Source organism: Imperialibacter sp., from assembly GCF_040222815.1.
Lineage (GTDB): Bacteria > Bacteroidota > Bacteroidia > Cytophagales > Cyclobacteriaceae > Imperialibacter.
Map to the genome: position 1 here is coordinate 403,541 of NZ_JAVKCH010000048.1, position 57,671 is coordinate 461,211.

The 57,671-nt window shown below is 46.0% G+C and carries 50 protein-coding genes and 1 riboswitch (2 of these 51 running past the window's edge); of the genes, 29 read left to right on the forward strand and 21 right to left on the reverse strand.

From position 1 onward, the window contains the following. The 13 genes from nqrE to RIF36_RS24775 all read left to right on the forward strand — a co-directional run. Positions 1–326, forward strand: the 3' portion of a protein-coding gene (nqrE, locus tag RIF36_RS24715; RefSeq protein ID WP_152000433.1) for an NADH:ubiquinone reductase (Na(+)-transporting) subunit E. Its footprint begins 286 nt before the window's first position; the window shows 326 of its 612 coding nt (coding positions 287–612); its start codon lies beyond the left edge, outside the window; it ends in the stop codon at positions 324–326. Between the two features lie 76 nt (positions 327–402). Next, positions 403–987, forward strand: a complete 585-nt coding sequence (locus RIF36_RS24720; RefSeq protein WP_350125458.1) for a DUF502 domain-containing protein — start codon at positions 403–405, stop codon at positions 985–987. A 226-nt stretch (positions 988–1,213) separates the two neighbouring features. Next, positions 1,214–1,879, forward strand: a complete 666-nt coding sequence (locus tag RIF36_RS24725; protein WP_152000435.1) for a GNAT family N-acetyltransferase — start codon at positions 1,214–1,216, stop codon at positions 1,877–1,879. A gap of 35 nt (positions 1,880–1,914) precedes the next feature. Next, a complete protein-coding gene (argG, locus tag RIF36_RS24730; protein WP_350125461.1) occupies positions 1,915–3,108 on the forward strand; it encodes an argininosuccinate synthase in 1,194 nt (397 codons plus the stop codon). Continuing rightward, positions 3,095–4,081: an N-acetyl-gamma-glutamyl-phosphate reductase gene (argC, locus tag RIF36_RS24735; protein WP_350125464.1), complete on the forward strand. Its 987-nt coding sequence runs from the start codon at positions 3,095–3,097 to the stop codon at positions 4,079–4,081. Before argG ends, argC begins: the two co-directional genes overlap by 14 nt. Before the next feature lie 71 nt (positions 4,082–4,152). Next, on the forward strand, positions 4,153–5,103 hold the full coding sequence (locus RIF36_RS24740; RefSeq protein WP_350125467.1) for an N-acetylornithine carbamoyltransferase: 951 nt from the start codon (positions 4,153–4,155) through the stop codon (positions 5,101–5,103). A gap of 449 nt (positions 5,104–5,552) precedes the next feature. Next, positions 5,553–8,705 carry a SusC/RagA family TonB-linked outer membrane protein gene (locus RIF36_RS24745; RefSeq protein WP_350125469.1) on the forward strand — a complete coding sequence of 1,051 codons (3,153 nt, stop codon included), beginning with the start codon at positions 5,553–5,555 and terminating at the stop codon, positions 8,703–8,705. A gap of 11 nt (positions 8,706–8,716) precedes the next feature. Then, positions 8,717–10,180, forward strand: a complete 1,464-nt coding sequence (locus tag RIF36_RS24750) for a SusD/RagB family nutrient-binding outer membrane lipoprotein (RefSeq protein WP_350125472.1) — start codon at positions 8,717–8,719, stop codon at positions 10,178–10,180. 44 nt (positions 10,181–10,224) lie between these two features. Next, positions 10,225–10,587 (forward strand): hypothetical protein, encoded by a 363-nt coding sequence (locus RIF36_RS24755; protein WP_350072352.1) that lies wholly within the window; start codon positions 10,225–10,227, stop codon positions 10,585–10,587. 146 nt (positions 10,588–10,733) lie between these two features. Then, entirely contained in the window at positions 10,734–11,516 is a 783-nt protein-coding gene (argB, locus tag RIF36_RS24760; protein ID WP_350125475.1) for an acetylglutamate kinase, read from the forward strand. 5 nt (positions 11,517–11,521) lie between these two features. Next, positions 11,522–12,601, forward strand: coding sequence for a M20 family metallo-hydrolase (locus RIF36_RS24765; protein WP_350125478.1), 1,080 nt, complete (start codon positions 11,522–11,524; stop codon positions 12,599–12,601). Positions 12,602–12,623: 22 nt separating this feature from the next. Further along, complete coding sequence (gene argH, locus RIF36_RS24770) at positions 12,624–13,961, forward strand: argininosuccinate lyase (RefSeq protein ID WP_350125481.1); 1,338 nt, start codon at positions 12,624–12,626, stop codon at positions 13,959–13,961. An 86-nt stretch (positions 13,962–14,047) separates the two neighbouring features. Next, positions 14,048–14,749 (forward strand): head GIN domain-containing protein, encoded by a 702-nt coding sequence (locus RIF36_RS24775; RefSeq protein ID WP_350125484.1) that lies wholly within the window; start codon positions 14,048–14,050, stop codon positions 14,747–14,749. An 8-nt stretch (positions 14,750–14,757) separates the two neighbouring features. Here RIF36_RS24775 and RIF36_RS24780 read toward each other — a convergent pair whose 3' ends face one another. The 9 genes from RIF36_RS24780 to RIF36_RS24820 form a co-directional block, all read right to left on the reverse strand. Next, positions 14,758–15,327 (reverse strand): YdeI/OmpD-associated family protein, encoded by a 570-nt coding sequence (locus RIF36_RS24780; protein ID WP_350125487.1) that lies wholly within the window; start codon positions 15,325–15,327, stop codon positions 14,758–14,760. Positions 15,328–15,421: 94 nt separating this feature from the next. Next, entirely contained in the window at positions 15,422–15,829 is a 408-nt protein-coding gene (locus RIF36_RS24785; RefSeq protein WP_350125490.1) for a DUF6855 family protein, read from the reverse strand. Positions 15,830–15,835: 6 nt separating this feature from the next. Continuing rightward, positions 15,836–16,336, reverse strand: a complete 501-nt coding sequence (locus tag RIF36_RS24790) for an SRPBCC family protein (RefSeq protein WP_350125493.1) — start codon at positions 16,334–16,336, stop codon at positions 15,836–15,838. A gap of 83 nt (positions 16,337–16,419) precedes the next feature. Continuing rightward, the gene (locus RIF36_RS24795) at positions 16,420–17,220 is read right to left on the reverse strand and encodes an RNA polymerase sigma factor (protein ID WP_350072360.1); all 801 of its coding nucleotides are present in this window, start codon (positions 17,218–17,220) and stop codon (positions 16,420–16,422) included. A gap of 194 nt (positions 17,221–17,414) precedes the next feature. Continuing rightward, entirely contained in the window at positions 17,415–17,867 is a 453-nt protein-coding gene (locus RIF36_RS24800) for a cold-shock protein (protein ID WP_152000448.1), read from the reverse strand. Between the two features lie 217 nt (positions 17,868–18,084). Further along, entirely contained in the window at positions 18,085–20,673 is a 2,589-nt protein-coding gene (locus RIF36_RS24805) for an ABC transporter permease (protein WP_350125496.1), read from the reverse strand. Next, the gene (locus tag RIF36_RS24810) at positions 20,666–20,998 is read right to left on the reverse strand and encodes a PadR family transcriptional regulator (RefSeq protein ID WP_152000450.1); all 333 of its coding nucleotides are present in this window, start codon (positions 20,996–20,998) and stop codon (positions 20,666–20,668) included. The genes RIF36_RS24805 and RIF36_RS24810 overlap by 8 nt, the downstream gene beginning before the upstream one ends. Before the next feature lie 125 nt (positions 20,999–21,123). Then, positions 21,124–23,022: a DUF3858 domain-containing protein gene (locus RIF36_RS24815; protein WP_350125502.1), complete on the reverse strand. Its 1,899-nt coding sequence runs from the start codon at positions 23,020–23,022 to the stop codon at positions 21,124–21,126. Further along, the gene (locus tag RIF36_RS24820; RefSeq protein ID WP_350125505.1) at positions 23,019–25,016 is read right to left on the reverse strand and encodes a DUF3858 domain-containing protein; all 1,998 of its coding nucleotides are present in this window, start codon (positions 25,014–25,016) and stop codon (positions 23,019–23,021) included. The genes RIF36_RS24815 and RIF36_RS24820 overlap by 4 nt, the downstream gene beginning before the upstream one ends. Positions 25,017–25,249: 233 nt before the next feature. Here RIF36_RS24820 and RIF36_RS24825 point away from each other — a divergent pair, with 233 nt between their 5' ends. From RIF36_RS24825 to RIF36_RS24845, 5 genes are all read left to right on the forward strand, one after another. Beyond that, the gene (locus RIF36_RS24825) at positions 25,250–26,581 is read left to right on the forward strand and encodes an amidohydrolase family protein (protein WP_350125508.1); all 1,332 of its coding nucleotides are present in this window, start codon (positions 25,250–25,252) and stop codon (positions 26,579–26,581) included. 156 nt (positions 26,582–26,737) lie between these two features. Then, entirely contained in the window at positions 26,738–27,793 is a 1,056-nt protein-coding gene (locus RIF36_RS24830) for a sugar phosphate isomerase/epimerase family protein (RefSeq protein ID WP_350125511.1), read from the forward strand. A 153-nt stretch (positions 27,794–27,946) separates the two neighbouring features. Continuing rightward, the gene (locus tag RIF36_RS24835; protein ID WP_350125514.1) at positions 27,947–28,846 is read left to right on the forward strand and encodes a sugar phosphate isomerase/epimerase family protein; all 900 of its coding nucleotides are present in this window, start codon (positions 27,947–27,949) and stop codon (positions 28,844–28,846) included. 17 nt (positions 28,847–28,863) lie between these two features. Beyond that, the gene (locus RIF36_RS24840) at positions 28,864–31,251 is read left to right on the forward strand and encodes a TonB-dependent receptor (protein ID WP_350125517.1); all 2,388 of its coding nucleotides are present in this window, start codon (positions 28,864–28,866) and stop codon (positions 31,249–31,251) included. Between the two features lie 2 nt (positions 31,252–31,253). Beyond that, the gene (locus tag RIF36_RS24845; protein ID WP_350125520.1) at positions 31,254–31,634 is read left to right on the forward strand and encodes a transmembrane 220 family protein; all 381 of its coding nucleotides are present in this window, start codon (positions 31,254–31,256) and stop codon (positions 31,632–31,634) included. A gap of 10 nt (positions 31,635–31,644) precedes the next feature. Here the strand turns inward: RIF36_RS24845 and RIF36_RS24850 are convergent, their stop codons facing one another. From RIF36_RS24850 to RIF36_RS24865, 4 genes are all read right to left on the reverse strand, one after another. Then, positions 31,645–32,553, reverse strand: coding sequence for a Ppx/GppA phosphatase family protein (locus RIF36_RS24850; RefSeq protein WP_350125523.1), 909 nt, complete (start codon positions 32,551–32,553; stop codon positions 31,645–31,647). A gap of 42 nt (positions 32,554–32,595) precedes the next feature. Beyond that, the gene (locus tag RIF36_RS24855; protein WP_350125528.1) at positions 32,596–33,198 is read right to left on the reverse strand and encodes a response regulator; all 603 of its coding nucleotides are present in this window, start codon (positions 33,196–33,198) and stop codon (positions 32,596–32,598) included. Then, complete coding sequence (locus tag RIF36_RS24860) at positions 33,149–33,838, reverse strand: hypothetical protein (protein ID WP_350125531.1); 690 nt, start codon at positions 33,836–33,838, stop codon at positions 33,149–33,151. Before RIF36_RS24860 ends, RIF36_RS24855 begins: the two co-directional genes overlap by 50 nt. 65 nt (positions 33,839–33,903) lie before the next feature. Next, complete coding sequence (locus RIF36_RS24865) at positions 33,904–36,120, reverse strand: tetratricopeptide repeat-containing sensor histidine kinase (protein ID WP_350125534.1); 2,217 nt, start codon at positions 36,118–36,120, stop codon at positions 33,904–33,906. Positions 36,121–36,190: 70 nt separating this feature from the next. Further along, a riboswitch (SAM riboswitch) is annotated at positions 36,191–36,321 on the forward strand. A gap of 104 nt (positions 36,322–36,425) precedes the next feature. Here RIF36_RS24865 and RIF36_RS24870 point away from each other — a divergent pair. The 5 genes from RIF36_RS24870 to RIF36_RS24890 all read left to right on the forward strand — a co-directional run bounded on the left by RIF36_RS24870 (position 36,426) and on the right by RIF36_RS24890 (position 42,501). Further along, entirely contained in the window at positions 36,426–37,436 is a 1,011-nt protein-coding gene (locus tag RIF36_RS24870; protein WP_350125536.1) for a homocysteine S-methyltransferase family protein, read from the forward strand. Between the two features lie 25 nt (positions 37,437–37,461). Beyond that, complete coding sequence (locus RIF36_RS24875) at positions 37,462–37,821, forward strand: four helix bundle protein (RefSeq protein WP_350072374.1); 360 nt, start codon at positions 37,462–37,464, stop codon at positions 37,819–37,821. Further along, positions 37,821–40,571, forward strand: coding sequence for a methionine synthase (gene metH, locus RIF36_RS24880; protein ID WP_502880863.1), 2,751 nt, complete (start codon positions 37,821–37,823; stop codon positions 40,569–40,571). Before RIF36_RS24875 ends, metH begins: the two co-directional genes overlap by 1 nt. A gap of 45 nt (positions 40,572–40,616) precedes the next feature. Next, positions 40,617–41,567, forward strand: a complete 951-nt coding sequence (gene metF / locus RIF36_RS24885; protein WP_350072376.1) for a methylenetetrahydrofolate reductase [NAD(P)H] — start codon at positions 40,617–40,619, stop codon at positions 41,565–41,567. Positions 41,568–41,649: 82 nt separating this feature from the next. Beyond that, complete coding sequence (locus RIF36_RS24890) at positions 41,650–42,501, forward strand: hydroxymethylglutaryl-CoA lyase (protein ID WP_350072377.1); 852 nt, start codon at positions 41,650–41,652, stop codon at positions 42,499–42,501. A 2-nt stretch (positions 42,502–42,503) separates the two neighbouring features. On the opposite strand, the gene RIF36_RS24895 is transcribed toward RIF36_RS24890, so the two are convergent. From RIF36_RS24895 to RIF36_RS24915, 5 genes are all read right to left on the reverse strand, one after another. Beyond that, complete coding sequence (locus RIF36_RS24895; protein WP_350125539.1) at positions 42,504–43,565, reverse strand: DnaJ domain-containing protein; 1,062 nt, start codon at positions 43,563–43,565, stop codon at positions 42,504–42,506. A gap of 11 nt (positions 43,566–43,576) precedes the next feature. Beyond that, positions 43,577–44,680: a DNA-processing protein DprA gene (gene dprA / locus RIF36_RS24900; RefSeq protein WP_350072379.1), complete on the reverse strand. Its 1,104-nt coding sequence runs from the start codon at positions 44,678–44,680 to the stop codon at positions 43,577–43,579. Further along, positions 44,677–45,024, reverse strand: a complete 348-nt coding sequence (locus tag RIF36_RS24905; protein ID WP_152000468.1) for a MerR family transcriptional regulator — start codon at positions 45,022–45,024, stop codon at positions 44,677–44,679. The genes dprA and RIF36_RS24905 overlap by 4 nt, the downstream gene beginning before the upstream one ends. Before the next feature lies 1 nt (position 45,025). Beyond that, on the reverse strand, positions 45,026–46,222 hold the full coding sequence (locus RIF36_RS24910; protein ID WP_350125542.1) for a CapA family protein: 1,197 nt from the start codon (positions 46,220–46,222) through the stop codon (positions 45,026–45,028). Positions 46,223–46,361: 139 nt separating this feature from the next. Further along, complete coding sequence (locus RIF36_RS24915) at positions 46,362–47,339, reverse strand: M23 family metallopeptidase (protein WP_152000470.1); 978 nt, start codon at positions 47,337–47,339, stop codon at positions 46,362–46,364. Between the two features lie 233 nt (positions 47,340–47,572). Between RIF36_RS24915 and alaS the strand changes: the two genes are divergently transcribed. Genes alaS through RIF36_RS24930 form a run of 3 tightly spaced genes read left to right on the forward strand, consistent with a single transcriptional unit; the run spans position 47,573 to position 52,822 of the window. After that, entirely contained in the window at positions 47,573–50,215 is a 2,643-nt protein-coding gene (gene alaS, locus RIF36_RS24920) for an alanine--tRNA ligase (RefSeq protein ID WP_350125545.1), read from the forward strand. A gap of 14 nt (positions 50,216–50,229) precedes the next feature. After that, positions 50,230–51,684: an Asp-tRNA(Asn)/Glu-tRNA(Gln) amidotransferase subunit GatB gene (gatB, locus tag RIF36_RS24925; protein WP_350072383.1), complete on the forward strand. Its 1,455-nt coding sequence runs from the start codon at positions 50,230–50,232 to the stop codon at positions 51,682–51,684. A gap of 28 nt (positions 51,685–51,712) precedes the next feature. Beyond that, a complete protein-coding gene (locus RIF36_RS24930; RefSeq protein WP_350125548.1) occupies positions 51,713–52,822 on the forward strand; it encodes a peroxiredoxin family protein in 1,110 nt (369 codons plus the stop codon). A gap of 21 nt (positions 52,823–52,843) precedes the next feature. On the opposite strand, the gene RIF36_RS24935 is transcribed toward RIF36_RS24930, so the two are convergent. Both RIF36_RS24935 and RIF36_RS24940 read right to left on the reverse strand, forming a co-directional pair. Continuing rightward, the gene (locus RIF36_RS24935) at positions 52,844–53,218 is read right to left on the reverse strand and encodes a hypothetical protein (RefSeq protein ID WP_152000474.1); all 375 of its coding nucleotides are present in this window, start codon (positions 53,216–53,218) and stop codon (positions 52,844–52,846) included. 84 nt (positions 53,219–53,302) lie between these two features. Continuing rightward, on the reverse strand, positions 53,303–53,968 hold the full coding sequence (locus tag RIF36_RS24940) for a DNA alkylation repair protein (protein ID WP_350125551.1): 666 nt from the start codon (positions 53,966–53,968) through the stop codon (positions 53,303–53,305). Positions 53,969–54,030: 62 nt separating this feature from the next. On the opposite strand from RIF36_RS24940, the gene RIF36_RS24945 reads away from it, so the two are divergent. Continuing rightward, positions 54,031–55,917 (forward strand): M1 family metallopeptidase, encoded by a 1,887-nt coding sequence (locus RIF36_RS24945; protein ID WP_350125554.1) that lies wholly within the window; start codon positions 54,031–54,033, stop codon positions 55,915–55,917. Positions 55,918–56,501: 584 nt separating this feature from the next. After that, the gene (locus tag RIF36_RS24950; protein WP_350090378.1) at positions 56,502–56,936 is read left to right on the forward strand and encodes an HU family DNA-binding protein; all 435 of its coding nucleotides are present in this window, start codon (positions 56,502–56,504) and stop codon (positions 56,934–56,936) included. A 92-nt stretch (positions 56,937–57,028) separates the two neighbouring features. Here RIF36_RS24950 and RIF36_RS24955 read toward each other — a convergent pair whose 3' ends face one another. Continuing rightward, positions 57,029–57,442, reverse strand: a complete 414-nt coding sequence (locus RIF36_RS24955; protein ID WP_350072389.1) for a hypothetical protein — start codon at positions 57,440–57,442, stop codon at positions 57,029–57,031. An 85-nt stretch (positions 57,443–57,527) separates the two neighbouring features. Between RIF36_RS24955 and RIF36_RS24960 the strand changes: the two genes are divergently transcribed. Continuing rightward, a protein-coding gene (locus tag RIF36_RS24960; protein WP_350125557.1) for a tyrosine-type recombinase/integrase crosses the window boundary here: on the forward strand, positions 57,528–57,671 show its 5' portion. It continues 774 nt past the right edge of the window; 144 of the gene's 918 nt are visible here — the first part of the coding sequence; it begins with the start codon at positions 57,528–57,530; the stop codon falls past the right edge of the window.

A 57,671-nucleotide genomic window follows, 5' to 3' on the forward strand; every position in this document is an offset into this window, starting at 1 on the left:
TGCAGTTGGTGGAAATGATCATTGAAAAAGCTTCTCCTGCGCTTTATGGGTCTCTGGGTATATTCCTTCCCCTGATCGCTGTAAACTGCGCCATTCTGGGAGCTTCTCTTTTCATGATTCAGAGAGACTATACGATTGTGGAAGCAACAGCCTACGGTTTGGGATCCGGAGTGGGGTGGATGCTTGCCATTGTGGCACTGGCCGCAGTAAGAGAAAAGCTCAAGTATTCTCATGTGCCAGATGGGCTTAAAGGTCTTGGCCTTACGATGTTGATTACCGGATTGATGGGGATTGCATTTAAGTCATTTATTGGAATCGCTATTTGATTGCAGCAAAAACAATAACAAAACTTCGATATCAAAGAGGGCTTTGCATTAACTTGCAAAGCCTTTTTTATTGCATATGAGTAGAGTAGTAAGTTATTTCTTAAAGGGATTGGTGTTTGTGGTGCCCCTGGCGCTCACTGTGTATGTGAGTGTGGGAGTAGTGCGATGGCTTGATGGGCTGATTCCAATCGACGTTCCAGGCTTGGGCATCCTGGCGATACTGGTAGGCACGCTCATGATCGGTTACCTGGCCACTTACTTTATCACTAAACCTTTTTTTGAGTATTTTGAGAAGATCCTGAAAAGGCTGCCACTGGTCAATATGATCTATTCGTCGTTTAACGACCTGATGACGGCTTTTGTAGGTGACAAGAGAAAATTTGACAAAGCGGTAGTGGTCAACATGGATCCGCATGGCATACTTCAAAGAATTGGTTTTATAACTAATGAGGATCTCAAAGCAATCAACTTGCCAGGGAAGGTGGCTGTGTATTTTCCTATTTCCTACAGCATTGCAGGCGACTTGTATATTGTGGACAGGGCGAATATCACACCGCTAGATATTCCTGCGATGGAGATCATGACTTTCCTGGTTTCAGGAGGAATGACTGACTCTTTCGGGAAATACAAGAAGAAATTTCGGGATACCACCAAAAAATGAAACAATTGCTTGTATTGATTCGTTGACCGACATACATTTGTGCCCATAATTACTAAACAGTTGTTTACAATACTTACATATTGTCCTTCAGTAAACAATTTTAGGCCAAGTACTCCGAGGCCATAGGCCTTGCTATACCCCAGTGGTACCTACGTGGTATCCTCTTCTCCCCCAGTCTGTTTTTTTCTTTTTTTCACAAAACTATTATCCGTAGGGTTTTTGTACAATGACACAATTTTCTGTCAGGGTAGCTACAGCTGCCGACGTTCCGTTTGTTGAAACAATCTGCCAGCAGATCGAGGAAAGTGCTCTTAAAAGGGGCACGGGTATAGCCAAGAGGTCTCCCGAATACATAGCTAAAAAGATGCTGGAAAATAAAGCAATTGTGGCCTTTACTAAAAGTGGGGACTGGGCTGGCTTTTGTTATATCGAAACCTGGAGCCACGGCAAGTTTGCTGCCAACTCCGGTCTTATCGTTCATCCGGATTTTCGCAAGGAGGGCCTCGCCAAGAGAATCAAAGAAAAGGCGTTCGATCATTCACGTAAGATGTTTCCGAATGCGAAGCTGTTTGGTTTAACCACCAGCCTGCCTGTGATGAAGATCAACTCCGATCTTGGATACGAACCCGTAGTCTATTCAGAACTTACCGAAGACGAGGACTTTTGGAAGGGCTGTGCTAGCTGCGTGAATTACAGCATTCTGATGAGTAAGAACAGGACGAACTGTATTTGCACGGCTATGCTTTTCGACCCAAAAGAGCAGTCTGAGAAAAGGTGGAATTTCATTAAGAAATCCAAGGTTTATGAGCGGCTTGTGAGGCTCAAGCGGGCAGCTTTTCTTAAATTCACGGGCAAGAAAGCTGCTGAACAGGTAAGCTTACAAAGAGCTTAGAAAATCATCGGGTAGCATCGTACAAAATATTAGTAATGAAGAAGAAAGTTTTATTGGCCTATAGTGGAGGGCTTGATACCTCCTATTGCTTGATCTATTTGCAGTCGTTGGGTTACGAGGTGCACACAGCCTTGGCTGACACGGGAGGATTTACCAAAGAGGAGTTGGATGTATTGGCAACAAAGGCCAACAAACTTGGAGCGGCCAGCCATCAGGTGCTCAATATTGTAGAAGAGTATTATCAGGAAGGCATCAGGTTTTTGCTATATGGTAACGTGCTGAAAAACCAGGCTTACCCGTTGTCTGTAAGTGCTGAGCGGGTTTTCCAGGCCAGGGCCATAGCAAGGCTTGCTAATCAACTGAATGTGGATGCGATTGCTCATGGTTCTACCGGCGCTGGCAACGACCAGGTTCGCTTCGACCTTGTTTTTCAGGCGCTTTGCCCGGGCAAGGAGATCATAGCACCGATAAGGGAGAAAAAACTTAGCCGGGAGGAAGAAATCCAATTCCTGAAAGAGCACAAGGTAGATATGAACTTTGATAAGGCCCTTTACTCAGTAAATCAGGGGCTTTGGGGTACGTCGGTAGGAGGAAAGGAAACGCTTGGCTCTAACGGCTTTTTACCCGAGGAAGCTTTCCCCAGTAAGGTTACTGAGTCGGCGTCAAAGTCCATTGTCATCGAATTTGAGAAGGGGCAGCCAGTTGGATTGGATGGAAAGAAAATGAAGCCCGTGGAAGTGATCAAGGCGCTCAATGCGCTGGGTGGTAGCTACGGTATAGGAAGAGATATTCACGTGGGCGATACAATACTGGGCATTAAGGGAAGGGTTGGTTTTGAAGCACCGGCACCTGCCATTCTCATCAAAGCCCATCAGGGACTTGAGAAGCATGTGTTGAGTAAATTTCAGCTTCAGATCAAGGAGCAGCAGTCTCTCTGGTACGGGCAGTTGATGCATGAAGGCCTTTGGCTGGATCCGGCTTGCCGCAATTTGGAGGCCTTCCTGGAAAGCTCACAGGCAAGGGTAACGGGTAAAGTCTTCGTGGTGCTGGCTCCTTATCGTTTTCAGGTGCATGGTATCGAGTCGAAGTTTGACTTAATGAATAACCTGTTTGGTAAATATGGAGAAATGAACAGTCTTTGGTCGGCCGACGATGCCAAAGGCTTTGCCAAGATATTTGGAGTGCAACAAATGATCATTCAAAAAGTAGGGGAGCATGCCGGAGAGTAAAGAATCGAAAATAACAGCAGGTATATGGGGTGCAGCTGGCTACACTGCCGGGGAGCTTGTTCGAATACTCCTTAATCACCCCAAAGTATCGCTCAGCCATTTGGTGAGTGAAAGCCAGGCTGGGTCGCCTATTGTCAGTATTCACACCGATTTGCTTGGAGAGACCGACCTGGTGTTCGCCGAGAGGTTTGATACCTGGCCGGATGTCGTTTTCCTGTGCAAGGGGCATGGCGCTTCGGTGGGTTTTCTGAAAGAAAAAGACATCCCTGAGTCAACCAAAATCATCGACCTCAGCCATGACTTCCGGTTATCGTCCAATCCATTGGGTTTTGTGTACGGACTTCCTGAGCTCAATGCCGATAAGGTGAAGAAAGCAAGACTGATTGCCAATCCGGGTTGTTTTGCTACGGCAATGGAATTGGCTCTGCTGCCAGCAGCTTCTGCTGGACTGCTGAAAGGTGAAATACATATTTCCGGTATCACAGGTTCTACAGGAGCAGGCCAGTCGCTTAGCCCGACAAGCCATTTCACATGGAGAGAAGGTAACATGTCTGCCTACAAAGTGATGGAGCACCAGCACCTGGCAGAAGTGGCTGAAACACTTTCTTTTGCCTCGCTGGCGGAGGTTCCACCTATCAATTTTATTCCTTACCGGGGCAACTACACCAGAGGGATTATCACCACGGCTTATTTCGACTATGCTGGTGATGAGGCAAAACTGGTAAAGCAGTACACTGATTTTTACAAGAAAACGCCCTTCACACATGTCTCCTCTGTGAATCCCGATTTGAAGATGGTAGTAAACACCAACAAGTGTGTGGTTTACCCAAAAAAGGTGGGCAACAAAGCAGTCGTTATTTCTGTGATCGATAACCTCTTGAAAGGTGCGTCAGGTCAAGCGGTTCAAAACATGAATCTTGCTATGGGTTGGGACGAGAGGACCGGCCTCCAGTTGAAGGGGGTGGCTTTCTAGCAAAATAAAAAGCCTTGCAACTTCCCAAAAGTTTACAAACTTTCGTGACTCATAGTTAACCTACCTAAGCAATGAACAATTTCTTATCCTTAGACGACGTAAGTGACCCGATGGCTTTTGCGAGAGAAGCTATTGAATTGAAGAAGAATCCATTGGCAGACATGCACCTGGGAAGAGGAAAAATGCTGGGAATGGTTTTTTTTAACTCCAGTTTAAGGACAAGAATGAGTGTGCAAAAGGCCGCTTTTAATCTTGGTATTCAAACTATGGTGCTCAACGTGGGGGGCGACTTGTGGACACTCGAAACCCAGGATGGAGCCGTAATGAACGGAAAGGCTGCTGAGCATATCAAAGAAGCTGTGCCGGTAATGGCCAATTATTGTGATATGTTGGCCGTCAGGTGTTTTCCGGGGCTAGAGAACAGAGATGATGATTCCGAAGAAAAAATATTAACTGCTTTCGCTACCAAGTCGGGGAAGCCGGTGGTTAACATGGAATCGGCTACGTTGCACCCACTGCAATCGCTGGCTGACTTGATTACTATACTCGAGCATCAACCAAAGCCGAGGCCGAAAGTTGTGCTTTCGTGGGCACCTCACATCAAGCCACTTCCTCATTGTGTTTCCAATTCGTTTTCTCAGTGGATGAATAAAGCGGATGTTGAGTTCGTGATTACCCACCCCAAAGGACTTGAGCTTGGGACGAAGTACACTAAAGGTGCGGTAATAGAGCATGACCAAAAGAAGGCGTTTGAAGGGGCAGATTTCATTTATGCCAAAAACTGGTCGTCATATAACGACTATGGGAAATTTATGGACGCTCCGGAATGGATCATTGATGCTGAGAAGATGGGGTGGACAAATCAGGCCAGGTTTATGCATTGTCTGCCTGTTCGACGGAATGTGGAGGTGGCCGATGATGTTTTGGATGGGCCGCATAGCATCGTGGTGAAGCAGGCAGCCAACCGGGAATTTGCTACGCAGCGAGTTTTAAAGGAATTATTGAAAGAGCTAAAGCATTGATTTGTATTCAATGAATCATTTTCATTTTAATGAAAATGACATTTTTCTCACCTTTTAGGTGATAATTTATCAATATCAGATGTTTTAGCTCTAGCCAATTTGCAAAAGTCTATGCTGGCTGGATTTATATTTGGTATTTTCACATTTTGCAGGAGGAAAATTTCATTTTCTACTGTTCCGACGATATTTTTGATATACAACAATGCTCTATTAAAGATCAACACCCACGATCGAAAAAGTAGTTAGGTAGTATATAGTACAGTATAATCCTCTTATCAGATTGGTGGTTTAGTGAGCTCAAGCAGTGCACGCTTTTCAGTGGCTCCTGGATCAGGCTCAACACCCGAGCTTTAATACGCAGACATTTTAGCAGCACCCCTCGACCTCACGCCGCATTTGCGGTTCGTGCTTGAATTCTATTGATCTATCTGTAACGAAAACTGTAATCTATGAAAAACAATTCTACGACGTTGATGTTGGCAAGAAGTTTTCTGCTAATGTTATTCATTAAGTGCATCTCTGTTTTTCCTGCGAGTGCTCAGGAACGCATTATCAGAGGAAAAGTGACTTCAGAGGAAGACAAGAGTGGTATTCCAGGAGTAAATATTGTGGTCAAAGGAGCTACAACTGGCACCATTTCCGACGGTGACGGAAATTACTCCCTTGGAGTGCCAGCGAACGCTGAAACCCTGGTTTTTTCTTTTATTGGACTTGAAACCCAGGAAGTGGCTATCGGCTCGCAGTCGGTTATCGACTTAGCGATGAGCTCAGATGTCAAGCAGCTTACGGAGGTAGTTGTAACTGCCTTTGGTATGGAACGCAACAAAGCAGCGCTGGGCTATTCTATACAAAGTGTGGGAGGGGATGTTGTTAGCAAAGTACCCAACCAAAACATTGTGAATAACCTTTCGGGCAGGGTGGCTGGCTTGCAAGTATCGGGCAATAGCGTGCCTGGCGGCAGTCCGGAGTTTATCATTCGTGGCTTTTCCTCGGTAAGCGGCAACAACCAACCGTTAGTTGTCATCGATGGCGTGCCTATTCAACAAACGTCGAATAGTACGTCGACGGAAAGAACTAATAACCAAAGATTTGGAGGCGGTCTTTCGGAAATTGACCCAAACAACATCGCAGAAATCAGCCTTTTGAAGGGGCCAAATGCAGCGGCGCTTTATGGGTCAAGAGCTGCCAATGGGGTTATCCTTGTTACGACCAAGAGCGGGAAGAACAATAAAGGTATTGGCGTTGATGCCAACTTCAGCACCACCTTTGAGAATCCATTGGTTAAACCTAAGTTCCAGAACACCTACGGTGGAGGCTTCGGATACCGGTCATGGTATGCTGATGGCTGGAGCGGCACTGTGGACGGCTTCAAAGGCACCCGTGGCACTGACGAAAGCTGGGGCGCTCCATTGGACGGCAGACTTGTTCGGCAGTGGTGGACCGGCACAGAGACAGCGCCACTTGTGCCGCAGCCAGACAACTGGGAACAGTGGTGGGAAACAGGAAGGACGACGGTTAGTACGGTGGCGATCTCAGGGGGTAACGACAACGGTAATTTTCGGCTGGCCATTGGTAGAACCGATCAGGATGGTATTGTCCACAATAATAATTTCTGGAGAAATAACTTCAGGTTGAATTCAACCTATAAGTTCACTGATAAGCTCTCTATCACCACTATTGGAGAGTACATTAAATCAGGATCTGACAACAGGAACTTTCTAAGTAACTCTACTTTCATCTGGCACCACCGGGATGTGGACTACGATAAGCTTCGCAATTATAAGGACTATGAAGATGTACATATCCAAAGAGCGGGCAATACCGAGCCACCTAACTGGCAGCACACCTATTTCACCAATCCTTACTTCATTGAAGAGGTGCTTGTGCGGCCCAACGAAAAAGACAGGTTTCTTGGCAATATCGCATTGAACTATGAGTTCAACGAGTGGCTGAGTTTAATGGTACGGTCAGGGACGGATATTTGGACTGATACCAGACTGAACATTATTGCCTATGAAAGAACGAGGAACTCGTTTGGAAGAGGTTCTTATAGTGAAGAGGTACTTAGGAGGCAAGAAACCAACTCTGACTTCATCTTTACCTTGAACAAAGATTTGACCCCTGACCTGAAATTGACGGCACAAGCGGGAGGCGTTTCAAGGGTTAATTATTATAAGCGTAACTACTCAGAAGTTCAGCAGCTTACCATTGACGAGGTGTACAACCTTGGAAATAACGCCTCTCCCAATATCGATGCCAGTGCGGTAGAAGAATCCCAGGTAAATAGTTTATTCGGATCGTTTCAGGTTGGATACAACAACTACCTGTTTCTTGATGTAACAGGGAGAAATGATTGGTCAAGCACCTTGCCAGCTTCTAACAATTCCTTCTTTTACCCTTCTGTGTCATTGAGTGGGGTCATCACTGAGATGTTGGGAATAAAGAGCCCGGTGCTTTCATTTGGAAAATTAAGAGCCAGCTGGGCCCAGGTGGGTAATGATGCCGATCCTTATTTACTACAGCAGGTATTTAGTCCTACAGGCCTGTGGGATGGAGCTATTCCGAAATTTGCAGAAAGCAAGGAGATTGCCAACTCTAGCCTCAAGCCGGAAATTACCACGGGAATTGAGCTGGGTGCCGATTTGCGCTTTCTTTCCGGCAGGATTGGTCTGGATTTGACCTATTATAATCAAACCACCCGGGATCAGATTCTTGGTGTAGATATTTCAAGAGCTTCCGGATATACCCGCAGAGTTTTGAATGCAGGAGAGATTCAAAACAAAGGAGTGGAGGTTCAACTCAATGGAACATTGGTACAAATTGCCAACAGCTTGAGATGGGATGTAGGGGTTAACTTTTCAAAAAACAGAAACGAAGTAGTTGCTTTGGCTGAGGGGCTTACCTCCCTGACCTTATGGTCTGACAGAGGTGCTTCACTGGAGGCACGTGTCGGAGAGCCTTATGGTAACCTTTATGGTAACAAGTTTGCCAGGGCCGATGACGGTCAGTTGCTTTACAAAAATGGCTACCCTTACAACCTTGCCGGGCAGCACGTGATCGGTAATATCACACCGGATTGGCTCGCTGGCGTGTCCAATACATTCAGCTACAAGGGCGTTGCCCTCAGCGTGCTTATCGACATGAAGAAAGGTGGGGCACTTTATGACATGGGAGTAAGCTTGCAAAGAGTGACTGGTGTGCTGGAAGAAACCGGCGTTGGTCGTGAGGAAGGAGTGATTGGCGCTGGTGTCAAAAACATGGGAACTGAGGAGAGCCCACAGTATGTGACTAACGACGTGGTGGTTCCGGCTCGTAACTTTTATGGTTACTACAGCGGTCGCCAGTACCATGAGGCCGCCGTTTTTGATGGTACTTATGTAAAGCTTAGAGAGGCATCTTTGTCCTATACCCTGCCTGCAAAATGGATGAGCAATAACTTCCTTCAGTCAGTTTCAGTGTCGGTGGTAGGCCGCAATCTTGCTGTTCTTTTCAAAAACACGGTTCATGCTGATCCCGAAATTAGCAGTGCAAGCCTGGGCTATAGCTACGGTCAGCTGCCCAGCACAAGAAGCATGGGTTTCAGCGTAAATGTTAAATTCTAAATAGCCATACAATGAAGAAATATATATCAATTACACTGAGTGTTGTGGTGCTGATACTGGCTTCATGCACAGGAGATTTTGAAGAGCTGAACACAAATCCCAACCGGCCTGTAAGCGTTGGTGCGCAGTTTTTGTTACCACAGGCATTGCAAACTACCATCGATAATTACTGGGGAAATAAGACCAGAAACCAAAGGCTCAACTTTGATCATGCGATGTCGTGGGTGGGGTATATTTCCCGTAATATTTATGAAAATGAAGGAGACAATTACAATGTGCAACCCTCTGTGAACATCTCTAACTGGGAGGTTTTCTATACGGATGGACTTATCAATTTTCAGAAGATTGTTGAAATAGCAGGCCCTGATGGCGATAAATACAATCCCAACTACATGGGAATTGGGATTGGTATGAAGGCGTGGATATTTTCTATGTTAACGGATGTATGGGGTGCTATTCCCTATTCCGAGGCAGCCAGAGGTACAGACGCAGAGGCGATTTTCTCTCCGGCTTATGACAGCCAGGAAATAGTGTACGCCGGCATTATTGCTGACCTTGAGGAAGCGAATAGCCTCCTTGACGCTTCAGGGCCAAGCGTTTCCGGAGATATTCTTTTCAATGGAAATGTAGTGATGTGGAAGAAGTTCTTCAATTCGCTCCGCTTTCGACTGTTGAACAGGCAAGCGCATATTGTGGCTGGTTCGGGGGCGATAATGCAAGCAATGCTTGATGATCCGGCCACCTATCCAATGATGGAAAGCAATGATGATATGGCTGCCTTGACTTATGGATCACGTCCAACCAACAACCCCTGGCATGATATCCTCATCCTTCAGGGCAGAACCGACTGGAATATGAGCAGCACACTTGTTGACAAAATGAGCGAAATGGAAGACTCAAGGCTGTCAGTATTTGCGACGCCGGGAGAGTTTGCTGAGGGAGAGATTTTGGGAACGCCCAATGGGCTGCCGGGTTCTGTTGGCTCAAATTACCTGGGCTATAGTGCCATCATTAATCCAGATAATTTTGCTCAGGAAACGTCATCGGTTATCCTTATGAGCTATACCGAACTGCTGTTTTTGAAAGCAGAAGCCGCTTTGGAGGGGGACATCACGGGAGACCCTCAGATGTATTTTGACCAGGCCGTTCAAGCTTCATTTGACCAATATGATGAAACTATGCCGACGGGATTTGTTGCGTCTTTAGGCCCTGTTTCAAAGGAAAATATTATCACTCAAAAGTGGGTGGCACTATTTGGTCAGGGGATAGAGGCGTGGACTGAGCTGAGACGCACCGGTTTTCCAGTGCTTCCTGCGGCCGATCCAAGGGCTTTGTTTCAAAACGACGGTGTGCTTCCTACGAGGTTAGTGTATCCTTCCACCGAGTACTCATTAAATGGGACAAATGTTGAAGCTGGCGCAGCACTCAATGGCGGCCCAGACGACATGAAGACAGCTCTCTGGTGGGTAGAATAATCTGACGTGAAAAAATGATGATAACTAAATCAAGCGTAGAAAAGATGAAAAAGAAATATATAGTTGCTCAAATCTTTGTGGTGGCACTTGTTTTTGCAGCCTGTGAAAAGCAGGATGAACTCATTTTGCCAAGGGTAGCGTCGCCAGTGCTGTTGGTGACCGAGGACGGAACGGACAATGTGATGGCTTATTTTTATGAGCTTGACAAGTCCGGTATTTTGAATCAGTCAGTTGGGATTGACACAATTCCGGTTGCCGGGTTGTCGATTGAAGTTTTCGCCGCCGGAGTAGCTTTGGGGAACTTTGAAACGGGAACTGACGGAGCCATTTCGATTGACTTTACAGATACTAAGCCAAATGAATACGCCGGAGAATATAAAGGAATCGCCTTTAGAATCTTTAAATAGCAAAAAAGGAACTTGTAAACTTTAGCATCCGGGAACCCATGAGTGAAACCTCATGGGTTTTTTTCTGTTTTATTCCTTTTACTACATATAGAAGTATATTTTTGAGACTGCATTCGAAATATGATTTTGTAGAGGCCTAAAGAGTAATGAAGAATTTAACGGTAGTGAAAGTTGGCGGCGGGGTGCTGGAAAATGAGGAGTCTTCCAGTCAGTTTCTTAAAGCATTTACAGCGCTGGAGGGAAATAAACTGTTGGTACACGGTGGAGGAAGGCTAGCCGACCAGTACCTTCTTAAGCTTGGTCTCAAGCCAAACATGGTGAATGGCAGGCGGGTAACTGATAAAGACACACTTGAAGTGGTGACTATGGTGTATGGTGGCCTGGTGAACAAACAGTTAGTCGCAAACCTGCAAAGCCGCAAGGTGAACGCCATTGGATTGACGGGTGCCGATGGCAACCTGATAGTGAGCGCAAAGCGTCCTTCTGATGATGGAGTTGACTGGGGCTATGTGGGCGATCCTGTCGAGGTAAATGCCGATACCCTGAATGACCTTGTGGAGCAAGGTACGGTGCCGGTGATTGCGCCACTTACTCACGATGGGAAAGGGACATTGCTTAACACCAACGCCGATACCATGGCAACGGTGGTGTCGGTGGCTTTGGCCAGGCACTATGAAGTAACCCTCATCTTTGCCTTTGATAAGGCCGGAGTGCTCACCGATGTGGATGACGACAATTCTGTGGTTGAAAAGATAGACGAAGCGGGCTTTGCCGAAATGAAAGCCTCCGGACAAATACATTCGGGAATGATACCCAAGCTTGAAAGCGCTTTCGAGGCCCTGAATGAAGGAATAAGGAAGATACGAATTGTGGGTTTCGCTAATATTTCAAATGAAAAAGATGGCACCACGCTCCAGCTAGAAAAATAGATTACATGACAGTAAAAGAGTTGACCGAAGGGTCAGTCCAGCTTTTGAAAGACCTCATTGCTATCCAGTCTTTTAGCAGGGAGGAAGACCGGACTGGTGATGCTATTCAGAATTTTTTTGAGGAGCATGGAGTACCCGTGCAAAGGGTGCAGAATAATATCATTGTAAAGAATAAGCATTTTGAGCCTGGCAAACCTGCGATCCTGCTCAACTCTCACCATGATACTGTCAAACCCAACAAGGGTTATACCAGGGATCCATTTCTAGCTCATGTGGAAGAAGGAAAACTTTTCGGACTGGGTAGTAACGATGCTGGTGGCCCCTTGGTCTCGCTTATGGCTGCTTTTTTGCATTTTTATTACAAAACCGATTTGGCTTACAATATTTATCTGGTAGCGTCGGCCGAGGAAGAGGTGTCGGGGAAGGAAGGGATAGAAATTGCCTTGCCGGTGCTGGAAAATGTGGAAGTAGGGGTAGTGGGCGAGCCCACGGGTATGAATATGGCAGTGGCCGAAAAGGGACTGATGGTGTTAGACTGTGAAGCCAAAGGCGTAGCCGGTCATGCTGCAAGAGATATTGGAGAAAATGCTATTTACAAGGCGATAAAAGATATTGAATGGATCAGAGCTCAGAAGCTGCCCAAGACTTCGCAGTGGCTGGGGCCCGTGAAGATGTCGGTGACCGTGATCAATGCCGGGTCGCAGCACAACGTGATTCCAGACTCGTGCAAGTTTGTGGTGGACGTGAGGGTCAACGATTGTTATACTTTGCCTGAGGTAGTCGACTTTATAAAGAAGGGTGTTAGTTCGGAAGTGGTTCCCAGGTCGATGAGAATGAACCCATCGACTATTCCCGTTGAGCACCCACTTGTTTTGGCCGCTAAAAACCAAAACATCCATTTATTTGGCTCTGATACCACGTCAGATCAGGCGCTCATGCCATTTAGTACCGTAAAAATGGGGCCTGGACTGTCGGAGCGTTCTCATACTGCCGACGAGTTTATCTACCTTTCAGAAATAGAAGAAGGAATAAAAATATACATTCGTCTTCTGGAAGAAGTGTTGAACAAACCAAGACCCGCTTGATCGGGCGCTCCATCAAACACAAATGAAACTTTGGGATAAGAATATAACCACCAATCAGGCAGTGCATCAGTTCACTGTTGGCAACGATCAAGTGCTGGACATGCAGCTGGCAGCTTTCGATATTTATGGCAACATGGCCCACAGCAGGATGTTGCAATCTATTGGCATTCTTACGGAAGGCGAGTCAAAAGAGCTGCACAAAGGGCTGCTGAAATTGTTGGCTGAAGTGGAAGCGGGCACTTTCTCCATTGCGCCCGACACTGAAGACATCCATTCTGAAGTTGAATTTCGGCTCACCGAAATGCTCGGCGATCTTGGCAAAAAGATCCATACTGGGCGCTCCAGAAACGACCAGGTGCTGGTGGATTTGAAAATGTATGTGAGAGCTGAAATTGAGGAGATTGTCCGGCTTATTGAGCAGCTGGTCAGGCTTCTGGGTGAAAAAAGTGAGGCATATAAGGAAGTGCTTCTGCCGGGCTACACCCATTTTCAGGTGGCCATGCCGTCTTCAGTGGGGTTGTGGCTTGGGGCTTATGCTGAGTCGCTTACCGACGACCTTGAACTGCTGTTGGGGGCTTACAAGCAGGCCAACAAAAACCCACTTGGTTCCGGTGCCGGTTATGGCTCTTCCTTTCCTTTAGACAGAGATCTAACAACCAGGCTATTGGGTTTCGATGCCCCCAATGTGAACGTGGTTTATGCGCAAATGACCCGTGGCAAGCTTGAGCGCTCTACACTCTACTCACTGGCAGGGGCGGCACAGTCACTCGCTAAGCTGGCCTATGACAACTGCCTGTACATGAGCCAAAACTATGGCTTTCTGTCATACCCCGATGAGCTAACAACAGGCTCCAGCATTATGCCCCATAAGAAGAACCCTGACGTGTGGGAGCTGATCAGGGCCAAATGCAACGAAGTGTCTGCGACTCCAACGGTGGTTCAGCAGGTTACCGGGAACCTGCCGTCTGGTTATCACCGTGATTTTCAGGTGCTGAAAGAGTACCTGATGCCCTCCATTCAAAAAGTGAAAGACTGCCTGGCGATGACGCACCTTATGGTATCGAATGTGAAGGTCAAAACGGATCTGGTAGCCAAGCCGGAATACGATTACCTGTTCACAGTGGAAAAGGTAAATGAACTGGTGCAAGCTGGCGTGCCGTTTCGGGAGGCTTACCGTGAGGTGGCCAGGGAAATAGGTGCAGGCACCTACAAGCCCAACCGGAACATTAAGCACACTCACCTGGGTTCAGTCGGCAGTTTAGGCAACGAAAGAATCAAGGCCATGATGGAAGAGCGGGTAGCTGCTTTCAACTTCGGCAAAGTGCATTCGGCGTTGGACTCCCTTAAGAAGGGGCAGTAGTCTCTGGCGCATATGTTCACCGGCGCATTATCACCTTAGCGGAAACCTTTCAAGAGTTCATGGTACTTTAATAGAAAGCAAGTACAATGAAATCGATAGGTTTATTTCTTCTTCTTTCTCTTTCTCTGGTTTCCGTTGGCTACGCTCAAAATGCTATGGTAAGTGAGCGCCGGGATTTGAGACCTTTTAGCGCCATATATGCCAAGGGAGGCATTGATGTGTATATCAAGCAGAATGACTCTACTACCACACTTGTTGAGGGCACCTTGCAGGAGATGAAATACCTGATGACAGAGGTTGTGGAGGATGTTTTGTATATCTACTATTCAGACAAAAGGCTGAAAGATGGACGAAACCGCAAGGGCCGGGTGTATATTACTATTCCAACTATAGCCGGAATAAAGAGCAGAGGAGGCTCTGACGTGTATGGCGAAGGTATCTTTAAATTGGATGAGATAGAACTCATAGCCACCGGAGGAAGTGATATTCGAATGGCGGTAGTAACTAAGAAGCTTGTTGCCAACTCTTCGGGTGGAGCCGACATTATTCTCAGTGGAGAAACCGATTTCTTTAAGGCTGAGGCATCTGGTGGCAGCGACATCAACGCTCATGATTTGAAGGTGAAAAGGGCGGAGCTCCAAGCCGGAGGCGGAGCCGATATTCACATATCTTTCGTAAACGAATTGTCAGCAGAAGTTCACGGTGGGGCTGATATTTCTTACAGAGGCACACCTGACAAAGTGTATGTGGTGCAGAAGGGTGGCGGGGATGTAAAGAGAAGGAATTGAAGTTTATCCTACCTTCTTAGGTGCTTGACCTTTATGTTGGCAGCTGAATCCTCAATTAACGTCGCCAGCCTTTTCAGTCGTGTGACTTCCTGCTTGGCACTATTCACCCACCAAATGGCTGGTTTTTTATAAGAAGGAGCCATGTTGTTGAAATTCTGCCAGGCTATTTGGTTTGCTTTAAAAATGGCTTCATACTCCTTTCCTAGTGCAATATTATTCTGCTCAAAGGAATAACCCTCTGACCATTTTTCTTCTCTTTTGCTAAATATTTCATGACCTGCTGGCAGCATTAATCCCAGTTTTGTAAGCTCCGCAACCTTTTTGATATTCACTGCACTCCAGATGCTCTTCGGTTTTCTTGGTGTGAACCGAATCGAGTAGCTCTCTTCGTCTATCGACCTCCTTATGCCATCTATCCAGCCAAAGCAAAGCGCCTGATCAACCGACTCGGGCCAGGTAATGCTCGGCTTGCCTGATGCTTTCTTGTAAAAACCCACCAGAAGTTCAGTTTCCTGTTGGTGGTTTTTTTCGAGCCATTTTCGAAAATCCGATGGGGTTGGGAAAAAGGTGGGTGACATTTACATACTTTATTTGGTGATGCAATTTAGCGATACCGATCAATCAAATAAAGTCATTGGAGAATGCACCCGGCATCCCGTAAGATTGTTGTTGTTACACAGCCCTCATTCTGTTGTTTCTCGGGTTGTGCTCAACTTCAGCCAATCCAAGAGCTTCCATCAAAGGCGGCAGGTACATGCCAAATCGCCCCCTCAATCCTTTTTTTAACCCATACCACCCGCCCACAGGGTTTTCAGAAGACCTGCCCCAGGCTTCAACTGTGCCATCTTTGGCAGGCTTTTGCTCATCAGCCGAGCCTAAGTCCATCCAGTCGCCGTACTTTTTGAGCATTTCATGTAGGTCTTTGATGCACCTGAAATCATAGTGCAATACCGTTTTCCCGACTGTGCACACAAGAATTTCCTTGCCGTCCTTCACGTCTTTGTGCATTTCGTAGTCCGACGTCAAAGGTGGCGTCTTCAACTTCCAGGGGCTTTCTTTGGTTCCTTTGTCAGTAGTCATAATAGGTTATTTTAGGGTTGAGATAATTTCTGCTTCTTTTTTAAGATCTGCCGCATATTGTTCGAACGATTCCTTAAAGTCGGGAATGCTTTTCGCTGCCAGAGGAAACATCAGCCCGCTCATGGTTTCCTCCATGGTGAAGTTGGTACTTCCGTCGCTCACGGATGAGAGAAGGTAGCTGCGTTTGCCTTTGAAGAATGGAGCCATTCCATCGGACCATATCATTTTTCTCTCAGGTTCAAACGCTGTGACCTTTAGCTTAAAAGTGCGTTTTGAGTCAAGCGTCGACTTCAATTTCACCTTTCCACCTTTTTTGATTTCGCCGTGCATCGAGACAATGGTGGAATTCCATCGGGGGAAGTCGGCGGCATTGGTGAGCAGCGCCCAAACCACTTCGTTGGGAGCCTGGATATTGATGCTTACACAAGTTGTTCGTTTAAAAGTATTGGAAACTGCTATTGCTTTTCCATTTTGTGCATGCGATTGAAGTGCTGATGTAGCCATCATAAATAGAATTGTTTTGGTAAGATGCGTCATTCGTTTTTGTTGTCCTTTGGACGAATGAGCAACTCAAAACGATAGGCTACAGGTCAGGTTTCTTTCAAATAATTATCCATAACTTTTTTATTATGCTGTAAATGAAGGAGTTGTAACTCAGTGGCGCCGGAGTTAAATGGATCAAGATTTTGCAAAATTTTTGTTCTCATGTCGAAAAGCTCTTCTTTGTCTTTGCTTTGAGCCATACGGGCCATGTCAATCTTCATCACCTCTTCCTGTGCTTTTTGCTTCGGGTTGAAAATACCATTCAACTCTGTGCACTGGTGGCAAGCCCCTTCTTTGTTGATGAGTGCGCACTTTTTATCAAAAATGGAAATCATTTTACTGCGGGCCGCATGCAGGTAGTATTTGGCCATGGCCTCCGACACTGAGAGAATCTCTGCGACTTCCTGTGCTTTAAACTGATATACTTCCTTCAGCAGCAGGGCAAGTTGTTGCTCTATAGGGAGTGACTTGCCTATGCATGTAAAGCAGAAGGCAATGTGCTCTTTGATTTCGAAGTTGCCTTGCTGCGAGGTCATTCTCACCTGCATCATGTTTTGCAGAAAGTCTCTGTTTCCGAGAGCAGCCTCCCTGCAAATGTCTGTGACTGTCTCAGGCCATCGTTTTTTGGATCTCAGCAGGTCTTTGGCGAGGTTGCTGGCAATAGCGAAAAGCCATGTTTTAAGGCTGGAGCTTCCTTCGAAAGTGGACAGCTTCTGATGCGCTTTGACATAGGTCTCCTGTACCAAATCTTCCGTGTCTTCCACACTTGCGGTCATTCTTAAAAGAAATGATTTCAGCTTTGGTCTTTCTTTTTCGAACTCAGTGGTTAACTGCGGCTCCGTATACATGATGTATGGCTTGAGGTTGTTTTATAAAACTACAAACAACTCAGATTCCTCAATAACTTATTGTACAGAAACTAAAGGAGGATTCTCGTTCGGCGGGGAGTTTGGGATGCTGCCTGCGAGGATTGGAGCGATGATGGTAGTGGATCATCCTCCTTTTTGGGGAGGATGATGGGCTACCGCTAGAGGTTTATCGATTATTTCACCAACTTAACGTTGATGGCATTCGCTCCTTTTGGAGTCATTTCTGTTTCGAAAGTGACTTTATTGTCTTCTTTGATAGGCTCCATTAAGCCTTTGGCATGGACAAAAACACTTTGTTGAGATTCCAGGTCTTTGATAAATCCGTATCCTTTAGATTCATTGAAGAACGTGACGATACCTGTTCTGGTAGGGTCTATAGGCTCGTTGGAATGTTTGGGAACTCCAATTTCTATATCGCCGGCTTTAGTGACTTTCTTTTTCTTTGGGTCGGGTGGGGTGGAAGTAAAATTGCCATCTTCGTCGATATACATCAGCATATCTTCCAGGCTTTGGCCTTTAGATGAGTTGGCTTTTCTTTCTTCTTTCTTTTCTTCTTTTTCCTTCCTCTTCTTTAACTTTTTCTTTTCTTTCTCTTTCTTGTTAAACGTTTCTTGCGATTTACCCATTATAAGTATTTTGGTTTTAGTTGAAATTACCTGAAACAACCCGAGCGGCGATTTTCGGCGTTTTGCAACTCGAATGTAGATCGCAGCGAAAGAAGAAGAGCCCGGGAAAGCAATCCAGCAACCACAGATGTGTGGCTTTTGCAAAGGTAGTGATAAAAGAAATGAACCCCGCCTAATTGGCAGGGTTTATCTATCGACTGAGGCAGGGGCTAGTTGCCTAATCCGATTTGAGTGTCCTGGCGGGGTTGATGGCAGTCAGCCGGAATACCTGTGTTAATACGACGAAGATGGAAATGATAAGGCAGCAAGCGGCAGAAATGGCCACCACTTTAACACTCAGATCGATGTGTAAAGGATAGTCAGAAAGCCAGTTGTCGGTAAACCAATATACTGCTGGCCCTGCGATGAGAACTGCCACAGCAAACAATTTGGCAAAGTCTGAAGATAGCAGATAGGTGAGCTGGAAAATCGAGGCGCCAAGAACTTTTCGAATACTTATTTCCTTGGTTCTGCTTTCAGCCAGGAAGATAATGAGACCAAATACTCCGCAGAGGGCAATGATGATAGCAACGGCCGTGAATGCACTTACTACCCGGAAAAATTGCTGCTCAGATGCGTAGGTCCTGGCGAAAGCATCGTCAACAAAGGCCATCTCGAAAGGATCGGTAGAAAATTCTTTCCAGGTAGTTTCTAGCTGTTCCATAAGCGCAGGTAAATTTCCCGTTGTTATCCTCATCAGCACATTGTCGGGGCTTACCCTGTAACCCGGCCCGTAGACCATGTAGGCAACAGGTGCAACGGTGCTGTGAAGTGATGCATAGTGATGATCTTCAACTACGCCGATTATTTTCCTGTTTTTGCCGCCAATCTCCGCCACTTCATTGAGCGCTGATATTTTACCCATGAAATCCCTGGCTTTTTCATTGATGACCACTGACCTGCCTGAATCGGCCTCGAAGGGCAGCGTAAAAGTAGCGCCTTCTGTCAGTTGAAGGCCAACGACATCGAAATAGTCTTTGTCGACCCCCACAATGTCGATGCCCCTTTCTGTGTCAGGCTCGGCTCCCTGCCAGTAAAATCCCCAGGTGTTTTGCATTCTTGCAGGCAGGGGCTCTCCTGAGGTTGTCGCCTTGTAAACACCCGGGATATTTTTGAAAGATTCCTTGAGTACATCTATTCTTTGCTGCAACCCACGATCATTCACTGCCACGTTGATCAATTGCTTCTGGTCAAACCCAAGGTCGAACGTTTTCATGTACTGAAACTGGAGGTAAACAACAACACTGCCCGTTATAAGGAAAATGGTGATGCAGTATTGAATAGTGATCAAGACCTTTCTTGGCAGGCTGCTTGTTTTGCCTGAGCTATGCCCGCTGAGAGCAGCCACTGGCGAATATCTTGTGAGCACAAAAGCAGGGTAGAAGCCGGAAAGAGCGCCAATGGTTATTATCCCTACTACCGACCAGATGACTTCTCGGAACCCAAATACATAGACCGATAGCTGTAGACTCATCCAGCTATTAAGAAAGGGAAGTGCGAGAATAACCAGGCCGATGGCAAATGTCGATGCCACCAATGTGTAAAAAACCGATTCAACGAGGATCTGGGTAATCAAGTCCGCACGACCGGCGCCGATGGTTTTTCTTAACCCAATCTCTTTGGCTCTGGAGAGTGCTCGTGCCGTGGAAAGGTTTACGTAGTTAAGCACAGCGATGAGTAAGATGAAAAAACCTATGGTGGAGAAAATGATGATATTGCCAATGTCTCCGGCGAGCGCATTGCCGCCCATGTTTTTGCTATGAAGATAAACGTCTTGCATCGGCTGAAAATCCACCCCGAGTCTCTCCACCATGTCTTTGCCGAGGTATTTCTCAATAATAGCCGACGTCTGTTCCCTGATGCCGGAATGTGCTAAATCAGGAATGAGGGCATAAGTCTTCACCCAGCTAAACCCCCAATGAGAAGCCAGGGAGGCGTACATTTTCTCAGCAACGGCCATCGAACCGAGTCCCGAAAACTGGATGTGTGAGTGCTGCGGGGGATCAGCCACCACGCCCGTCACCTTCATGTTCAACTCTTCATTGCTGTCATAGATCTTCACCTTTACGACTTTATTTAGCGGGTTCTCCGCACCAAAAAGCTTTTGACTCAGACTTTGAGTAAGCACAAGTCCGCTGGGATCTGATAGAGCTGTTTTTGGGTCGCCATGAATCAATTTGAATGAGAAGAGGTCAAAGAAAGTTGAGTCTGTCCAATAGAAGTCTTCGACAAGAATTGGGTTGGTATCGCCAATTTTCACGGGATCGTCTCCCATACTACAGACTTTGATCCCCGGAAACTCAGTGCTAAGCACTCTGCCAAATTGAGAGGAGAGTGCGGCCGTGGAAGGGTCTATGGGGTCGGTTCTCAACACCCTGTAGAGGATGTCTTTCTTTTCATGAAACTGATCGTAACTGGTTTCATTCTTAACATATAAACCAATGTAGAAGACGGAAGCGATGCCGAAGAAGAGGCTGAGCAGGTTAACGGCTGTGAATACCCTGTGCCGCATCGAGCTACGGAAGGCAACTTTGAAATGATTGAGGAGCATAATGTTGATGTTTAGTCCTTTGAGTTTTTTTATCCGATAGAGCCTGACTGACCCCAGTACACCAAAAATGAAAAGCTGAGATGCTTTTTGTTTTCCATATTGGGCCAGGTTTCTATCGTAGAGCTCGCATAAGTCCCCTTCCAGCTCGTCGATGAAACGGGCCGAACAATACCAGCGCAGTAGCTTCACTACCCACTTTGGCGGGGTATTATTCATAATTGAGTTTCAAGTTGGGCAACAGACTCCAGAGCTTCTCTCTTTGCTCTTTCACTTCGGCTAAACTTCGCTGACCAGCCGTGGTTACTTTGTAGAGCCTTTTTTTTCTCCCGCCCCGCTCTTGTGTGGCCCCGCCAAAGTACGACTCGACAAAGCCTTTTTCTTCCAACCTGTAAAGAGCGGTGTGTACGGTGCTTACTGTCACCTTGCGATCAATATTCTTTTCAATTTCATCCATCACGGTGATGCCGTAAGCATCGCCATTTAAAATGGCCACCGTCAATAGAACGAGTTCCTCAAACTCACCCAGGTATGTTCCTTTCATATTTCAATCGTAAATGTCAATCAAATAAAATGATTAGATTCTTAAATGTCAATGAAATGGAGAAACTTTATTACAAGGGTGGGTGGAGGTTGCTTTTTGGGCGTTTTGAAGCGAAAGACTATCTCTCAGGTTCGATTGATGAGCACGAGCTGTTGTTTATCATGTTTTTGAACCAAATTAATGAATGACTTAAAGTCTTCATATTCACTTGGCGGATAACTACCTTTTTTCATCATGAAGGTTCTTATGAACGTCATCTCCCCATCGTTGTTTAACATTTTTCGTTCGTAGAAACCATATTTTGAATCGATTGCTACATCCTCCAATTGGCTTTCGCTAAAGTATATTTCTGGGAAAGTGACTTTTAGCGAGTCAGATTGGGTGTAAGGATATTTTATGTCGATGGGGTATTTTCTTTTAGTGTTGGGAAGCCTCAGACTGCTGAGGTTAGTGAATATGAATGGCGAAAAGAATAGTCGCTGACCATTGATTTTTGCAGGACCATTCATATCAAGAACGGCGGTAAGCTCGGCCGTGGGAACGACCTCGTCGCTAGGTTCTGACAAGGTCAAATCTGTAAGCGTAAAGGTTCCGAGGTTATGGTAGTCGTAAAACCATTTTTGCTGCTCGCTTTTGGGGAGTATGACAGCCTCATCGAAGTAGTTATTTTCAATCTCCAAACCCTGATAAGTCCGTTTAAACTGTGCCCTGGTAACTCCAGTTTTGTCGACGGTAAGGTTAGCGATAGTTCTTTGGATGTTTTCGGCGGCGGTGTACCGTTTTGTGTGAATGAGCTTCCCGCCGTTTTCAGTAATCATTAGTGCATCCCGGTCGCTGGTGAACTTACCCATATACCCAAAGGGCGAAGTTTGAGAAGTACACTCAAGCCAGAGCGTATCAGTTTCAGAAGGCACCGTCAAAATTGCATGGTTAAAATATGCGTTTGGAAAATCCGTTATAATCTCCTGCGAATATTTCCCTCCTCGTATGATGGTGTAGTACGAAGCAATGCCAACACTTTCAAGCAGAGACTTCGTATAAAAAGATAGTGCTTTGCAGTCACCGTATCTGGAAGAATGAACGAAGCCGGATTCGAATGGCTGCCACCCACCAATGCCGAGCTGAATGCTAACATACCTCGTGTTTTTCTGAAGGTAATTGTAGATAGCTCTGGTTTTCTCCAAAGTGCTCTCGTGTTCAGCTGCAATTGATTTTACGGGTAGCAAATCTTGTTCGGTCAAAGTATTTCTACCCTTGTTCAATTGTTGAATCCACATTCCAAACTCTTTCCATGATTTCATGACGCCGGTGATGCCATCCATTTGGAATGTGTTAGGAGCAAGGTAAACAGAGGCGGAATATAGATCGGTATTAAGGGATAGGGCCTCGTACTCAAATGCTGGCCTGTTGTCAATTCGCCATTTGGCTATGTGGTGCCCTCCGGTAGATTCGAAAGTTGGGTCGCTGATATTAAAACTCTTGAATCTAAAAGGCTCTTCTAGAAAGCTCTCTACAGTAAGCGACGCCATTACTACGCTTTCTTTTTCATCTGCTTGGGGGCGCCAGTTCGGATAGAACATAGAGCCCTTGTAGAGTATAGTGTATTCAACCTCGATGAAATAAGGAAACCTGGTGTTTACGGCTTTGAAAATTTTTGCCCTTGCGTCAGAAGCCATGCTACTACCTCCTGCATTCCAGTCCTGAAAGTCTTTTAATGAGTATGATTCGAGTCTTTTTCCAGCGTTGTCATAGATGGTTACTTTGGCATTGCTCACTTGCGTAAACTTGTCGTAATACAACACTACATGATTTTTGTCATCTGCATGCTTATTCAAAATTGCAGCGGTGTACCTGGTTTTTAATTCGGAGTTATCAATCCGGTTGATGACAAAAGTCGTTTCTTCATTTAAAACAATTTCGTTTGCATTATGCTTTAGCGAATCAGGGACATATGCGAGTGACGGCTGTCCAATTGCTGTCCTCCAAAACGAAAAGACGACTGTTGAAAGTAAAAGAGCCTTCATAATTTCTTTAGAACAATAGCTTCGTTGTTTTTGTCAGCCATTAGTTGAAAAAACTGTTTGAGATGAGGGTACTCTTCTGCGCTAAAATCCTTTTGTTTCAGTTGCAGATTACTAACAATTGTAATATTGTTCCCTAGCCTGCTGGCAGAGTAGATAAACTGGCCACCATTGTTGCCTAGTTTTACGATTGAAGGTTGAGGAAGTTCGGGCTCATAACCTTCAGGGACTTCTACTGTTACAACAACTCTTTTGACAATGCTGTATTCCAGGTCTATAGGGGAGAACCTTGTCTCCCGCTTAAAAGGGTTTTCTGTAAATGCACCATGCAGAATTGGGTTGAGGTAGATGATATTTTCCCCATTGAAGTCCTGGCTTAGCTCCATTTTCATATTCACCAAATTGGAAGTGTTATCCTCATCATATTCAAAGTTCTCAAAACTCCATTCAGGAAAAGAGGCTGAAAGCTTGTCAGCATATGAGGTGTTGCCTTCCTTTTTGAACTCTGCATGCGAAAAAATGGCGGAATAGTCTTCATTCCTGACATCCAATAAGGATTTCATTTGATCATTTTCAAAACTGATTTTTGTAGTGACGATGGTGCTGTGTTGAGCGTTTGACTTCAAATCAACCCAACGGCTTCCATTCTGCGTTACCAATAAACCGTTACCATTGAGGCATCTCACTGGCAGTTTACCAAAGCTGTAGCCTGAAGTTGCGTCGGCAAAGTACATAGTATTGTCTATGATAACACCAGCAATAACATAGTTGAAATCGCTGTAACTGGGGTATATGGGGTGAACAGTTCCATGTCCTCGTGTGCTTAAAATAATGGGTTCTGCATTCAGCCCAGCTTCCTTCAGAACAGCTATGAGTGCCAGGTTAATATCTCCCACATTACCTTTTGCTTCGTTGTAAGCCTGCCTGCCCACTTTGTCACTTACAAATGAATAACTGTCATTCCATGAAAAGTGATTGGAAAGCCAGGCATACAACGTACTAGCTTTCTCTAAGTCGGATTTGCCAGACAGCTTTGATATTTCATCTTTGGCAAAGTTCCCTTTTTTTAAGGCCTGACCAAAGTCCTGCCTATCCCTTAATTCGGTTGCGAATTTTTCGTAAGTACCTGCTACATATTCCATAGGTTGATGCGGCATTTGAATAGACATTAGTTGAAATTCCAACCGACTGGGGATATCAGCCTTGTTGTTCATGAACGGCTCATCTTCGATCGGCAAAATATTTTTGGAAATCATAGTGGTAGTGGTACTTCTCGAAGGTAAAGTAGCTGTTCCTCTTTCGATTTTGCCTCCAGTGCCTTGAATTGAAGTCCATTGATAACTGAAGCTTTCATCGGTGTCTCTTTCTTCAATCTCGGTAGGGTGGTAGTAGCCAACCATGTTTTTTTGATACATGAAGAATTCTGGAATAGTAAAACGGAACTCGGAGTGAGCAACCGGAAGGTTCTTTTGAAAGTGCCATGTCTTTAGGTTTGATATATAGTCCGAAACGATGGAGTATTCGTATTCAACTATTGATCCTTCACGCACATCGGGCAATGCAAACGAAACCTTTACCCAGTAGTCGTTTATTCTGGTTTCAAATTTTTCTGAATTGGTTAGCTTACTCTTCGTGATCTCCTTTCCCTCAAGGTTATATGTGACGGCTTTTAAGGAAGTAATCTCTTCTTTATTCGAACCCACCGATGGTTCATATAATTCAAGGGAAATATTGGCAACGTCTTTATCGGTATTCTTAAAAATCTTTTTTCGGACCAACACCTTGATGTGGTATTGCCAGCCTTTTTGACTGCTGTATAGAAAATCTAATTCCCCGAATTCGCCTAAAATCATAGAGTTGGCTTCCGGAAAGAAATCGCATTTGTCTAACAAAAGCTCATCTTCAGTAACTTTACCGAACTTAAATGGAGCTTTTTGTGCAAATAAATGGCCGCTGGCCAATAAAATAAATAAACAAAGTAGAATTTTCGTTTTCATAGGTCAGGTGTTCAATTGGAGTGACTTGGTAATTGCTTACTCAAACAGAGTAGATGAAAGATATCAAAATATTGTGACTTAAAACAAAACTATTATCAACACTTTTCATGCAAAATATACAGCCAAGTCTATCAGATTGGAAACCATGAGCGTAATCGTTTGATATTATAACGTGGACAGCTTATTTTGAAGTGTTATTGAATGTTTTTAGAGCTGTATTTGAACTCTTTAGTATGAAAACAATATTGACCGTCTTTCTCTGTTATGGCTTTGCGGCGCAGGTACATGCCCAATCCCTCAAAGCCCTTGTTGGCGGCACACTCATCGACGGCTTTGGAGGCACCCCCATTCAAAACAGCGTGATTATTATAGAAGGCGAGAAGATCAAAGCGGTTGGAACGGTGGGCAGCCTCAGTATACCAGCTGGTGCCGAGGTCATCTCGACTGAAGGCATGAGTGTGCTGCCAGGCCTATGGGACATGCATGTGCATTTAATGATCAATGGACACTCGGATTATGCTTATTGGGACAAGACATACCCCCCATTATTTAAGGATGTCATTATGCCAGCCTCCGCTCACCAACTGCTAATGGCGGGTGTTACGAGTGCCAGAGACCTGGGAGGTCCGCTGGAAGAAAGCCTTGCAGTGCGGGATGCTATTAACAACGGAAAAATTCCTGGCCCCACCATGTATATGTCAGGCCCATTTTTGCAGCATGCGCCCTATCCCGGAACGGAGCAGTTTCGATGGGGGGTGAGCGGTGAGAAGGATGCCAGAGAGAAGGTGCAGAAGCTGGCCAAGGCAGGTGTGGACTGCATTAAGCTAATAGACCAGGATCAGATGACTTTTGCGGAAGTAAAGGCGATTGTAGATGAGGCCCACAAACATAAGTTGACTTTAGTAGCCCATTCGCACCGGCCGGAAGAGATAAGGATCGGCCTCAAAGCTGGTGTTGATTGCTTTGAGCACACCGGGCTCTCTTCAGCGCCTGAATATCCGGCCGATATTATGGTAGCACTTAAAGAACGAACCGCCAATATGAGCACCGGGCCGTTATTTTGGACGCCGACCATCGAAGGCCTTTGGAATTATGAGTACTTGCGTGACCACCCTGAAAAGCTTGATAACGACTCCTGGCACCTTGGTCTTCCCGATACGGTTATTGCTGACATCAAGGGATCGATTGAATACCCCGGTCGGCTTCCGTACTTTCAGTTGACGCCGATAAGAAAGCCAACTCTGGAGAAAAAGTTCAGACAATTGCAGGAAGCTGGGGTGGTGATGCTGGTGGGCACAGATAGCGGTATTCCCATGAAATTTCATAGCCAAAGCACCTGGAACGAGCTCGATATCTGGGTGAGGGAGTTGGGGGTTGATCCGCTGCTGGCAATCAAAGGAGCCACCTACTGGCCGTCGGTCATTATGGGGGTTGACAAGCAGGTGGGCACAGTGAGCGAAGGAAAGTACGCCGATATCATTGCCGTTAAAGGCGATGTGCTAAAGTATATCAACCTGCTTCAGGACGTTGACTTGGTAGTAAAGAAGGGGCAAAGGGTGAAGTAGCACGAATGATATAATCACTTTTGTTCATTGTCGACATTTCTCGGCCACTCACTTCCTTTTTAATTTTTCGTGCACTGTAGATTCACTATATTTCGATTCACAGATTGATTCGAGTGAATCTTAAGTTTTTTCTTGAACTACAAAACCAAAAAAAGCATGAATACCATTAAAGGCCCTGCCATTTTTCTGGCGCAGTTCATGGGCGATACAGCGCCTTTCAACAACCTGGAAAGCATTTGCAAATGGGCAGCCAAGCTCGGCTACAAGGGCGTTCAGATTCCCACCTGGGATCCTCGCTGCATTGACCTTAAAAAATGTGCGGAGAGCAAAACTTATGCTGACGAGTTAAAAGGGAAGGTAAAAGCCTGTGGAGTTGAAATTACCGAGCTTTCAACACATTTACAGGGCCAGCTTGTGGCTGTGCACCCTGCTTATGATATTATGTTTGACGGGTTTGCTCCGGCTGAATACCATGGAAACCCAAAGGCAAGACAGGAGTGGGCAGTGCAGCAAGTGAAGTGGGCAGCCAAAGCTTCACAAAACCTGAGAATCAACGTTCACGCTACATTTTCGGGAGCCCTTGCCTGGCCTTATTTATACCCATGGCCTCAGCGTCCGGCTGGCCTGGTAGAGGCGGCTTTCAAGGAACTGGCCGACAGATGGAAACCTATTTTGAACTACTTTGACGAGTGTGGCGTAGACGTTTGTTACGAAATTCACCCAGGAGAAGATCTTCACGACGGGGTAACGTATGAGATGTTTCTGGAAGCCACTGGCAATCACTCCAGAGCTAATTTGCTCTACGACCCAAGCCATTTTGTGCTGCAGCACCTGGACTATATCCAATACATCGATTTTTATCACGAGCGCATCAAGATGTTCCATGTGAAGGACGCTGAGTTTAACCCAACAGGAAAGCAGGGTGTATACAGCGGGTTCCAGTCATGGATCAACCGAGCCGGCAGGTTCCGTTCACTGGGCGACGGGCAGGTAGACTTCAGCTCTATTTTCACTAAACTTTCGCAGTACGGCTTCGACGGTTGGGCGGTGATGGAATGGGAGTGCTGTATCAAAAGCCCTGAGCAGGGAGCAGAAGAGGGGGCGCCTTTCATTCAGAGCCATATCATCAGAGTAACTGAAAAGGCGTTTGATGATTTTGCCTCATCTGGCATGGACGACGAGACCAATAAAAAGATACTTGGTATCAAGTAGTCTATGACGTTACTACCAGTAACCTCCATCGGTTTTTAAAGATCATTTGCAAGGGATGCTAAGACATTCCTTGCATTTTTTTGTTTATAAAGTAGCGTACAGATCTATTGGGGGCTGTGACATTAATCTGACTAAGCTGATGAATAAATAACCATGGGAGATTTTACAGAAGTCCATTCAGGTGGAAGAAGGAAATTTATTCAAACATCAGGCTTGGCCCTGGCGGGGTTGGCGTTGCTTCCCAGCTGCTCGCCATCTGGCCCGGGTAGAAGATACGGGCTACAGTTGTATACGCTAAGAGAACAGTTGTCGGCAGATTTGGAGGGCACGCTCAAGGCGGTGGCAAAAATAGGCTACAAAGACCTTGAGATTTTCGGTTATGCTGATGGTAAAGTCTTTGGAGTAAATCCTTCGGAGTTGAGGAAGATGGTGGAAGACCTTGGGATGAAACTGGTGAGTGGCCATTACCTGACAGGTAAATTTAATGCTCCCTGGCAAGGCACGTTATCGAACGGGTGGGAAAAGGCAGTGGAAGATGCCAATGTTATGGGGCTTAAGTACATGGTCAACGCATTTCTGTTTCCCGAAGAGAGACAGTCAATTGATGACTATAAGAAGTTGACGGACTTGCTGAACGTTTCAGCCAAAGTGGCAAAAAATGCAGGCATCCAATTTGGCTACCATAATCATGATTTTGAATTTCTGGAACTGGAAGGCCAGCTTCCTATGTATGTCATTATGGATGGAACGGACGACGACCTGGTTGTTGCGGAGTTGGATTTATACTGGGCAACGAGAGTGGGCTACAGTCCTATTCATTTCTTTAAAAAATACCCAAAAAGAACGGCCTTGTGGCACGTAAAGGATATGACTGGCTCCGATGATAAAGAATTTACCGAAGTGGGTAACGGCGTGATAGACTTTAAAGCAATTTTCGAGAAGTCTATGTTGTCAGGAATGAAATACTTTTTTGTAGAGCAGGATGTGTGTCAGCGGCCTCCTGTCGAAAGTATAGGAATAAGCTACAAAAATTTAATGAAGTGGGGGATTTGAAAATTTTAAGCAAGACGATGAAGGGTTGGCTTGGGATAGCAATATTGGTAATGAGTGTCAGCACGGCTGTTTCCGCAAGGCAGCTGACTCAAACTGTTAGAGGAACGGTTGTAGACAACACAACAAAAGAGCCACTGGTAGGTGCTTCGGTAGCGCTTCTTCCTTTGGCGAGTGGTGTGGGCACGTCAACAAATGAGTGGGGCGAGTTTGAGATAAATGACGTGCCAGTCGGTCGGCAGTCCATACAAATTACCTACACAGGGTATAAGTCGGACATTGTGAGAGAACTACTGGTGGTGTCGGGAAAGCAGAATGTGGTGCATGTGGCATTGGAACAGTCGCCCCTGGAATTGGAAGAGGTGAAGGTATCTGCAGCATCGGATATCCAGGAGTTTGAGCGAATGGGCAAGGTTGACATCACGGCCGAGCAGTTTCAACGCATTGCTGCCAACTACCTCGATCCGGCCAGGGTGGTAATGAGCAGTCCCTCTGTGGCCAACACCAACGACCAAAACAATGCGGTTTCTGTGCGTGGTAACTCACCCATTGCCAACACCTGGAGGTTGGAGGGCGTAGAGATTGTAAACCCCAATCACCTGGCCAATGCCGGAACAATAAGTGATCGCCCGACCCAAAATGGTGGTGGTGTGAACGTGCTGAGTACACAAATGCTCGACAAATCTTCTTTCTTGATGGGGTATATGCCGGCAGGATACGGCAATGCCATTGGCGGTATTTTTGACATGAACCTGCGCAGAGGGAACAACCAACAGCGGGAGTATACTGCTCAGGCAAGTCTTATAGGTCTCGATTTCGCCGCAGAGGGGCCGTTTAAAAAGGGTGGCTCAGCGTCCTACCTGGTCAATTATCGTTATTCATTCACTGGCGTTCTTGCTTTAATGGGAGTCGACTTTGGAGGAGAAACGATCAAATTTCAAGACCTTTCGTTCAATGTATCACTGCCTGAAACCCCGCTTGGAAAGGTGACTTTTTTTGGCGTGAATGGGTGGAACAGCAATGAGTTTAAGGGGCCCGACGACCCGACGGAGTGGAGGGAAGAAAAGGACCTTTCCGATATCGATTATATGTCCTCTATCTATGCATATGGTATTACGCAGGAGGCCGCACTTGGAAGCAAAAGCAGTTGGAGGAATGTTTTCGTGTATTCTTCGACTGTTGCAGATAGAAATCAGGCAACAAACGCTGCCATCCTTAATTCAAATAACACAACAATATTCAATAATGATGTCGAATCAGTATCTAAGCTGTCTTTCTCGTCAAGTGTATCGAACCGGTGGGGAGATGAGTTTACAACCACTGCTGGTATAAAAGGAACTTCTTACTTTTGGAGCGTTAAGCATAAAGATTGGGTTGATTCCACTGACCCTGATTGGAGTGATATACAGCCTCAGAATTTTAGTTTTGATGTTGATGGATTGCTACTGCAGCCCTTTGTGAATGGTAACTTTGCACTGGGACAACGTGTTGGACTTGATGTTGGCCTTAATTCATCGTGGTTTGGATACACTAACGAATTTTTGTTGGAACCAAGAACAAACCTCAATTTAAAGCTGGGCGCCGCTTCTCTACTTTCTTTGCGAAGCGGCCTTTATAGTCAGGTGTTGTCGCCTTACGCCTATCACACCACAGGTGAGTTTTGGAATCCGAATACACCGGCACCGTCCGAAGTTGACCTGACAAATACAGGGTTGAGATTTGTGAAATCATGGTCGAGTGAAATAGGTTGGCAGCAGACAATTGGCAAGGCGTTAAAACTGTCGTTGGGAGGTTTCTATCAATACCTGTACGATATACCAAATGCTTACTACGAAAGCAATGGTTCACCTTACTACTTCAACTACATGAACTATGACGGTGACGACTATCTGGGTGTCTTGTATTCAGGCGGAAAAGGCCGAACCTACGGAGTGACTGCGGAAGCTAAGCAGGCAATTGTAAACGGGTTCTACATCTGGGCTGGTGGCACCCTGTACAGATCGGAATATCAGGATCAAAACCGAGATTACCTCCCTTCTAAGTTCGATGGCAGGTATAACTTCAATGCAACTTTGGGGAAAGAATTTCATAAGAAAAAGTCTGAACAGGTCGAAAAGCTCTTTGGTGTCAATTCAAGAATTTTCTATCAGGGTGGCTTTCGTCAGCAGCCGCTTTACACCTTTTGGAGCGAGTATGATGTGAAGCTAAAGGACTATCTAAGATTAGATCTTAGGATTCAGTGGACAAAATTCAAAGAGAAGTACACAAGAATGTTTGCAATAGACATCCAAAATGTACTCAATGCGCAGAACTCTTCTTACTACTATTTTGATGCTGTTGCTGGGAAAGAAGTACTCAAGACCCAGCTTGGAATGATACCAGTATTAGTTTACCGAATAGATTTTTGATCATGACAAAGAAAGTAATTCACGGAATTCTTGCTGCGCTGTTTGTGCTATTCACCTATGTGCAGTTCAACGACCCTGACCCTGAGAGGTGGGTAACATTGTACGGCATGGTAGCCGGATTGAGCCTGTTGCATGGTTTTTGGAAGCCATTGCCGTATGTGACCGTAGCACTGATGGGACTATGCCTGATATGGGCGCTTACGCTTATCCCTGGCATGCTTGAATGGTTTGCTGCCGATGATAAATCGGAAATGCTGGGGCACATGATGGACGATAAGCCCTATATAGAGCAAACCAGGGAGCTGGGTGGTTTGTTAATTGCCTCAGCCGCCTTGTTCTACCTTTGGTGGAGCTCAAGGCCTAAAAAGGAAGAACAAGCCTGATTGCACCAACTCACCAGCCTGATTTCACAATGTAGGGAGCTATGCGGTGCTTGTTCTTTTCAAAGAGGTAGTGCATAACGCCGTCTTTCAGTCCCACATCCGGGACTATGATGTATCGGGCGTGGGCTGCCTTCATCGCTCCCAGGTAGATTTCAGAGGCGGGAATGATCACATCGGCCCGGTCATGATTCAGCTGAAGCTTAAAAATGCGCTCTTCCAATGTAAGCTGCGATAGTCTTTCAATGACTTCCTGAGCCTTCTCATAACTCAGCTTCTTGCCTTTCTTAATGCCCGACAGCTCAAATATTTTGGAAATGTTTCCGCCAGTGCCAAGCGCCGTGATCTTTTGTGAATGGGTCTGGATTTTCTCCTCAATCCAGGCTTTCATTTCCTTCCACACTTCTGGTGAGTCTTTTTTGTCGAGCCGCCTGACACCTCCCAGACGGAACGACCTTGATGCTACTTTTTCTCTCTGCAAATAAACGTTCAGTTCTGTACTTCCTCCGCCCACATCGATGTGTAAAAAAGGAGCATCGGTAATGTGAATGTTGACTGCCCGATTGACCAGTTCTGCCTCTGTGTCTCCTTCAATAATGGTTATTTCCAGCCCTGTTTCTTCTTTTACTTTTTTCTTCAGTTCTTCACCATTACTTGCTTCTCTCATGGCCGATGTAGCGCAGGCCATATAATCGTCCACCTCATACAGGTCAATAAAAAGCTTGAAGGCTTTCATCAACTTAATAAACTTGAGGCTGGTTTTCTCACTTATTTGCCCTTGAGAAAAGACGTCGTGACCAAGACGCAATGGAAAGCGGATGTACTCAAGTTTTTTAAAGACCACATCATTGTCATATTCGATGACGTTAGTGACCTGCATTCTAATGGCATTGGAGCCAATATCTACGGCAGCTAGTTTCACGCTGCAAAATTAGAAGAATTACTATTAGGAAGCATTGCCGGGTTAAATTATACCTTCTCTGATGGCAAATTTAACCAAGCCAACTGTGGTAGTGTTCAGCTTGCGGCGGATGTTGTTTTTATGCTTTTCGACTGTCAGGTGGGAGATAAAAAGCTGAGTGGCAATTTCTTCCGCACTGTACTCCATAGCGATAAGGCGCACGATTTCAATTTCTCGTTTGCTTAGTAAAATGCCCTCTCTGTGACCAGATGGCACCTTTACAGTTTGTGCAGGAAAGTACTTTTTCCCGTTGGCAATCAGTGTCACAGCCTGCATGAAATCTTTTACGTCGGCAGTTTTCAAAATATAGCCATCAGATCCGGCCTCTATCATTCCCGCAATGTCTGCCGGGTCGTCCGACATGCTTAATGCAAGCACTTTAATTGAAGGGAAGTCCTTTTTGATGGATTCAGTCGCCTTTATACCGTCGATGGCAGGCATTTTTACATCCATTAGCACCAGGTCAGGTTGCAGTTCCTCAACCGCCTTCAGCACCTCTAGCCCATTTTTGCAAGTGGCAAGTACCTCGTAGCCGCCCTTTTCGGTCAGAAGAGAACTAATACTTTCTCTGAAAATTTCGTGGTCGTCGGCTATTACTATCCTCATCCTTTGTCTCATTCACTCCGATCACTAACCGTTCACCCGAGTGGGTTGTTTCGTGAGAAATGATTTCAAGTGATGAAGATTGCTGTATTTCTTCAACAACCAAAGAATAAATGGAAGATTCATTCGCTCTCTTACCAGAGATTGTGATCGAGAGTTGAAAGGGAGTTGTGGCCAGAACGAAGAGACTTGTTTGTTCGGCCATGCTGTGACTACTATTTCTTACCAACGAGTGAACACTTGTTAGCAGTAAAAGACTGTCTTTAAGTGATAAATTACATTGCCCTTTTATGATGGTTAGTTCTATGTTTCTATTGTTCTTGAGATTAAACTGAGCCACGTACAGCGATAGGTGGTCGATGAATTTGCCGGTGATAAGCTCGCAAAGATTTGTTTCGATAGGGGGTGCGGTTGTAGCTGGGGTCAGAATAGAGGAGAACTCAGTATTGGTTTCACGTTCTGTCAATCGATAAACGTCCTCGACGAAGTTTTTTTTGACTAGCACTACTTCGTGCCGCTCAGAGTTTGACGGGAGGCTTTTTTTAAAAAATTTGAGCTTTCTTCTTAGCCGTAAGCCGCTTATTAGCAGGTAAGTGTAGCCGCCAATCAGCAAACCGGACACAGCAATAATCACGAAATTCATACGTGTAATTTCTTGTCAATTACACGCTTTTGGCAAAGGAAATAAATACCCTAAAAAGGGTAATTTCAAAAATACTGATTGACAGCAACCGGCACTTCGATAAAATAAGTGCACCCACGCCCTTTTGAAGACTCTACAGTAAGTGTGGCATGCAGGGCCTCTGCCCGATCCCTGATGTTGTCGGTACCCATACCATTCGCTACCTGGTTGGGGTCAAACCCGATGCCGTCATCTTCCGTAGTGATGTGCATGATGTCAGTCTCCTGATGAATTTGAATACTTAATTCACCAGCCTTTGCATGCTTCAGACAGTTGCTAATAATTTCTTGCAGCATCCTGAACAGATGCGTTTCTGCTTCTGGGTTCAACATGTATTCATCCCGGTCACAATAGAAGCTTAGCTTTAAGTTTGTGCTTTCTTCTACCTGGCGGCTCATGTCCCTGAGCGCTTCTACTAAACCGTATTTCTGAAGAGCTCCGGCCATCAAATTGTGAGAGATCTTCCGAACCTCATCAGCCGACTTTTCTGCGAGCATCACAGCTCGATTATTGGCCGAGCTGCCTTTTGTTTCGCTTTGCAAGCTGATTTTAAGGGCCGCTAGCATGCCACCCAGGCCATCGTGAAGCTCTCTTGCCATTCGCTTCCGTTCTTCTTCCTGGCCCTTTAGTAGTGACTCTATTCGGGTGATTTCAGATTCCTTCAGCAGCTGTTTGATTTTTTGATCGAACACAAGTTTTTCCTTTTCGGCCAGAAAAAGATCTGCCTGGTGTTTCTTTCGCTGGAGATAAAAGAAGCCAACACCCCAGCCAACGATGAAAATAACGCTAATGATGTAGATGATTCTCTCAGTCTCCGTTTGAGCTATTTTTTGTGCCTGGAGCTCATTGTCTTTGGCCAGCAGGGCTATTTCGTTGTCCTTCTTCTCCGATTCATATTTCTTCTCCAGTTCTTCGATCCTTTTTTTCGTCTCCTCGCTTCTCAAAGTGTCTTTTAAGGCTATCAGCCTGGTTTGGATATCCAGAGCAGCTTTGTAGTCTTTTCGGGACTGATAGTGATCGAACAATGTTTTAGCGGCCTCTTCCTCCAATACAGGGCTCACGTCTTTAGCCATATTGTACCCTTTCAGTATGTATTCTTCAGCTTCTGCACGGCCAAGAAGTGACAGTATGGAGCCAGTATTGTAGTAGGCCGATGGGATGCCGTATTTGTCGTTAGCTTCCAATTTGCTTTGCAGAGCCAATTCATGATAATGAAGTGCGCTATCCAGGTTGCCTAAATCACGGTACACGTTGCCAAGATTATTCTCCGACATTCCGATTTCCATTCGGTTTCCTAGTGTTTTTCTGATATCGAGAGATTTTTTGAAATAAAAAGCTGCGGAGTCGAAGTCTTTCCGCCGGGCTTTGTTGGTGCCGATGTTGTTGTACGCCATTGCCGTGCTTTGCTTGATGCCCATGGCTTCAGCCTCTTTGATCGCCTTGTGATACGAGGCTTCCGATCTGTCAAATTGCTCGAGCCTCGAATAAATCACTCCCATGTTGATGTAGGAAGACATCAGGCCCCTCCGGTCGTTCAGTTCTTCTTTTATTTTCACCGATTTCAGGTGATACACCACCGCCTCCTCATACTCGCCTTTTTGAGCCAGCACATTTCCAATATTCATAAAAGCGATGGCCTGAAGCGTAGCGGTGTCGGTAACATCGAGAGCCGTTTTGTAAAAGAACAGGGCCGAATCCAGCTCTCCAAGGTTTCTTTTGGCGTTGCCTATGCCGTTTATAGCGGAGGCATATTTGCTCGTTTCTCCGGCTTGAGAAAAATAGCTGGATGCCTTTTTGTAAGCGGAGATGGCAGCAGGAAAGTCCCCACTTTGCCTGTTCAGGTTACCGAGGTTCAGGTAGGCACCTCCAAGGCCGCTTAGGTCTTTTGTTTTTTGGTAGGCGAGAATCGTTTGTTCTATAAAATAGCCCGCCGAGTCTAATTTTCCCTGACTGTTATAATATACTGAGAGGTTGTTGAGCCCCTGTGCAACGCCTTTGTTCAATGATTCTTTTCCGGCTAAGTTGATTTGGAGTTGTGCATAAATTTTTGCCTCATCTGGCGAAAATTTGATGGTTTCGATAAAAAGGGAATTGTACAAGTCTGACTTAACTTCGGCGGAAGAGGCCTGTGATAGAGCTGCCTTTAAGGAATCAAGTGGCGTAAGGGTCTGGTTTTTAGCAGATAGTGAACTGGGTAGCGAAAATGAAATCGAAATAATTAAAATAATCAGTTGGCAGCGCATATAGTCAAAATTTAAGCTCAGTTTAAATATGCAAATATTTTTAGTTATGCCAATTGTGGTATATTTGCACCTCTTATCAAGAAAGACTGAGGGATGGGCCCTTTGAAGTCTTGGCAACCTTCCACCTCCCTGGGGAATAGGTGCCAACTCCCACTTGGAAAATGTAATGTGTAAGCATTATTTATCCGAGACAGATAAGCGTAATCCTACCTGCGGATACCTTTCCTGATAAGAGAATTAATGTGGCTGGTAAAATGTTCTATGCTCTCGCTGGAATATTTTGAACCCGAAACAAAAATACTTTTATGAACATAGAAGAGATACTAAAAGAAAGAATTCTTGTGCTTGACGGTGCCATGGGCACAATGATCCAGAGGTACAACCTGGAAGAAAAAGATTTCAAAAATGAGGCGCTTAAAGAACATCACATTCCTTTAAAAGGGAACAGTGACCTTCTGAATATCACCAGGCCAGACGTGATCAAGGCTATTCACAAAAAATACTTCGAAGCAGGAGCGGACATAGCCGAAACTAACACCTTTACCGGTACATCCATCGCCCAGGCTGACTATGCTTTGGAGCACCTGGTATATGACATCAACTTCCAGGGGGCAAGGCTTGCCAGGGAGGCTGCTGACGAAGCAACCGCTCTTGATCCCTCAAAACCAAGGTTCGTCGCTGGCTCCATAGGGCCAACCAACAGGACCGCCTCACTGTCTCCGGATGTAAACAACCCCGGTTACCGGGCCATCGATTTCGATGGACTGAAGGATGCATACAAAGAGCAACTGCGTGCATTGATGGACGGCGGCGTTGATATTATTCTCGTAGAAACAATTTTCGATACGCTGAATGCCAAGGCGGCGCTTTTTGCCATCGAAGATGTGTTTGAGGAAAGAGGTGTGAGGCTTCCTATTATGGTGTCCGGCACCATTACTGACGCCAGTGGTCGCACGCTGTCGGGGCAAACAACCGAAGCATTTTTAATTTCGATGGAGCATATGCCACTGATGAGTGTGGGCCTTAATTGCGCACTTGGAGCGTCTCAGCTAAGACCTTATCTGCAGATTATGTCAGAGAAGTCAAATTTCAATGTAAGTGCACACCCTAACGCCGGTTTGCCGAATGAGTTTGGCGAGTACGACCAGACGCCTGAGCAAATGGCTGCACAAATAGAGGAGTTTTTGAAGGAGGGCATGATCAACGTAATCGGCGGTTGCTGTGGCACCACACCAGATCACATCAAACTGATTGCAGAAACGGCAGCGAAGTATAAGCCAAGGAAGGTGGGCTCGCCATTGGCTGTTAGTAATTAGCTATTGGCTTCAAATTGTAGGAAAGATGAGAAATTTCAGAACCCTTGACATTTGGGTAGACTCCATGAACTTAGCTGAGAAAGTGTATTTATTAGCAGAGAAATTGCCAGGCTCCGAAAGATTTAACCTTTATAGTCAGATAACTCGATGTGCAGTATCTATTCCGTCCAACATAGCCGAGGGGTGTAGTCGCAAGAGCCAACTGGATTTTGCTAGATTTCTTGAAATATCGCTTGGTTCTTCCTTCGAGCTTGAGACTCAACTGCTTTTAATCTTTAGACTGAAATTGCTTACAGGAGAATTCGATATTGACTCTTTGTTCAAAAGCCTTTCTACACTCCAAAGGAGAATCAACAGCCTAATTACAAAGATAAAAGGGGAGTAATATTAAAAATTTACAAAGAAGAAAAAGATAAAAACGTGTCAATATTTAATAGCCAACAGCCAACAGCTAATACCCCTCGCCCCCTCAAGCTCAGTGGACTAGAGCCCCTCATTATTAATAAGGATACAAACTTTGTAAATATTGGCGAGCGTACCAACGTAACTGGTAGTAAGAAATTCGCAAGATTGATCCTGGAGGGTAACTACGAAGAGGCCGTGAGCATAGCCTTGGAGCAAGTGCAAAATGGTGCGCAAATTGTCGACATCAACATGGATGAAGGCATGCTTGATGGGGAGAAGGCCATGGTGACCTTTATCAACCTGCTGGCCGCCGAGCCGGAGATTGCCAGAGTGCCCTTCATGATCGACTCGTCTAAGTGGCACATCATCGAAGCCGGGTTAAAATGCTTGCAAGGCAAGGGTATTGTTAACTCCATCAGCTTGAAAGCCGGTGAGGAAGAGTTTCTTGAGCAGGCAAAGAAGGTGAAACGGTATGGTGCCGCCGTGGTGATAATGGCTTTTGATGAGGATGGTCAGGCCGACTCCTACGAGCGCCGCATCGAAATTTGCGAGCGGTGTTACCGCCTTTTGGTCGATAAAATTAATTTTCCGCCTGAAGATATCATTTTCGACCCCAATGTGTTTCCTGTCGCTACCGGCATGGACGAGCACAACAACAATTCCCTCGATTTTTTCAGAGCAACCAAATGGATCAAAGAGAACCTTCCTCATGCGAGAGTGAGCGGTGGTATTAGTAACGTATCCTTCTCATTCAGGGGCAATGACCCCGTAAGGGAGGCCATGCACACGGTCTTTCTGTACTACGGTATCAAACACGGTCTGGACATGGGCATTGTGAATGCAGGCCAAATAGAGGTGTACGACGAGATACAGAAAGACCTTCTGGAAAGAGTGGAGGACGTAATCCTCAATCGGCGACCCGACGCCACGGAACGGTTGCTCGAATTTGCTGAGACTGTAAAGTCTAAAGGCAAGGTAAAGGTGGTCGACGATGCATGGCGCAAAGGAAGTGTAGAAGAAAGGCTGAGCCATGCGCTGGTCAAAGGCATTGTGGAATTTGTAATTGAGGACACGGAAGAGGCCAGAATAAAATACGAAAGTCCTTTGAAGGTGATTGAGGGCCCGTTGATGGCAGGCATGAACATAGTTGGTGACTTGTTCGGCGAAGGTAAGATGTTTCTGCCTCAGGTGGTGAAGAGTGCCCGGGTGATGAAAAAATCAGTCGCCCACCTCATTCCTTTTATGGAAGAAGAGAAAAGAAGAACCGGAAATACCTCCTCCAACGCAAAAATACTTCTTGCAACGGTGAAGGGCGACGTTCATGACATCGGTAAAAACATCGTTGGTGTGGTGCTGGCGTGTAACAACTTTGATATCGTCGACCTGGGTGTGATGGTGCCAGCAGAGAAAATCCTGGAAGCTGCCGTGCGTGAAAAGGCCGCTGTGATCGGTCTCAGCGGATTGATCACGCCCTCACTCGACGAAATGGTGCATGTAGCCAAAGAGATGGAAAGGCTGGGGATGAAAACTCCTTTGCTGATTGGAGGTGCCACCACCTCACGCATTCACACAGCGGTAAAAATAGCCCCGAATTATTCTGGTCCGGTGGTTCACGTGCTCGATGCATCTAAGAGTGTGCCCGTTGCCAGTGAATTGATCAGTCCTGATACCAGAGAGGCCTTTGCTGCCAGGATTCGCAATGAATACGATGAAGCCAGAATAGACCATGCTGGCAAGCAAAAAGAGAAAAACTACATTTCAATAGCCGAAGCAAGAACGAAAAAGGCACCCGTCAATTGGGACGATTTTGCGCCGAAGAAGCCAAATGTACTGGGCGTTAGTGTGTTCAATAATTATTCACTGGAAGAGATAAGGCCCTATATCGACTGGACACCATTTTTCTCTACCTGGATGTTGAAGGGAAAGTATCCGGCTATTTTTGACAATGAAGTAGTAGGTGAGGAGGCCAGAAAGCTTTACAACGATGCCAACGCCATGCTAGATGAGATCATAGCCAGCCGCTCTCTCAAAGCCCATGGTATTGTTGGCTTGTTTCCAGCCTCTGCAGTTGATCATGAAGATGTAAGGATATTAGATGAGTCAGGAAAGGAACTTACCACGTTCCATTTTCTTCGCCAGCAGGGCAAAAAGGCGGCAACGGTGCCTAACCTGAGCCTGGCTGATTTTGTTGCACCGGCAGAAACCGGCAAGCAAGACTATATGGGTGGGTTCGCTGTTACAGCGGGCGACGGGCTCGATATTATTGTCAAAAAGTACGAAGCCGATCAGGATGACTACAATAGCATCATGGCCAAAGCCCTTGCTGATCGGTTAGCTGAGGCTTTCGCAGAATTGCTTCATGAGAAAGTAAGGAAGGAGCTGTGGGGCTACTCGCCAGATGAAAAGCTAGACACCGACCGCCTGATCAAAGAGGACTATGCTGGCATTCGTCCGGCACCAGGCTACCCGGCCTGTCCTGACCATACTGAAAAGAGGCTTTTGTTTGACCTGCTGGATGTAGAAAAGAAAACAGGCATCATCCTTACAGAGTCTTTTGCTATGTACCCGGCTGCGGCTGTAAGCGGCTTTTACTTCTCGCATCCTGATTCGAAGTATTTTGGTTTGGGTAAAGTAGAAAAGGATCAGGTAGAGGAATATGCCCAGCGCAAAGGTTTTTCTTTGGAAGACATGGAAAAATGGTTAGCGCCAAACCTCAATTACAATTTTTAATCAAAAACACTTCAGTATAGTTCGAAGTGCTGCAATATTCGAAAAATGAAAGTAGTAGACCATATCAACAACGCTAAGAAAACCCTGTTCTCTTTCGAGATTTTGCCTCCGCTAAAAGGGCAGAGCATGCAGGCAATAATCGACACCATAGAGCCCTTGATGGAGTTTAAGCCCCCTTTTGTAGATGTAACTTATCACAGGGAGGAGTACATGTACAAAAAGCGTCAAGATGGACTTTTGGAGAAGGTGACGATCAGAAAAAGACCCGGCACTGTCGGCATTTGCGCTGCAATTATTAATAGGTTTAAAATTGACGCAGTTCCTCATATTATTTGTGGAGGTTTCAGTAAAGATGAAACTGAGGACGCACTTATTGACCTGGACTTTCTTGGGATCGATAATGTGTTAGTGCTAAGGGGCGACCCAATTAAGTCAGAGGGAGCTTTTGTAGCCGATCCCAATGGACACAAGTATGCGTCGGAACTGCTTGAGCAGGTCATCAATATGAACAATGGTCGCTATCTGCATGAGGAAACGGAAGGCAACCATACCAATTTTTGTATTGGGGTGGCAGGGTACCCTGAAAAACATTTCGAAGCACCAAACCTGTCGACGGACATTCGCCATCTGAAGCGAAAAGTAGAAATGGGAGCGCAGTATATTGTTACTCAAATGTTTTTTGACAACAACGAGTTTTTTGCTTTTGAGAAAAAGTGCAGAGAGGAGGGCATTACCGTGCCAATTATTCCTGGTCTCAAGCCGATTACCTCTGTCCGTCAAATGACTGCATTGCCGAGGTCGTTTTTCATCAACTTACCCAACGACCTGGTAAATGAGCTTGAAAAATGCAAAGACAATAAAGCCGCTAAAACTGTTGGTATTGAATGGTGTATTAATCAGTCCAAGGAACTGATGGCTGGGGGAGTGCCGGTGCTGCACTACTACACCATGAGCCGTGCGGAGTCGGTGAAGGACATCGCTTCTGCCTTGTTTTAGGATAGGAGGAGAGTGTTGATATGGTTAGATTGCTACTGAAGAGCCTTTTCTGCAAGGTAGCAGAGGAAATAGCGAAGAAACCATGAAGATTATTGAATGCCCGAGGGATGCTATGCAAGGCTGGGAAAGCTTTATTCCCACGCAAAGCAAGGTTGACTACATCAATCAATTACTGAAGGTAGGCTTTGATACGATAGATTTTGGGAGTTTTGTTTCTCCCAAAGCTATTCCGCAAATGAGGGATACTGCAGAAGTGCTTTCACAACTTGACCTTTCCGAATCCTCGACCAAGTTATTGGCCATCGTTGCCAACCTGAGAGGTGCCGAGGAGGCTTGCCTGCATAAGGAAATTAGCTACCTGGGCTTTCCTCTTTCCCTCTCGGAAACCTTCCAACAGAAAAACACAAACAAGAGCATCACTGAGGCGCTGGCTATTGTTCAGGGGATTCAAAGCCTTTGTGTCAAACACAACAAAGTGTTGGTGGTCTACCTGTCTATGGGCTTTGGCAATCCTTATGGTGACCCTTACGAACCAGCTCTCGTAACTGAGTTTGTGAACAGACTCGATGCGATGAAAATTAAGATTATTTCCTTGTCAGACACTGTAGGTGTTTCTGCACCCGCCAATATTATAGCCTTATTTGAAGAGGTCATTCCAGCTTTTCCTCATATTGAGTTTGGCGCTCATTTACATTCAACAAAGGAATCGGCGTGGGAGAAGATAGAAGCTGTGTATCAGGCTGGGTGCAGAAGAATGGATGGAGCCATCAACGGTTATGGTGGTTGTCCCATGGCGGAGAACGATCTGGTGGGGAATATGGCTACGGAGCAAATTACTGCCTTTTGTAGTGATCGCTCTATCCAAACAGGGTTAAAGGATGATCAGTTTTTGAAATGCTTAAAATTGGCTTCGGTGGTTTTTGCCAACCGATAGTTTTACTGGCAGAATTTTAACCAGGCATCCTTCCCGCCCTTTGATCCAAGCTTTTCTGCCTCCAAAAAGTCCCGACAGGCAAGCTGAGGGTACTCAGTTTCAAGCAGGGCCATTCCCCTGAGGTAGAAGCCAGTGCCTCTGTCTTTGCTGGAGTATTTGAGAAATGAGTTGAAGTCAAGAACAGCAATATCGAAGTTTTTGAGCTGATAGTGACAATAGCCCCGGCCCATAAAGCAGTCAGAATAGTCGGGGTTGATTTCAAGGGCATGGGAGAAGTGCCTTAGGCCACTTTCATAGTCTTGTTTGCCAAATGTGCTGACCTCACCCAGGTAGTAGTAGGCGCTGTCCCAGTTTGGTTGTTTCATCAAAGCGTTGTAAAAAGCGCTGTCAGCCTCATCAAACTTAGATGAATTTTTAAGTGCAATGCCTTTTTTCAGGTAGAAGAAAGCACTGTCTGCAGCCGTTTCGGAATAGCGGAGCCCCTTGCTGATGTGTGGCAAAGAACCATTAAAGAACTTCAGTTTTTCGGAGGACAGAACGGTCGCCATCCTGGCGGTTTCCAGGTTTCGTACACCAACACTTCTGTAAGCAAAGTCAAGTTGTTTTAATGCAGCGAACCACTTCTTCTCTGCATAAAGCTCTTTTGCTTCGTTATAGTAATAAATGGACGCATACACCTGCATGGAAAGCGGAATGCAGATCACCAGCCCAATCAAAAGCACCATGAATAAGCTCACCATGATTTTTGTGCGCCGGGAGAAGACCACAGGTTCCGGCGGCTTCCGTGCCCGTGCCTTGTTCCTTTTAAAATAAGGGTCACGATCTCTTGGGGAACTGGATGAGGGTGGTGGTTTTGGTGGGCTGAATTGCTCGTATGTAAACGTAGCTCCAGTGCTTGTGAGTACCTGGTAAGCCTCCACTACTTGCTTAAACCTCTCCTCGGCATCTGGGTTCCCCGGGTTTTTGTCAGGGTGGTATTTGAGTGCCAATCTCCGGTAAGCAGCCTTTATTTGCACTTGCGTGGCACCGTACTGAACACCTAAAACCTGATAATGGTCTGCCATTTTTACCCTGATTACCTGATAAGTTTAAATTGCTTTCCAGGGAGGGACTTCACAAAACCCTCAAACTCCAAATTTAGTAATTCGGAGGCTAATTGATGAATCGGTATTTGCGTGTTCCAGCTCAAAGTGTCCAAATGGATGCCATTGGGCTGTTTCTCCAGCGAATCCCATATTTTGGACGCCATTTCGCTCAGGGCTGGTGGCTTGGTGGCGGTCTTCTTTTTTGTGGACGAAGTAAGGTCCCAATTGAGCAGGGAAGCAAGACTTTCCGCTGATGTATAAATATGGGCTTTCTGTTGTTCTATAAGTTTATTGCATCCCTCTGAAAAACTATTGCCAAGGTTGCCGGGAATAGCGAGTACTTCCCTGTCGTAGGAATTGGCAATTTCCGCTGTGATGAGTGCACCCCCCCGGCTGGCAGCTTCTACTACTATCACGGCCTCGGCCAGGCCGGCAATGATCCTGTTTCGTGCCGGAAAGAAGGAAGCTTCAGGCTTGGTGCCAGGCGCATATTCTGTCACCAATCCCCCTTTTTCGAGCATTTTGAGTGCTGTGTGTTTATGAACCGAGGGATAAATGACGTCGGTGCCAGAGGCCATTACGCCAAACGTGGGAAGGCCATTGTCAAGCGCTGCCCTGTGAGCTTCTATGTCGATGCCGTAGGCGAGGCCACTTACGATAAGTGGATTGTATGGAATAAGCGACTGAATAATTTCACGGGTAACTTCCCTGCCATAATCGGTGGCGCTTCTTGTGCCAACAATAGCCACTGCCTTCGCCGTGTCCAACGTTCCATCCCCTTTTTTGAAAATTATCAGAGGAGCATCGTAGATGTGTTTTAGTCGTTCAGGATAGGCTTCATCCGTAAAGAATATGGCTTCGGTATCTTGCTTTCCGCAGCGCTCCAGCACTTTCTCGGCCTCCTTTAAAAAGTCAGCCTGAATCAGTGCTTCAGCGGTTTTTTCTCCAATACCGTTGATCTTCTTAAGTTTCCCTTTCGGTGTTTTAAAAATAGAAGAGGCTGATCCCAGATGACTGATGAGCATGCGTGCCATGCGGGGCCCAACTCCCGGAACCAATTGGAGGGCTAACTGATATAACTTTTCTTCTGTCAATCTTTCTGTTCTAACTCGCCTCTTAATTTAACGAGGAAAGACCTGACATTCTTCAATCCATCAATCATTTCCAGAGTATCCTTTGCTTTTTTGGCATTTGTCTTTAAAAAATCACGTGCTCCCTGCAGGGTATAGCCTTTTTCTTTTACCAGGTGGTAGATAAGTTTTACGTTTTCCAGGTCTTCTTTGGTAAACTGTCTGTTTCCCTTTCGGTTTTTCTTGGGTTTGATGATGTCAAATTCTGTCTCCCAAAACCGAATAAGGGAAGTGGCTACATCCATCATGTCAGCTACCTCGCCGATGGTGTAGTATTTTTTCTCGATCTCTTTTTCTTTGTATGGCACGTTAATTATTGATTTTAAAAGTGATCAAACCATCATCTAAAATTTCCAATGCTGTATCAGGAAAGTCCTGTAAGGTTAGCTCTTTTATTTTACGAAGCACTTTCTGATTATCGTCGACAAGCGGCCCTCCAGACCCTAGCTGGTGAGTGGAGTAAATTTGGCCCTGAAGGAAATCACCTTGTCCATTTACCCATAGTTTTACGATGGGAGCGATACCATTAGGACCCTTAAGATTAAACCGGCGATAGGTACAAAAATTGCCCATACTGTAGGCTATAAATTTCCCCTCGTAAAGATCCACCGCCCTGGTTACATGGGGGCCGTGACCAAAGACGATGTCGGCACCGGCGTCAATAACCAACCGGGCAAATTCATATACATTACCTCTGTCCTCGCCCACAAATGATTCTCTTTTCCTGGTAACGTGCTGAAATTCTGGCCCCTCACCACCTGCATGAAACGAAACAATTACTATCTGACACATGGAGTCGAGGTGTTGAATGATCTCCCTGGCCCGGGCGTAGTCGTGAATACTGATGGTGCCTGTGTTTGGGGCAAAAGCCGCAAAGCCTATTTTGGTTTTTTTAGCTTCGAAGATCGTGTAGGGTGTAGACTGAGTGCCCGCCACAGCAATCCCCAGCCCAGTAAGTACTTCGATGGAGCTTTTTCGCCCCTCCGGGCCAAAATCACCAGCGTGGTTATTGGCCAGGCTCATTACATCGAAGCCAGCTTCTTTCAAATGAACTGCATAGTGTTCCGGCGTTTTGAAAAGATAGCAGAGCTTTGGGTTGTTACATTCTTTGGGGGTGCCTTCTTCGTCAATAAGCACTCCTTCGTAGTTGCCAAAAGTAATATCTGCGTCCTTTAAGATGTCGGCTACATCGCTCAGCAGCATACTGCCATTTGATGGTGGTAAGTATTCCTTCGAAGGGTATTCTGTCCCCAGCATAATGTCGCCAACGCCAATGACGGTCAATGTGTCGGGTACTACCTCAAACACCTCCAGGGCGACCTCTTCTCCTAATTTAATGAGCGTATCGCCTTCCATTGTAATATACACCGGAGCAGGCGGAGGGAGAGCAACAGTGTCTTTCACCACGGGGCTAGGGGTATTGCCGACAGTAGATGCCACCCTGCTGGTTTTGCAGGAAAAGGCAGCTAACGACAATAGTAGTATGAACCCTGATTGCTTGAACATGGTTTGGATGGTGTGGCACAAAAATAGAGTATCAAGGTGGAAGTGGCTTTTCAATTTACATGAAATTTATCCACAATTTATTGACACAAAAAAGGCAGCCTTCCAGGAAAGCTGCCTTCATGTTCAGATTCAACTCTTTTTATCCAAGTGATTGGTTTTCAACAGAAGCAAGTCTGAGTATTTCTTCATATTCTTCAGGCGTAACTCCCTGGAAGAAGTAGTGAACAGGGTCGGTGGCCTTGCCATTAATATGCACTTCATAATGCACGTGAGGAGCAGTAGACTTTCCGGTGCTTCCAACAAAACCGATCGTCTCACCTCTTTTGACCTTCTGACCTACTTTCACGTTTTGTAAGTCCATGTGGCCGTATAAGGTTTCGTAGCCAAAGCCATGGTCTATAACCACATACTTGCCGTATCCGCCAAAGTCATATCGCACAGATTTTACTACACCGTCTCCGGTGGCATAAATGGGTGTGCCTCTCTCCGCAGAAAAGTCAACACCTGCGTGCATTTTAGACGTTTTCAGGATGGGATCAATTCTTATTCCATAACCTGAAGCAAGGCGCTTTAACTCTTTGTTGGATATTGGCTGAATAGCAGGCGTGGCAGCCCAAAGTTCTTCTTTATTCTTAGCCAGCTTCATGATTTCATCAAACGACTTGGTTTGAATATACATCTGCTTCTTCAGCTTGTCGAGTTTTTTAAACGACTCTACAATCAATTCTTCTCGCTGAAGGTCAGACTCTATCATGTCCTTGTAACGGTTTGCCCCTCCAACTCCCGCTTCTCTTATCGACGACGGGATAGGCTCTGCTTCAAAAATAACACGGTAAATCTGATCGTCCCTATTTTGAAGTGAGGCGAGCATCTCCTGAGTGTCATTCATGTCCTTCTTGAGAAGCTCATAGTACATATTAAGCTCTTCATTCTCTTTCTTGAGAAGGGCTTCTTTGGGGGAGTCAAAATAGGTGTTGTAGCCCAAAAGAATGCCTATAGCCAAAATGAGGGAGACAGTAAAGAAGCCTAGAAGATTAAGGAAAATATCCCAGGAGCTGACCTTCACACGCTCATATTTGCATGTTTCGGTGTCGTAGTAATATTTTATCCTAGCCATAGGTTGACAGTTAGTCTTTTATTGTAACTTTGCTTCTATATAAGCGAATCTCATCGCTTTTACGGAAAATTCTGAATTCCGTTATAATTCAGGCGCAATATAAGAATTTTTAAACATATTCTGGATATTTCCCAACCTCCGGTAAGTTTGAAAGCAGCATAAACCCCTTTAGTTATTGATAAGTAAACTGTACAATTCTAAGATGCTACAGTTTATCAGACCGTTTTATTCAAATGACAGCAGCAGAGATAAGACAGAAGTTCCTTCAATTTTTTGAAAGCAAAGGCCATAAAATAGTGCCTTCCGCCCCCATGGTAGTTCAAAACGACCCTACATTGATGTTTACCAATGCGGGTATGAATCAGTTCAAAGACTACTTTCTTGGCAATAAGGAAGCGCAGGTAAAGCGAATAGCTGACACACAGAAATGTCTGAGAGTGTCAGGAAAACACAACGATCTTGAGGAAGTGGGGTTGGATACCTACCACCACACCATGTTCGAAATGCTTGGCAACTGGTCTTTTGGGGATTATTTCAAAAAAGATGCGATTAACTGGGCATGGGAGCTGCTCACGGAAGTGTATAAGCTGCCCAAGGACAGGTTGTATGCGACGGTGTTTGGTGGAGATGAATCAGAAAACTTAGAGAAAGACAATGAGGCATTTGACCTATGGAATGCTCATTTGCCTGCCGATAGGGTGCTGGATGGCTCGAAGAAAGACAATTTCTGGGAAATGGGTGATACAGGCCCTTGCGGCCCTTGTTCTGAATTACACATCGACTTAAGAGATGCCGCTGAAATAGCGAAGGTGCCTGGCAGAGAGATGGTTAACATGGGGCATCCTCAGGTGGTAGAAATCTGGAACCTTGTATTTATTCAGTTCAACAGGGTATCGGACGGAAGCCTTAAGTCGCTGCCAGCCAAGCATGTGGACACGGGCATGGGCTTCGAAAGGCTTGTGATGGCTTTGCAGGGCAAAAAGTCGAACTACGATACCGACGTCTTCCAGCCTATGATCGCTGTGCTGTCCGAAAAGGCAGGGGTGGCGTATGGCGACGATGAAAAGACGGATATTGCCATGAGGGTGATTTCCGATCACATCAGGGCTATTTCGTTCGCTATTGCTGACGGGCAGCTGCCTTCTAATGTAAAGGCTGGCTATGTGATAAGAAGAATTTTGAGACGTGCGGTGCGCTACGGATACACCTTCCTGAAGTTTAATGAGCCGTTTCTCCATACTTTGGTGCCGGTGCTTTCCGATCAGTTTGCTGGTGTGTTTCCGGAGCTGGTGGGTCAAAAGGACTTTATTGCCAAAGTAATTTTCGAGGAAGAAACATCTTTCCTGCGCACACTTGACAAGGGGCTCAAGCGGATCGAGGTGATTAAGCAGTCGCTGAAGGGGAATGAAATCAGCGGTGCTGTTGCTTTCGAGCTTTACGACACTTACGGATTTCCGCTTGACTTAACGGCATTGATCGCCAGAGAGAATGGATTGACGGTGGATGAAGCTGGTTTCCAAACGGAAATGCAGCAGCAGAAAGACCGTTCGAAGAAGTCGTCAAAAGTGTCGACTGGCGATTGGGTAGAGGTGAAGCAGGACGAAGAGCTTGGCTTTATTGGCTACGACAACCTGGAATCTACCGCCCAGGTAGTAAAATACAGAGAGATAGAAGACAAAGGAAATAAGTTGTTTCAACTTGTGCTTGACAACACACCGTTTTATGCCGAAAGTGGCGGACAGGTGGGTGACAAAGGACTGCTTACTTCTGGCGATCAGAAAATAAAGGTGCTGGACACGAAAAAGGAGAATGACCTGATCATTCACTTTGTATCCGAGCTACCCAAAGACCCATCATTGCCATTACAGGCAAAAGTCGATGGTTATAAGAGAACACTAACGGAGAATAACCACAGTGCAACTCACTTGCTGCATGCAGCACTCAGGCAGGTGCTTGGCACTCATGTGCAGCAGAAAGGATCTTTGGTTTCTCCCGACGTTCTTCGGTTCGACTTCTCTCATTTTGCAAAAATGACTGATGAAGAGATCAGAAAGGTGGAGGCCATTACCAACAGAAAAATAAGAGAAAACATAGCGCTGAATGAGCGCCGCAATGTGCCCATTGCCGAGGCTAAACAGTTAGGAGCCATGGCGCTGTTCGGAGAAAAGTACGGTGAGTTTGTGCGTGTCATTACTTTTGATCCACACTATTCGGTAGAATTGTGTGGAGGCACTCACGTGCGTGCCACTGGCCAGATCGGTTTTCTCAAAATCGTTTCTGAAAGCAGTGTGGCTGCTGGTGTGCGACGCATCGAGGCAGTGACGGCCGATAAGGCGGAGTCTCTCCTGATGGAGCAGGACATGCTGGTGAATGAGATGAAGGAATTGCTGAAGAATCCGAAAGACCTGGCCAAGGCTGTGGCGCAGCTACTGGAAGAGAAACAAAACCTCACAAAGGAGCTTGAAGGATATCGCTTAAAAGCGTCGCAGGGCGTGAAGCAGGACTTGCTTACGGACGTGAAGACAATTGATGGCATCAGCTTGCTGGTGGCGGAGGTGACTTTGCCTGATGCCGACAGTTTGAAAAAATTGGCTTATGAGCTCAGAAATGAGTTGAGCTCGCTGGCCATGGTGCTGGCAGCGAATATTGACGGCAAGCCTCAGGTAGCTGTGATGTTCGACGATTCGCTTGTGGAAAAATTTGGATTAAATGCCGGGCTCATCGTGCGTGACCTGGCCAGAGAAATACAAGGTGGTGGAGGCGGACAACCGTTTTTCGCTACTGCAGGAGGAAAAGACATTAACGGATTGCCCAAAGTGGTGGAAAAAGCAAATGATTTACTGGCAAAAGCGCTTAATTTGAGCTCGCTTGCTTAACCGAAGTGCATCTAATGAGTGATTTGAAGGACAAGAATAGCTTTGAGGCCGTTATTGGACTGGAAGTGCATGTGCAACTGCAGACTAAAAGCAAGGTGTTTTCACCGGATGCCAATAAGTTTGGTTCAGAACCCAATCAGCATATTCACGTGATTAGCCTGGGTCACCCTGGCAGCATGCCTAAGCTGAATAAAAAGGCACTGGAATACGCTATTGAAATGGGGCTCGCCTGCCACAGTGAAATTGGGCGATACAATTTCTTTGACAGAAAGAACTACTTCTACCCCGACCTTCCGAAGGGCTATCAGGTGACGCAGGACAAAACCCCGATCTGCAAAGGCGGCTATGTTGAAATTGGTTTTGATACCAACACGCCGAAAAAGATCATGCTTCATAAGATCCACATGGAGGAAGATGCGGGCAAATTGATGCACGTGGATGGCAAAGATATTTCGGCCGTGGACTACAACCGGGCTGGTGTGCCTTTGATTGAAATAGTGACTGATCCCATGATTACCTCATCGCAGGATGCCGGTGCCTTCCTTACTGAGATCAGGAAGATGGTGCGTTTCCTGGGTATTTCGGATGGTCATATGGAAGAAGGCTCACTGCGTTGCGATGCCAACGTGTCGATTCGTAAAAAGGGAGTGACCACGCTGGGCAACAAAGTAGAAGTGAAAAACCTCAACAGTATCAGGTACGTGCAGAAGGCGATTGAGGTAGAAATAGAAAGGCAGACCAACCTTACCTTACAAGGGAAAAAGATCATTTCAGAGACCAGGCTGTTTGATCCCGAAAAGAACCAGACTTACGGCATGCGGATGAAGGAGGAGCTGAACGACTACAGGTATTTCCCTGAGCCCGATCTGGCGCCCTTTGTTGTGGATGACACTATGCTGGAAGACATCCGCAAAAAGATGGCCAAGCTTCCCCGTCAGTACTACGACGACTTCACGCAAAAGTATGGCCTGCCAAGCTACGATGCCCTGGTGATCACCGAAAAGAGAGACTTTGCGCACCTGTTCGAAGAGGCCATTGCTTATACCACTTGCTATAAACAGGTAAGCAATTGGCTCATGGGGCCCATTAAGAGTTATCTGAAGGAAAATGGCACATCCCTGCGCAAGCTTTCGCTCACAGGTGCTATGCTGGCCGATCTGGTTAATCTGGTGGAAAAGGGAACGGTGAGCTACACTGTGGCCTGCCAGAATATCTTTCCAGAGGTGATAAAAACGGGCAAGGCACCTCACGACATTGCGCATGACATGAACCTGGTGCAGGAGTCGGACAGCGATGTGCTGATGCCTGTGATAAATGAAGTACTCGCCCAAAATGCCGATAAAGTGGCCATGTACAAAAGCGGTAAAAAGGGACTGCTAGGCATGTTTATGGGTGAGGTGATGAAAAAAACCAATGGAAAGGCTGATCCGAAACTAACTAACCAACTTTTGGTTGAATCATTGGCTTAGAAGTCTTGTTAGAGAAAAAAACAGAAAGATGATAAAGTATCTTGTCGTAGTATTAGCAGGAGTTTTACTTATTACCTCGTGTTCTGAGGGCACAAGTCAGGATGGGTTGAAGATTGCTGGAAAAGTAAAATTCCCACAAGAAACAGGCATCATTCAGCTAGAAATGCTGGGTCTCGAGGGAATTGACCCTATCGATACGCTCACATTGGCAGCCGACAGCACATTTGAGACCTACGTTCAAATCACTGAACCTTCCTTCCTCCGCATCAACTTCTATGGCAAGCAGGTAGTTCCTTTGGTGCTGGACAAAAGCGATGTTTATATAGAGGTGGAAGCTTATTCCCCTCAAGCTCCATTCACTGTGACTGGCTCAAAGGACACGGAATACTTCGAAGCCGCCGGCAAGCTCAATGCCAAGTTTCAGTCCGACGTGCAGATGATCAACAATGACTATAGCCAGGCCATGATGTCGGGTGATATTGAGACGGCTAATAAAATACGGGAGCAGTATATTGACATCGAAGCCAGCTTTAGTAAAAACATGAAAAAGCTAATCTGGTCGATGGATAACTCGGTGTCGGCCATATTTGCCTTGAATTACATGGACGCCGAGGCGCAGTTTCCTTTTTTCGATAGCCTGGCCACCAGGTTTCAGAATGGGCTGCCTGATTCCCGTTTTACCAAAGAGCTGGTGACCAGGGTGGACAATATGAGGGCGTTGGCCGTGGGGGCAATGGCTCCGGAAATTAACCTGCCAAATCCAGATGGCGAATCAATTGCGTTGTCATCGCTAAGAGGAAAATACGTGCTGGTGGACTTCTGGGCTGCCTGGTGCAAGCCCTGCCGTCAGGAAAATCCGAATGTGCTGGCTTCTTATAACAGGTACAAGGACAAGGGGTTTGAAATATTGGGTGTTTCTCTTGATCGAACCAGGGATGCCTGGCTCCAGGCAATAGAAGACGACGGCCTTACATGGAAGCATGTGTCGGATTTGAAATACTTTAATTCGGAAGCGGCCGCTACCTACCAAATCAATGCTATTCCTGCTACCTATTTGATTGGCCCTGATGGGAAGATCGTTGCCAAGAACCTTAGAGGAGAGTCATTGGAGAGGAAGCTTGAGGAGATTTTTGGATAGGGTTTTCGCTGATGGCGAAGTTCATGCTTTGCTTTCAAGGAACTCAAGCCGTCGGTTCATGATGGCCATTTCTTCCATTCTTAATTTTCTGTCTTCGTTCAAAGCATTCATGAACCGCTCGTTTTGAGCATCCAACTCTTGCTGCCTTTGCTTGCGTTCGTGCTCCAATTCGGACTTCCTGTTCTTTTCTTCCTTTTCCATCCTTAAAAGGACTTTATCCATCCGTTCCCCCTGGTCATCGAGTTTTCGTAAGATCCCATTGACTACCTTGTTATTTTCAACAGCGTAGTCTTTCAAAGCGTCAATATCAGCAGTAAGCTTATCAATGGCTTTCAAGGTATTGCTCAACTGCTCTTCTATTTGATTGACTCGCATGTTTAGTCTTTCGTTATCCATTCAGTATAAAAGTAAGTTTTTTTCTCATTTGTTTCAAAGAGACGTTTAGTGACATGCAAAGGCTTTTTTTGTCTGGCCGAGAATTCAAGACCGCCTCTTTTCTAACTCCCGAATCACATCACTGGCAATCCACTTGCTGGTCTTGTCATCTGTGGCCTGGAGTTTCCTTGCCAGTTCAATCACCTCGACAGTTAGATGAGGCCTTTTCTTCCCCACCTGCCTCATTGCCCAGCTTATTGCTTTCTTTATGAAATTCCGGGGGTCATCAGCTACCTCAATCGCTTTGTGAAGCATCAAGCGCAGCTCGTCGTCGGTTACGTTATTCTTTTGGTGCATGGTGGCTTCGGCTATTAGCACAATGCCTGCCCTTCGGGTGAACTCATGTTCGGAGGGGATCCATTCGGCTACTTTACTTTTCCAGAAGCGGGTATACACAAACAGGTTGCCGCAGCACTGGTCGCACACATCCCAGGAATACATGTCTGCCACCCATGCATCCATTTGTTCCGTAGTCATTTGTTTCGGGTCGCCGATCATACTGGCGAGCACTTTTGCTTCATGGATGTCGGTTTGCCAAAGCTGCATAGCAAGGCTGTGGTTCTTTTTGATGCTTTTGGCTATTTTGCGGAGCTCAGGTGTTTTGATGCCCAGCGCTTTTTCGGATGGGATGCCAAACCGCTCAACACCTTTCTTTATCCCGTCATTTGCCAGATATTTCAAACCACTAATAACACTTTCTACCGTCTCCATAAATTGATGTTACTGTTTCTGGTTAAACTTACTACTTTGGCAAAATAACCGTTATCAAACCAATGACTCGACCTACAAACTTAAATTTAGCACTGCTTTTTACCTTTTTAACAACGGCTGCACTCGCTCAACCCGACAGGTGGCAGCAGCGTGTAGAGTACACCATGGATATTGACATGGATGTATCTGCCCATCAGTTCAAGGGCAAGCAAAAGCTCGTCTATTACAACAACTCTCCTGACACGCTCACGAAAGTGTTTTATCACCTTTACTTCAATGCTTTTCAGCCGGGAAGTTCGATGGACGTTCGCTCCCGCACAATCGCCGACCCGGACAGGCGGGTAATGGATAGAATTTACCATTTGAAAGATGATCAGATCGGCTATCAGAAGATCAACGGCCTGAAGCAAGATGGAAAAGTGCTTTCGTATGCTGTAGAAGGCACCGTGCTGGAAGTGAACCTTGCCAAGCCCATTCTTCCAAAAAGCAAGGTGACTTTTGATATGGAGTTTGACGGGCAGGTGCCTTTGCAGATCCGCAGAAGTGGCTGGAATAACAGGGAAGGCGTGGAATACTCGATGGCTCAATGGTACCCTAAGATGGCCGAATATGACTACGAGGGCTGGCATGCCGATCCGTACGTAGGGAGAGAGTTCTATGCACCATGGGGCGATTTTAATGTGAACATCACGATTGATTCCGCCTACATGATTGGTGGCTCTGGCTACCTGCAGAACCCTGAGCAAATAGGTAAGGGCTATGCAAAACCTGGCACTGCGATCAAAAGACCGAAGGGTAACAAGTTGACCTGGCAGTTCAAAGCACAGAACGTGCACGACTTTATGTGGGCTGCCGACCCTGACTATCTGCACGATGTGGCTCAGGTGCCTGGTGGGCCAGCCTTGCATTTCTTTTATCAGGGCGATACGCTCGTTGAAAACTGGAAAGAATTACAAGGCATTGCTGCAAAGGCATTCGACTTTCTTAACAAGAACTTTGGCAAATACCCCTACGACAAATTTGCGGTGGTGCAGGGAGGTGACGGCGGCATGGAGTACCCAATGTCGACCTTGATCACAGGGCATCGATCAGTTCGCAGTTTGGTAGGCGTGACTGTACACGAGGCGCTGCACAGCTGGTACCAGGGCGTACTAGGCACCAACGAGTCGCTGTACCCCTGGATGGATGAAGGCTTTACCGACTACGCCACGCAAATCACCATGCACTACCTTTTCGATGGGCCAAACGGTGGCAATTACATCAATCCGCTGGAGGGCTCGTATCGTTCTTACTTCTCACTGGCAGAAAGTGGCCTGGAGGAGCCTATGTCGACACATTCCGACCATTACAATACCAACAGGGCTTATGGTTCTGCGGCTTACTCGAAGGGGGCTGTTTCGCAGCACCAGCTGAGCTATGTGATTGGTCATGAAACGTTTATGCGGGGCCTGCGGAGGTATTTTGATACCTGGAAGATGAAGCACCCCAATATGAATGACTATGTTCGGATTCAGGAAAAAAACTCCGGCCTGGAGCTGGATTGGTATTATGAGTACTTCGTGAATTCCACCAAGACGATTGACTATGGCATTAAGTCGGTGGAAGAGCAGGGAGAGCAAACAAATGTTACCCTGGAGCGGATTGAAAAAATGCCTATGCCGATTGAGCTGTATGTGGAATATGCCGATGGCAGCAAGGAGCTGTTTTATATTCCGTTGGATTTAATGAGGGGAGTGAAGGAACATGATGACCCGAGTATCCCACGTACGATTCTTACCGACTGGCCCTGGACGCATCCGTACTATACCTTCAGTATTCCAAAGAAGCCGAAGGACATCAGGTACATGGAGATAGATCCAACGCAGCGCATGGCCGACACTGACCGGACGAATCAGAGCTACCCCTGGCGCTCGGCTGTGGAGGCAGAAGGGGAGAAGGTTAATAAGTAGGACAATCGAGTGGCCGGTAATCAGTGTTCTATAGAAGGCGTTGCTGAAATTCCCGAATTTTCAAACTGATTAAATACCTGTGGCAATCTGCTTAGTAGGAACAACGCTTACTAAACAGATTGCCACTTTTACCAGGTATTGAGTCCGCCTAAGGGGCTACGGCGAATATGTAAAAAGCTGAGCCACCTTTTTCACCGGAAATTTCGTATATTAAAGAAGGAAGATTTCGCCATTCGTTCCTTTCTGTATCAAATAGCCCCTTTTCTTTACAGCGCAGCTTTGTCCTGCTTGCAGCGCAGCAAACATCTGACTGAAGCGCAGTAAAAATCAATTTGCTGCGCAGCAAATGCTCCGCACATAGCTATGTTGCACCTCCAGGATAGCCTTAATGAAGCTCCAATATAGCCACATCTAACCCTCAATGTAGCCACATTTACTTTCCAATGAAGCCTTTATGTGTTCTGGGGCTGCTTATGGCCAGCAAGTGATACAGGAAGGGTCTTCAATGGGCTGTTTAACTTGCATGAAATTCTATTATTTTCCAGGCATTTGGGTAGTATATTGAAGCCATCAAATAAAACGCTATGCTAAAAATACCATACTACGTGACTACTAAGGGCGAAGCAGGAAAAGCTGGTGGCGGGCAGTACAGGTTCTACCCGGCGTTGCTGCCCAGGCGCAAAGCCACTGAGGAAGATGTGATGACCCATATGGAAAGAGAGTACAATGTCCGTCGATCAACGGTGAAGCAGGTGATCATCGCCCTACAGGGAACGATTGTGGATATGCTGGAGACGCACAACCACATTGACCTCGGGGAGTTGGGTTTTGTGCGGCTGGAGATCAAATGCAGCGGGGAAGACGACCCGACCAAGGTCACCCGCCACCACATCAAAAAGCCCACACTGCATATTCGGTTAAGCGGCACTATGAAGCAAGCACTTAAATACTTTAGATTCGAAAAGGCCACCGCCTCTGAGCTGAAAAATGCCGGGGTGGCCAATGCCAAGAAGAAGTGAGGGAGCTTGGCTATTTCAAAACCAGCACAAGAGGGCCGTGCATCAGGTCTTTACCAGAAGGCTGGTGCTGACCACCGCCTGAAGACCAGGGGTTATGCACTGGCCCCTACACGGCTCCATGGGTCGAATGGTTTCGTCGTCATGTACTCCTGCCATTGGATGATCAACACTTTTTGGATAGTCCCACGCTCAATAATGGGCATAAACCCATAGTCGTATGAAAAGTAATAAGTGCCCGATTGGGTAGGGTAAATGGTGGTGAAAAGTTTGAAATCGAATTTCAGCTGGTCAAGAATGTCTTTTCTCACGGTGGCCTTGCCGGTTGGGCACAACGTATAAAGAATTTTTCTATTCCGGCGGATAAGCTTATTGGCTACCTGAATGTTTTTCTCCAGGGCTCCTTTATGACGGTTGTGGTAGGCATTTCGGCACTGGGCATCGCAAAATCGTTTGTCCCACCTGCCTACCAGTGCTTCTCCACAGTGCTGACAGTTATTACTTAACATAATAAGTGTTTTTATAAATACTTATAAACGTATATAAATGCTTATAAACATACTTAAGGTAGAAATATTCTCTCTATTTAGGTCTATGAAAACTGAACAAACTATCGTTTACAATCCTGCAGCCCAAGGCAGCACGCCACCTGCCCGGCTGGCCGATCCGGTGGTAAAGGAATACCAGGAGGCGTTAGCCCTGTTCAGACAAAAGCTGGTCATACGCCGGTACAGTGCA

What these genes read in the sequence shown, in the direction of transcription:
- RIF36_RS24955 (WP_350072389.1), bottom strand. Translation starts at nt 57,442, where the DNA reads ATGTTAAGTAATAACTGTCAGCACTGTGGAGAAGCACTGGTAGGCAGG.
- RIF36_RS24755 (WP_350072352.1), top strand. Translation starts at nt 10,225, where the DNA reads ATGAAAAAGAAATATATAGTTGCTCAAATCTTTGTGGTGGCACTTGTT.
- RIF36_RS24855 (WP_350125528.1), bottom strand. Translation starts at nt 33,198, where the DNA reads ATGAGGATAGTAATAGCCGACGACCACGAAATTTTCAGAGAAAGTATT.
- RIF36_RS24820 (WP_350125505.1), bottom strand. Translation starts at nt 25,016, where the DNA reads ATGAAAACGAAAATTCTACTTTGTTTATTTATTTTATTGGCCAGCGGC.
- RIF36_RS24825 (WP_350125508.1), top strand. Translation starts at nt 25,250, where the DNA reads ATGAAAACAATATTGACCGTCTTTCTCTGTTATGGCTTTGCGGCGCAG.
- RIF36_RS24720 (WP_350125458.1), top strand. Translation starts at nt 403, where the DNA reads ATGAGTAGAGTAGTAAGTTATTTCTTAAAGGGATTGGTGTTTGTGGTG.
- RIF36_RS24790 (WP_350125493.1), bottom strand. Translation starts at nt 16,336, where the DNA reads ATGATGGCTACATCAGCACTTCAATCGCATGCACAAAATGGAAAAGCA.
- RIF36_RS24750 (WP_350125472.1), top strand. Translation starts at nt 8,717, where the DNA reads ATGAAGAAATATATATCAATTACACTGAGTGTTGTGGTGCTGATACTG.
- RIF36_RS24840 (WP_350125517.1), top strand. Translation starts at nt 28,864, where the DNA reads ATGAAGGGTTGGCTTGGGATAGCAATATTGGTAATGAGTGTCAGCACG.
- RIF36_RS24830 (WP_350125511.1), top strand. Translation starts at nt 26,738, where the DNA reads ATGAATACCATTAAAGGCCCTGCCATTTTTCTGGCGCAGTTCATGGGC.
- RIF36_RS24895 (WP_350125539.1), bottom strand. Translation starts at nt 43,565, where the DNA reads ATGGCAGACCATTATCAGGTTTTAGGTGTTCAGTACGGTGCCACGCAA.
- argB (WP_350125475.1), top strand. Translation starts at nt 10,734, where the DNA reads ATGAAGAATTTAACGGTAGTGAAAGTTGGCGGCGGGGTGCTGGAAAAT.
- RIF36_RS24815 (WP_350125502.1), bottom strand. Translation starts at nt 23,022, where the DNA reads ATGAAGGCTCTTTTACTTTCAACAGTCGTCTTTTCGTTTTGGAGGACA.
- RIF36_RS24940 (WP_350125551.1), bottom strand. Translation starts at nt 53,968, where the DNA reads ATGGAGACGGTAGAAAGTGTTATTAGTGGTTTGAAATATCTGGCAAAT.
- RIF36_RS24910 (WP_350125542.1), bottom strand. Translation starts at nt 46,222, where the DNA reads ATGTTCAAGCAATCAGGGTTCATACTACTATTGTCGTTAGCTGCCTTT.
- RIF36_RS24845 (WP_350125520.1), top strand. Translation starts at nt 31,254, where the DNA reads ATGACAAAGAAAGTAATTCACGGAATTCTTGCTGCGCTGTTTGTGCTA.
- RIF36_RS24775 (WP_350125484.1), top strand. Translation starts at nt 14,048, where the DNA reads ATGAAATCGATAGGTTTATTTCTTCTTCTTTCTCTTTCTCTGGTTTCC.
- RIF36_RS24945 (WP_350125554.1), top strand. Translation starts at nt 54,031, where the DNA reads ATGACTCGACCTACAAACTTAAATTTAGCACTGCTTTTTACCTTTTTA.
- metF (WP_350072376.1), top strand. Translation starts at nt 40,617, where the DNA reads ATGAAAGTAGTAGACCATATCAACAACGCTAAGAAAACCCTGTTCTCT.
- RIF36_RS24930 (WP_350125548.1), top strand. Translation starts at nt 51,713, where the DNA reads ATGATAAAGTATCTTGTCGTAGTATTAGCAGGAGTTTTACTTATTACC.
- RIF36_RS24780 (WP_350125487.1), bottom strand. Translation starts at nt 15,327, where the DNA reads ATGTCACCCACCTTTTTCCCAACCCCATCGGATTTTCGAAAATGGCTC.
- argC (WP_350125464.1), top strand. Translation starts at nt 3,095, where the DNA reads ATGCCGGAGAGTAAAGAATCGAAAATAACAGCAGGTATATGGGGTGCA.
- argH (WP_350125481.1), top strand. Translation starts at nt 12,624, where the DNA reads ATGAAACTTTGGGATAAGAATATAACCACCAATCAGGCAGTGCATCAG.
- RIF36_RS24950 (WP_350090378.1), top strand. Translation starts at nt 56,502, where the DNA reads ATGCTAAAAATACCATACTACGTGACTACTAAGGGCGAAGCAGGAAAA.
- RIF36_RS24860 (WP_350125531.1), bottom strand. Translation starts at nt 33,838, where the DNA reads ATGAATTTCGTGATTATTGCTGTGTCCGGTTTGCTGATTGGCGGCTAC.
- RIF36_RS24795 (WP_350072360.1), bottom strand. Translation starts at nt 17,220, where the DNA reads ATGTATACGGAGCCGCAGTTAACCACTGAGTTCGAAAAAGAAAGACCA.
- RIF36_RS24890 (WP_350072377.1), top strand. Translation starts at nt 41,650, where the DNA reads ATGAAGATTATTGAATGCCCGAGGGATGCTATGCAAGGCTGGGAAAGC.
- RIF36_RS24800 (WP_152000448.1), bottom strand. Translation starts at nt 17,867, where the DNA reads ATGGGTAAATCGCAAGAAACGTTTAACAAGAAAGAGAAAGAAAAGAAA.
- RIF36_RS24745 (WP_350125469.1), top strand. Translation starts at nt 5,553, where the DNA reads ATGAAAAACAATTCTACGACGTTGATGTTGGCAAGAAGTTTTCTGCTA.
- RIF36_RS24835 (WP_350125514.1), top strand. Translation starts at nt 27,947, where the DNA reads ATGGGAGATTTTACAGAAGTCCATTCAGGTGGAAGAAGGAAATTTATT.
- RIF36_RS24915 (WP_152000470.1), bottom strand. Translation starts at nt 47,339, where the DNA reads ATGGCTAGGATAAAATATTACTACGACACCGAAACATGCAAATATGAG.
- RIF36_RS24740 (WP_350125467.1), top strand. Translation starts at nt 4,153, where the DNA reads ATGAACAATTTCTTATCCTTAGACGACGTAAGTGACCCGATGGCTTTT.
- RIF36_RS24810 (WP_152000450.1), bottom strand. Translation starts at nt 20,998, where the DNA reads ATGAAAGGAACATACCTGGGTGAGTTTGAGGAACTCGTTCTATTGACG.
- alaS (WP_350125545.1), top strand. Translation starts at nt 47,573, where the DNA reads ATGACAGCAGCAGAGATAAGACAGAAGTTCCTTCAATTTTTTGAAAGC.
- gatB (WP_350072383.1), top strand. Translation starts at nt 50,230, where the DNA reads ATGAGTGATTTGAAGGACAAGAATAGCTTTGAGGCCGTTATTGGACTG.
- RIF36_RS24875 (WP_350072374.1), top strand. Translation starts at nt 37,462, where the DNA reads ATGAGAAATTTCAGAACCCTTGACATTTGGGTAGACTCCATGAACTTA.
- RIF36_RS24805 (WP_350125496.1), bottom strand. Translation starts at nt 20,673, where the DNA reads ATGAATAATACCCCGCCAAAGTGGGTAGTGAAGCTACTGCGCTGGTAT.
- RIF36_RS24765 (WP_350125478.1), top strand. Translation starts at nt 11,522, where the DNA reads ATGACAGTAAAAGAGTTGACCGAAGGGTCAGTCCAGCTTTTGAAAGAC.
- RIF36_RS24935 (WP_152000474.1), bottom strand. Translation starts at nt 53,218, where the DNA reads ATGGATAACGAAAGACTAAACATGCGAGTCAATCAAATAGAAGAGCAG.
- RIF36_RS24870 (WP_350125536.1), top strand. Translation starts at nt 36,426, where the DNA reads ATGAACATAGAAGAGATACTAAAAGAAAGAATTCTTGTGCTTGACGGT.
- RIF36_RS24725 (WP_152000435.1), top strand. Translation starts at nt 1,214, where the DNA reads ATGACACAATTTTCTGTCAGGGTAGCTACAGCTGCCGACGTTCCGTTT.
- RIF36_RS24785 (WP_350125490.1), bottom strand. Translation starts at nt 15,829, where the DNA reads ATGACTACTGACAAAGGAACCAAAGAAAGCCCCTGGAAGTTGAAGACG.
- RIF36_RS24865 (WP_350125534.1), bottom strand. Translation starts at nt 36,120, where the DNA reads ATGCGCTGCCAACTGATTATTTTAATTATTTCGATTTCATTTTCGCTA.
- argG (WP_350125461.1), top strand. Translation starts at nt 1,915, where the DNA reads ATGAAGAAGAAAGTTTTATTGGCCTATAGTGGAGGGCTTGATACCTCC.